The organism is uncultured Psychrobacter sp. (assembly GCF_947500265.1).
GTDB lineage: Bacteria > Pseudomonadota > Gammaproteobacteria > Pseudomonadales > Moraxellaceae > Psychrobacter.
Genome location: NZ_CANMRN010000002.1, coordinates 519,042 through 576,453, shown reverse-complemented (window position 1 = coordinate 576,453; position 57,412 = coordinate 519,042). Strand labels below are relative to the sequence as shown.

The following is a 57,412-nucleotide window of genomic DNA, read 5'->3' as shown; positions in this document are numbered from 1 at the left end:
CCCGAACTCAGAAGTGAAACATCGTAGCGCCAATGGTAGTGTGGTTCGCCCATGTGAGAGTAGGTCATCGTCAGCTCTCTATTCTGAAATATCCCCCGACTAGTTATCTAGTCGGGGGATTTTCTTTGTGTGCGGTTTGAAATTAATCTAATAATTTTATTGTGTAATATCAGCTGAAAATAGAAGAGATATAGTCAGTTATTACTTATTCTGTGCCTATCTTAACTTAATTAATCATTACCCATCTATCATTTAAATATCTTGTTGAGCTTGATTACTCAAAATATGTTCCCATTTATATATTTAGTAATTTCACCTAATTAATCAAATAGGATGGTACATATGTTTAAATTAACTGGTACAGCTCTTCAATCAGCACAAATTTCCATCGCACGCTATTGCCTTAATCTTGAACTACAGTCAGGTGCTATAAATATTTCTCATGTTATAGCTAATATAAATGATGAATATCACATTGTTCCATCAAATGCAATGAATGCATTGATCAATGATATCGAAAATGCATATAACTATCTCAAAAATCAGCAGACAACTGAGATATCTCGTGCTGGTTATTGGAAGTTTAAAGCGCTATCGCCATTTGAAGCGAAGCAAGAGTTAAGTAATGAACTATCAAGATTAAACGTTTAATTAGTCAATCAAGCTGTATTTATTGCATGTGGTTGGACTCCTATTCCCTACACTTTAACAAAGTGTAGGGAATAGGACGTTAGATACTTATTTCAAGTTTATTTGCGTGTATTTGTGAAAAATTAGACTATGATATAAATCTGCATATAGAAATTACAAATTTTAGTATAAGAGAAAGCCTCTTTTCTGAAAATGAGCTATAAGAGATTAATGAGGATATAAAAATGTTTCGTGAGTTTGGTTGTACTAGACACTATGATGTACATTAAATAATATCTTGAAGTTCTTTATTCTTCTTTGAATTTTGGCACACCTTTTTCCCAGACATCCCAGTTATCAACGATGTGATCGACAGTTTTTGATCCTACTAGCACGATATTTTCTACTGTTTCTGCAAAGCCACCAGCTGTTTCTCCTGGCGCTGGATCTAGATGTTGAAGCGTAGTCTCATTTGGGTTACCTTGGTCAAAATTCACTGCACCACGTAAGCTCATTATGCGTTCAATACCTACCGTTCTGTTAAGTACTTGTGCTATTGCAGCGGCTTCCATTTCAGTGATAATGTAATCATCTGCATTATATAACTCAGCGATGTATTGAGCTTGTTCTGACAACCCTGGTCCATGAAAAAAAGTATCTCCTGTCATATGAGTACCTACGGTGATAGCTGGGCTCCGTCGTGCTGCTGCATCAGGATATTTCATTCGATAGGCGCTGGCTTCTTTTGAATCTTTTAAAGCAACTGACTGGCTTAAATGTAGATTCCATTTTAGTAGTTCAGAGTTAAGTTGATAGCGGCGAATATCTTCATAGCCTTTGCGAGGTGTAAACGTAGGTGCACCTTTTTCACCTTCTTCGGCTTTCCAGCGGTGACCTAAGTCATAATCTACGAGCCAAGACGCCCAGCTTACATCACCTATTGTGCCTTTACTCGGTGGTGTTCCTGCGACACCGCTTAGAACGAAGTAGCTTTTGCTAAAGTCAAATTTAGGAGAAAGTGTGATTGCTTGCATGGATGCTGAAGACCCTACTTTACCCATGCCTAATACTGAACCACAGACACCTTCGGAGTTACAATAAACTGGGCTATGAGCGCCTTCTACTTTTATAGGCTTACTGTCTGTAAAGTATTGATTATACCAATGCTGAAATTCGCCTGCTTTATCTCCACTATTCTCACCAATTTCAAACATCGCTGCGATAAATACCTTTACTTGGATTTTATCTTGATGAGTTTCAGCTTGTGCATTACTGCAAAACATAAGTATCATGGTAAAAATAGATAAATGAAAAAAATGTTTTTTTATAAACATATGGGCCGCCTATTTAAAGTATTTGTGTCTGGATTTATAATTTAATTAGCAATAACTAAAAAATTTGCTAAAACTAAATAAATGCTTATATATATCCGATATAGAATAGCATAATCTGTAGACAGGCTGGAGCGTTCAGCCAGTGTAGAGGGTAGGTCAAAAATTTCTGATCTGAACAGAGTTTCCTTTTTTTTACTAATTTTATTTAACTATTTACGCTGTGCAGTTATATTTTCAATAAAAATTTCTACCGTGACTATTGGACTGGATCTTCACTGTTATGTGGCACTTAATAGCGACTCATACTATTTATGCTTTTCGTTGTTTTAGGGCTTGCTGTTACTACTTTTAGGTTATCGGATATATATTTCAGCGAGGTTTAACTAATAGCTTGTTTAAGACGATTTGATAATGAGGAATTTTTCTACTATAGATTAGATTAATTTAAGGAAAACAAGTGAAAGCTAAATTTGCAGGTATTCAATATTTAGGCGACAGCGGTATTACCCAAACATGTAAAGAGGCGGTTATACAGCTCATACATGGTGGTGAAAAAATACAAGACGTGAAAATACTAACCTTTGAAGAGGCTTATTCACATACTCATGCGCTACTGCTAACCCTCAAGTATGATATTCAGATAGTCATTAAAGGTGGTTTTGCTTCTGGCTACGAGGGAGAGGCACCAAAAGGATATGCATTTGTCTTGAACTTATTACGCAACTATACAGACAGTATTAATGAGTACATCATTTCAAAATCGATTTTTGAACATATATCCAATTCAAGTTTAACCGTGAAAGATTTAGACTATATCAATAGTATCAAGCCAGTGCGTCCTTCTAGGTGGTATGATTCTGCTTATATTCACAAGGAACGTGAGCGCAATATTTTTAGTGAGTTTCCGCTTACCATTCCTATGGCACTGCTTAACCCACGCCTGATCGAGCTAGCATTGGATTTTGATAAGAATCCAGACAATGCAATTATGGGTGCATACCGAAAGCTGGAATCTGTTGTCAGAGAACGTACAGGCTTACATAATGAAAGTAGTGTCAAGCTATTTGCAAAAGCATTCCAAGGTGACGATTCTATTTTGTGTTGGGAAAACTTAGATTCAGGTGAATCTAAAGGCAGAGCGTCGCTGTTTACTAGTATCTTTATGGCTTATCGTAACAATCGGGCACATCAAGAACCTCGTCATAATTTGAGGGATGATATTCGAGAGTTTATGTTAATCAATCAGTTATATATTTTAGAAAGTGAAGCAGCATTAAGATACACATAACGTTGAGAAGAATTATTAGCTTAAGTTAAAACAGAGTTGCAGGACTTCGTAGGCTAGACTTTTTGTGTAAAAAGTAATGGTTAGATGTATAGAGCAGTAACATGGATATATTAACGTTGCATTACGGGCTTTTGAAAAGGAATACACATTGAAAGTTCAATGGAAGAAAAATAAAAATTTGAAGCCATCTATTCTACTAAAGAAAATTGATAGTCTGAAAGTAATTGAAGATGGAAGGGTATTATTCTCAGGTTTCGAGTATCGTGATGCAGTTTTGGCTTTGGAAAGCATGATCAGTTTTCCTCTCATAGCCGATGATTTGGATAAACATACTCTTGTACAAAAAACTATAGGGCAAGTTGTTAAGGACTATGAGATCAAATCTGAAACATTTCTTTCCAAGCTTAGAGAGAATATTCTCTTAGATGTAGGAAAAAGAGACAATATATACTATTTGCTAACTTCTTTATCTGTAAATAACTTGCGCGTACGAAAAATTGCTTTTCAAGGCTGTATATTTAGATTTTATAAAAATAATTTTCCGAGCAAGTTTAAAGGTAGAAAAGAGTTATTAAATAAGAATAAGCCTCGTAGTAAAGTTGAGTCAGATGGTTATACTAAAGTTGTAGTTGAAATCAAAGCTAAATCAGAGAACATAGCTATAAATAAGTCTATGAAAACGCTTGATCTTCTTCGTAGTCTCTTTGCTATTTATAGCAATAGTTCAGCAGAACTAATTGGTAATGATTGGCAGCCTATCAATAAAATTCGTCTAGGTGAGTTTCATACAATACACAATGAATCAGGAAAAGTTTTTGAAGAATGCTTTTGGTACGATCCTAGTTTTTTAGAAGCTAGACTCTTTTCATTAGAAAACGAAGAGCCTGTTATTAAAAATATTAGAATGATAATTGATAGGCTTTCTAAATTCGAAAGACAATATAGATATATCCTACATGATGCTTTATTACGGTTCGTTCGTGCTTTTGATGAAAAAGATCAGAATATAGCAGTTTTAAGAGCTTGGGGAGCATTAGAGTCTATAGCTGCTCCTAACGAGAGTAATTGTGATTCTGTAACTACTCGTTGTTCATTTCTTTTCGAAGATTATGAGTATCATAAACAGATACTTGAGCATTTAAGAGAATATCGAAATCGGAATGTACATGCTGGACAAGAAAGTGAAATGGCTAAAAGTTATGGCTTTCAAATACAAAGATACTTTATTAACATCTTTTTATTTCATATTCGCCAGCAGAATACTTTTCATTCAATCGATGAAGCTAATCGGTTTTTAGATTTACCAGCAGATAGAGATAAATTGATTTTCTTACAAAATATGATAAATAAGTCTCTTAGATTTAGAGGGTATACTTGAGAGCATTATACTCTTTAAAATTATCGATATTAACCTCACTTTTATCACAATCTATATTTAAAAATAACTATCAAAGAGAACCCCATGACAACCTCAAAAGTAACCTACCAAGGCAATTTACGCACCCAAGCCATTCATTTACAGTCGAATAATCAAATCATCACTGATGCCCCGACAGACAATCATGGTAAGGGTGAAGCATTTTCTCCGACTGATTTGCTAGCGACCAGTTTGGGCAGTTGTGTCTTAACGATTATTGGTATCAAAGCCGAAGCGATGGACATTGATATCTCAGGTACGACCGCAGAAGTCACCAAAGTCATGGCTGCCAAACCAAGGCGTGTGAGTGAAATACATGTCGTGGTCAATTTCTCTAAGGCATTGGACGAGAGTACCTTAAAGCGATTTTATAAAACCGCATTAACCTGTCCAGTAGGCAATAGCTTGGATCCTGCCATTACTCAAAGTCTAGTATTTAACAATGGTACAGAAGCCTAATATGTCTACTAAGACTTTACTCATTGTTGCTCATGCGCCATCGCCTAATACTCAAAAATTGGCGCAGGCAGCTTATGACGGTGCCAATCATCCTGATATAGATATCACTGTGATTTTGAAATCACCGCAGGATACACAGCCTGAAGACGTGTTGGCTGCTGATGCGTTACTGCTAGGTACGACTGAAAATCTGGCGTATATGGCAGGGCTGACCAAGGACTTTTTTGATCGTTGCTATTATCCCGTGCTAGAAGAGAAGCAAGGTATGCCATTTGCGGTATATATACGTGCAGGGCATGATGGTACAGGTACCAAGCTTGCGCTCAAAACGATTACAACGGGGCTACGTTGGTCATGGATTCAAGAGGCGCTGATACTACAAGGCGATTGGCAAGATAGCTTCGCTGAGCAAGTAGAAGAGCTTGCTATGACGTTGGCCGCTGGGGTAGAAGCGGGTATTTACTAGTATGAGTTGTTTGGCGGCGATTAGGTCAGTCTTTGACAGTACCTTTTCATCTACTGCTATCAATACTGAGAGCATAACAAACAGTCTGGGAGAATAGTGATGCATGACGATAATCTGGATAGTGATAATCCAAATAGTAAAGTAGATATTTCTACATTGCCGTTTTCTCAAGCGTGTGAAAACAATAAACAGCCTATTTTAGAGTTACTTCAGACAGAGCTACAAGGCTTTAGTCATGTGCTAGAAGTTGGCTCTGGAACAGGTCAGCATAGTGTTTACTTTGCGCCTCATTTGTCACATTTAAAATGGCAAACTAGCGATGTCACTGGTAATCATCGCCATATAATCGCTTGGCACAATGCGTATCCTGCACCTAATTTATATTCGCCATTAGCGTTTGATTTGGCGCATGACTCAGTACCTGTTAGTAGTCATTTAGATAGTGGTCATTTAAATAGCAGTTATGTAGACAAACCTTATGATGTAATATTTACAGCCAATACTTTGCATATCATTAACTGGGCTTTGGTAGAGCGATTATTTGCATTGGCTAGTGATGCGCTACCTGTTGACGGTAAGTTGATTGTCTATGGCCCATTTAACGAAGATGGCAAATATACCAGTGAAGGTAATCAGCGATTTGATGCGATGTTGAGAGCAGGTAATCCTGACAGCGGTATTCGCGATAAAGAAGACATCGTCAGTCTAGCAAATGCTCATCATCTACAACTTTCGAAAACGTATACGATGCCTGCCAATAACCAGCTATTGGTATTTCGAAAGAATTAAATGCTTAAGATTGTATAAAAAAAGACACCTCAATGGATCGTTATCAGATCTTAATTAAGGTGTCTTTTTATTTGGGTTTTCTTATTTTTTTATACTATTAGTCTATTTATATTCTTCTGCTAAAAAATCCAAGTAGCGTTTCCAAGAGCGTTCATCGGCGCGTGCATCATATCTATCGCTGCCAAATACGCTAAAGGCATGTGGAGCGCCGCTATAGGTAACCATCTCATGAGGGATTTTGGCTGCTTCTAATGTCTTGCCCAAAGTCGCAAAGCTCTCTAGCGAAACAGATTGGTCAGCAGAGCCGTGAAATACTAGGATTTCTCCCGTAGTTTTGTCATAGCTTTGACCGGTTGGAATGTCGAATGCACCGTGGAAGGGTACAAAGGCTTTTTGCTCAAAGCCTGAGCGTGCTAGCTCTAACGCGACCGTACCGCCGAAACAATATCCCATAGTCGTGCCTTTGCGCACATCATTGCCTTGTAGTTGTCCTGCCGTCAGTGCTCCTGCCAATATGCGGCGCATTTTATTACGATCATCATATAGTTCCCCAGTTAGGCGTTTGTTTTCTTCGATAGAAGTGGGGCGAATGCCTTGTCCAAACATATCGGCCGCCAATACGTTGTAGCCTTCAGCCGCTAACATGTCAGCACGTTTGCGCTCATAGTCAGTTAGACCGTCCCAATCATGAATCAATAAGATAAAAGGTGCGTTTGGCTTATCCGCCTTGGCGTAATAGCCTTCGTATGCTTTATCATCGACCGTATAAGTTACGTTTTTGGTCGTGATAGCAGCAGCCGTTTGACTGAACGTTAATGCCATTAAACCCATTGACGCGCCTACTAGCAACGAGTGATAAGGTTTTTTAGTCGGGGAGCTTAGAGTTGGTAACATGGTAGGTGGCCTTATAGTTATATAAAAAATAGTCGCATCGTCAAATCCATATAAATCCGCTACATCGTCATCTTCACTAACCATACTAGTGTATAGCTTGCGCTCGGTTTTCTTGTATCAGAATTATTTGAATCCAACGATATAAAAAAGATAAATATAAGGCTAAAACCCTGCCAATTTATTTATCAACATCTCTGGTACTTCATAAAAAGCATACCTTAAAGAATAACTACATTACAAGATTCTATTGTTAACGTTTATGCGCCTTTAAGACCAACTAAAGCAGCTGGTGTATAGCGTCTATAGACCTTAACCAAACATCAACAAGGTTTACTATATACGCAACTATATTTGACTTATTTTTTGGGTAGTATAAGTCCTAAGCCTATTATTCCTTTACGAATTTTAGTGCGGTATCAATTTAACGCTCGGCAATGCTGAAAACACAGACAAATAAATGACAGATGAAGTCACCACTATCTCAAAGGATATCAAACCTGTGTAGGCACTCTTTTAATGATTTAAAAGAGCACTCTCAATCTATTAGCTAGGACTTTTTATGAATAATAATATCGATCATACGGACCCCGCCAAAGACATGAATACTGAACGTGGCAATGGTGGTGAAACCCATCAGCGTGCAGGCGACGACACCAAAGTATTGACCACGCAACAAGGTGTGGCCATCGCTGATAACCAAAACTCTCTAAAAGCAGGCACACGTGGGCCGACGCTATTAGAGGATTTTGTATTACGTGAAAAAATCAATCATTTTGACCATGAGCGTATCCCTGAGCGTATCGTCCATGCTCGTGGTAGTGCAGCACACGGTTATTTTGAGCTGACAGAGTCACTAGAAGAGTATACGACTGCCAAAGTATTGACCGAAACAGGTAAGCAAACGCCATTGTTTACGCGTTTCTCAACGGTAGCGGGTAACAAAGGCTCAAAAGACACGCCACGTGATGTGCGCGGTTTTGCTGTGAAAATGTATACGGAAGAAGGTAATTGGGATATCGTTGGTAACAACATGCCGATCTTCTTTATTCAAGACGCGATGAAGTTTCCAGATTTGATCCATGCGGTAAAACCAGAACCAGATCGTGGTTTCCCGCAAGCGGCCTCTGCTCATGATACGTTTTGGGATTTTGTCTCATTAAGTCCTGAAACCATGCACAATCTAATTTGGCTAATGAGTGATCGCGGTCTGCCACGTAGTCTACGCATGATGGAAGGCTTCGGTATTCATAGCTATCGCTTAATCAATAAAGACGGTAAGAGTACCTTTGTACGTTTCCATTGGAAGCCAGTATTGGGTGTACAGTCAACCACATGGGATGAGGCAGTGAAAATCTCAGGTGCTGATCCTGACTATCATCGCCGCGACTTGTTTGAGTCAATCAACAATGGTGACTATCCTGAGTGGGAGTTTGGCGTACAGTTATTTACCGAAGAAAAAGCAAACGAATTCCCATTTGACCATCTCGATGCGACCAAGCTGATTCCAGAAGAATTGGTACCAGTGAAAGTCGTGGGTAAGATGGTATTGAACCGCTATCCAGATAATTTCTTTGCAGAGACTGAGCAGGTAGCATTCTGCCCATCGCATTTGCCACCTGGTGTTGATTTTAGTAATGATCCATTACTACAAGGTCGTCTATTCAGTTACTTGGACACTCAGCTATCACGTCTAGGCTCGCCAAACTTTGCCCAGATTCCTATTAATGCGCCAAAATGTCCGTTTGCTAATAATCAGCAAGACGGTCATATGCAAATGCAAGTGCCTAAGACACGTGTACTCTATGAGCCACAAAGCCTAGATCCAACTCGTCCTCGTGAAAGCGCTAAACGTGGTTTTAACTCATTCCATGAGCAACTAGATGATGGCGTAAAAGGTCGCGTACGTGACGAAAGCTTTGCAGATCACTATAGTCAGCCACGTATGTTCTACCGTAGTCAGACAGCAACTGAACAAGCACATATCGCAACCGCTTATGCGTTTGAGCTAGGTAAAGTAGACACAGCCCATGTACGTACGCGTATGCTTAGCCATTTAATTCATATTGATGAAGACTTGGCCAATCGCGTAGCAACGGCATTGGGTATGGAGCTACCAGAGCCAGCGGATGCGGCTGCACCTGTCCAAGATTTGGGAACCTCTAAAGCGGTACAAACGATTGGCCTAACGCCTGATAGCCTAAAAGGTCGTATGATTGGTATCTTAGTTGCAGAAGGTTCTAATAGTAGTGAAGTTAAAAAGTTCGAAGATGCTGCCCAAGCGCAGGGTGCTAGTGTCAAAATCGTAGCGCCTAATAAAGAAGTCGTATTGGATGATGGTACACGCATACAAGCTGATGAGCGCCTCGCTGGTGGTCCGTCAGTGATGTTTGATGCCGTCGTTAGTATCATCATGCCTGACCAAGCTAAAAAGCTCGCAAAAGACAGCTCAGCACTAGATTGGTTCAATGATGCGTACAACCATTGCAAAGCCATCGCCTATTGCGGTGCGACTGATGAATTTATCCTAAGTAAACTACCAGTTGAAAAAGATGAATTTGTTACGCCATTGGCTGAGTTAGATGCCTTTATTAGCAATGCTAAGTCTCGTCTATGGGAACGTGAGCCAAAGGTTCGTGATCTTGCATAGTCGATAAGTAGGTAATTTACAAATTATCTAAGATAACAAATAAGATATTAAGTGTTTCCTTAAACCCAGCCTAAGTGCTGGGTTTTTGCTTTTTATTAATAAGATGAGAATTGTCATGGCATGGATAGAACCATACATACGGTTATCAATAGTAAGTTGTCTATGGTTAGTTGTTAGCTGCATCGTCTCTGTATGCCGCACTGCTTCTATATATAGTCACAGGCGTTCACTCAAAGTCGTTTTATTTGTGGTGGCGGGCGCTATACTAAAGATTGGCTATAAAACTGAACAAAAGCCTCACAATAATAACGACGAATGAGGTAGGGAACACCAATGAGTCTATGTGAAATTGTAAGATTAGAAGGATATATCCAGAGTAGCTATCTGGCAGTATATCCAGATAAAATAATGCTGTTAGATGGTTGCTGCCGTGCTGATGTACCGCTGGTGCTTGACTATATTAAGACAACATTAAAACGACCCGTCACCGACCTAAAAGTAGTGGTGGTCACGCATATGCATCCTGATCATGCAGGCGGTGCGAATAAGTTTCGAGAAGAGACTGGCTGTCTAATTGTCTCAGCAGATAGAAAAAAGCAGTGGTATAGCGGTATTGGCGGGCACACGATGCACTTCGTAGATATACATCTAGGATATTATGTGGCCAGACGTCAAGGTAGGCCATTTAAAAACCTATACTATTCGGCAAGTCTGAAACCGGATATCACCGTCACAGATGGTGAGCTTGTGCCAAAGTTCGATGAGTGGCAAGTATTAGAGACGCCAGGTCATACGGATCGTGATTTATCATTGTTTCATCTGCCCAGTCGTGAAGTATACACCGCTGATTTAATCATTAAGTTGCGCCACAAGTTTGTAGCGCCATTTCCTGTCTATTACCCTAAAGCTTATGTCCAATCGTTAAAAAAAATCAGGGCATTGCAACCGTCAATGGTGATGATGGCACATGGTCGAGAGCTAGCGATGAGTGAGGCAGAGTTTGATGAGTTTATCGCTCATGCGCCCAAGCATCCACGTACCATCAAAGATACGATCAGACATAAACTACTATGGCGCAAGAGAGATAACTTTCGACTGTTTAAACGTAAGCATAATAAATAGAGGTATATAAAAGTTAAGAAACTAATAGCTAAAAAACAACGTTTAAAAAACCCAGACGAAAAAAAGCCCAATTACTAAGATAGTAACTGGGCTTTCTAAATATGGTGGGCTGTCCGCGACTCGAACGCGGGACCAATTGATTAAAAGTCAACTGCTCTACCAACTGAGCTAACAGCCCTGAAGAGTATATAAAAAAGCAATGCTTTTTAACTCTGCAAGAGAAAATTCTAACTAAAGAACTTTCTAAAACTAAACATCTTAACGATGTCTTTTAAACTTATCTTTATTAGTCTACTACCGGATAGGGCAGAACGATTAATAAAGATTAAACTGAATATGGTGGGCTGTCCGCGACTCGAACGCGGGACCAATTGATTAAAAGTCAACTGCTCTACCAACTGAGCTAACAGCCCTAACGTTTAAAGTGTTTGTATCCCTAAACGTGAGAGCACATTATATATATAATTATGACAATTACAACCCCACATGATAAAAAAAGTGTAATTCTCTTATAAAATTGCCAATTTATTCCAGTTTCTTTAAATTTTTGCCATTATATCGATATTGACTGCTCTATTTTTGGCTAAAGCGAGTCAATAATCGATTATTAGTCTCGAGAAAGTGCTTCAACAGGATCTAATTTGGCGGCATTACGTGCTGGTAAGAATCCAAATACTACGCCAATTAACGTCGAACAAACAAAAGCGGCAATAATAGAGGTTGATGAATAGATAACTTTGAAATTATCACCGCCTACACTATTAATCAGCTCACCAATGGCAAAGGCCAGTCCAATACCAATCAGTCCCCCTAGAATACAGACCAAAACGGCTTCAATGAGGAACTGCTGCATGATATCGCTCTGACGTGCGCCTACTGCCATACGTACACCAATCTCGTTGGTGCGCTCAGTGACAGAGACTAGCATAATGTTCATCACCCCAATACCGCCGACGATCAATGAAATAACCGCGACTGATGAGATCAGCAGGGTCATCGTGCCTGTCGTCGACTCGATCGTTTGACGGATAGAGTCTGAATTGCGCAGCTCAAAGTCATCTTTACCATGGCGACTCTCTATTAAGTCAGAGATGGCCGTCTCTGCGGCGCTAGAAGAAATACTATCGTCTAATAACGCTACAAAGCGGTCGATATTGGTACTACCCGTGACACGCGACATCACCGTTGTATAAGGCATATAGATAGTAGGCGTTGTCACACTGGGGCCAAAGCCACCATCGCTCTCTTCGAGGACGCCAATCACGCGTCCAGGCACACTACCAACCAATATCACTTCGCCAACAGGATTATCAATATCTGAGAAAAAGGTCTGCTTAGCATTATCATCGATGATGATATCTTGACTACGTAATGTGACGCTTTTTGAATCAAACCCTTGACCCAATGCCAATGTCTCACCAGTGACGGTTAGATAGTCTTCGCCAACGCCGTTGACGGTAGCATCCTCTTGTATACTACGATAACGCACGCTAGAGTTGGCATTTACTTGAGGGCTGACGCTGATAATATATGGCTGATTGCCGACCGCTTCGGCGTCTTCTGGCGTCAAGTTGTCATCGTTATAGCGGCGTCTAGGGTCGCCTCTAGGGTAGCCATCATTGACGGTAATGGTATTAGTACCTAAGGAGCTGATATTAGCGAGGATTTGCTGCTGAGAGCCTTGTCCAAGACCTACGATAGATACAACCGCAGCAATACCGATGATAATGCCGAGCATAGTCAGTAGGGTCCGCATCTTGTGCGCGCGCATGGCTAGCAAAGACATCTTAAACGCTTCAAGCAGTCGATCGATAAAGCTACCAAAGGCACTTTTTCGATGTTCACCAAGGATAGATTCTGGTTTTTTGTCTGTGTGCTTATAATGCTCAGTTTGATAGTCAGCGATGACATAGCCGTCTTTTAGCTCAATCACACGCTCCGCTTGCGCTGCTAGCTTTGGATCATGAGTGACCATGATAATGGTATGACCTTGTGCACTGAGATCATGCAAAATCGCCATGACGTCTTCGCCAGACTTACTGTCTAGGGCACCCGTTGGCTCATCGGCCAAGATCACGTCACCACCATTCATCAGTGCACGAGCAACAGAAACGCGCTGCTGCTGTCCACCTGAGAGCTGATTGGGGCGGTTATTGACCTTATTGCCAAGGCCCAAATCCGTTAATAGCTTTTCAGCACGATTGGTGCGTGCTTCGGTATCCATGCCAGCATACACGGCAGGGACGGCGACATTGTCTTTGGCACTGATATCCCCAAGCAAATGATAGCGCTGAAAAATAAACCCAAAGTGCTCACGGCGCAGTTCTGCTAGCTGATCGGCATCAAGCTTACGAGCGGATTGACCATAAATCTTATAGTCGCCAGCAGTAGCTTGGTCTAGACAACCTAAAATATTCATCAAGGTGGACTTACCAGAGCCTGACTGTCCAATGATGGCAACCATCTCACCTTGATTGATAGTTAGATTGATATCATGCAAGACGCGAATAGTTTGCTCACCAGCAGGGAACTCTCTGATAATGCCAGACAACTCCATAATAGGCTTGCCTGGTGCAGGGTGATTAACGGTATTGGTTTTTGCCGAATTATTTAAGTTATCTGAGCTGTCTAAGTTATTTAAGTTATCCAAATTGTCTAAATTATCTGAGTTGTTTGAAAGGTTAGCAGAAGTGTGTGACCCTAAGTTTTGAGCCGTGCTACTTTCAGAGCTATCTTCAGTCGACGGTTTAGGAGATTGAGATATAGTCATAGCAGTGTCTTTAATAAAGGCTAATAAGCGTTATAGCGTTGTTATGAAAGGGCTGCTATGTTTAACAAGCCCTTTTTTATTCAACATAGTCAAAGAGCAAGTTACATTCGAGGTCCACCAGGGATACGGCCGCTACCTGATTTCTTACCGCTTTCTTCACTAATGATTACTTCTTCCCCTTCTTTCAGACCGCTTAAGATTTGCGCATTTACTCGGTTATCGATACCGACTTCTACAGTACGCTCTTCTACGGTTCCGTCCTCTTTTAGTACACGTACAAACTTGCCGGTAGCTGCTTTGCCTTTTTCTTTACCTTTAGAGCGTTTTTCTTGTATCACTGTTGACGGTACTAATAGCGCATTTTTGGCTTCATTGACGATGATATAAATCTGCGCGGTCATATCAATTCGGAACAAGCGGTCAGGGTTCGGCACTTCTACGTAGCCGACGTAATAGATAGCAGCGTCTGTCGAGCTGGTACTACTGATTTGCTCTGGGGCAGGTTCGATAGCGGTCAACGTTGCATCATACTGCTGGTCTGGATTACCGATGATGTTGAAATAAGCGGGCATACCAGCACTGACATTGATAACGTCAGCTTCCGAGATTTGCGCGTTGATACGTACGGTCGATAAATCTGCTAGCGTTACTAGTGTTGGCGCCGTTTGGTTGGCATTGACCGTAGTGCCTTGCTCAGTCGTAATAGAAACGACAGTACCTGATATCGGGGCGCGAATCGTGGTATAGCTCAAATCTTCTTCAGCAGTACTGACGTTGGTTCGTGATTTGCGTAACGCTGCTTGTTGGCTGTTGATATTGGCTTCAGTGGTCGCAATCGCCGCTTTTGCTGTATCGATAGCTGCACGTGCATTAGCAACGGCTGCTTTGGCGGTCTCGACACTGGTCGCTTGCGTGTCGTATTCTTGCTGCGAGATAGCGTCGATCGCGACTAAGTCTTGCAAACGCGCAAAATCAGACTGGGCTTGTTTAAGCTCAGACTGACGGCTGGCAAGATCGGCATAGGCACTTTTTAGACTGGCTTGTTTGCTTAACGATTCTGCTTGCGCACTTTGTAGCGCGGCTTCGCTTTGTTCAAGACTGGCTTGCTCATTGCTCAGGCTGTTCTTCTGAGTCACTTGATCAATCTGTGCAATCAAATCGCCTTGTTTGACTTCGTCACCGACTTCAACGTATAGGCGTTTTACTTCACCAGATACCTGTGCCCCTACATCGACGGTATTTAACGCTTTTACTTTACCAGATGCCATGACATTGTTTTCAATATCACCGACTTCAACAGTTGCAGTTAAATAATTAGGTGTGGTTTCTTCTGGTTTTAAAAAAGTATAGGCCAAAGCCCCTAATGCTACGATAATTAAGGTAATGACACCCCATTTTATAGCAGACTTTTTGCTTATTTTGCGCATGACAACAATCCAATCACAATTAAATCAAGTGTAGATATAGTAGAGACTTCACCTACAAAAGGAAATGGAAATTAGTTTACGAAAGGTTAAGGTAGCTAAGAATAGAGACAGATACAGAAAAGAAATGCTTACTAAAAATCAATAAAACGGAGATTATAGGAGAACAAGATAGGGTAGTAGAATCTGAATTTATAGTATTTAAACGTATAAATCAGTAAGAAAAACGTATAAATCAGTAAGAGAAGATATGGATACCTTGTTAATAGTAGAAACAATATAAAGTGGTGAGAAGCGGGTCAGTCTTAGCGCATAGCGAATAAACGCTTACCTGCAAGCTCTAATGCGGCTTGTAGTAATAGCTCCCATGCTGGTTGACGGACAAGTCCTTTGATAGCTTGGTCACAGCGGTAAAGCAGGGCAGGCCATTCGGCCGTGTGCGTTTTTGACTGACGACGGCAAGCTTGTTGGTATAACCCTTGCTTGCTACGCCAAATGCCTAATGCTTGAGGGTCTTGACCGTCCATAAGTTGAATGATTTGACGCATGTCTTTGCTAATAGCCCATAACACTAAAGTAGTGGGCTCATCGGTCGACTTTAGCTGAAACATAATTTTGGCGACCTGCGTACTATTACCCGCGAGCATCGCATCAGACAAATCAAACACACTAAACTGCGCGTCGCTGACCAACGCTGCTTGTAGGTCTGCAATATCCAATGCCACATTATTCACAGGTTGTGAAAAGCTATTAGATTGGTCGGTGATATTGTCAGTAGCACTAGTACTGTCATTAGCAACTAGCTGCGGTGCAAACAAATAGGACAGTCGCCATAGGGTTTGATAAGCACTTAGCAAATGATGCTCAGTGTGTGACATGAGTAGCTGCCACGCCTCTTGAGACAATCGTAAGCCAAACTTCTGAGCTTGTATTTGTAGTAGCTGTTGGCGCTGCTGCTCATTGTATAAATTGCAATCAATGACATTGCCATACTGCGCAAAAGGAGCAAACCATTTGCTGCTCTGGCTGCGTTTGTCTTGCTTAGGTGTAAGCCACAATACACTATGACCATGTGTGCCAGCTTGTGCCTCGACCGCAAAACGTTCCAGCTCGGCGATAACTGCTTTGTCAGGTTTATGATTACCCGTCACGATTAAGGCACTGGCATCATCAAATAAAGACTGACTGCCAAGCTCTGACAGTACTTCTTGCCAGCTCTTGACGGAAATCAGCTCTATACGTTTGATTGCGTAATTCTGCGCGCGCCAGTGTGGACGTAGCGCATCTATCAACCATTGACTCAGCAGTGGCTCGTCACCGTGCGCCAGCCACAAACCCGCTACCGCAACGGAAGGCTGCAGCAGTTTGGGGTAGGCTTTTATGAAAGTATCTTGCATAGCGTGGTGTTACACAGGTTGATGAGCAGGTAATACCAGTTCTAAAAATATGATCAGCAGTGTCAAGCCAGCTTAGTCTACTTGAAGTAGTACATGCCCTTGCTTAGTTTGCTACTCATATTTCTAGAAACAGTATCGTTTGATAATAAGAACGACTAACTATTCTGGTTGTGGTACGACGACAACGGTTGGTGTCACACCTTTATTCATTTGCACAGACTGCTTGGCAGCAGGTGCGACCTTTGGAAGCGAGATTGCGACATATTGGTCAGTGATACGGCGAGCTAAAGTATCATAGAGCCAATCACGAGTCTGATCGCCTTGCTGATCGTCAGTACTAACAGATGCTTCGTTGTACTGGTAGCTTCGCTCGACTTGAATGGGGTTGCTCAGTGTTACAGGCTTACCATTTTCCATCGTTTGATAGCTGACATCTGCTGATAGTACCAAGCGAATCTCTGTTAATACGCCAACCAATTCGTAACGCTTAAAACGTACATTACGAATGTCGATAGCGGCAATAGACTCAGCCCCTGCTTGTTGGTTATTGCGGGCAACTTCTTCTGAGCTCATATTACTAATAACATCGACACCTAACGTCTTTAGGCGACGCGTCAATGGTAGTTTCAGCGGGAAGGAGGTGCGATTGTCTTCGATAATGACCGCGGTTTTTTCGACGTCAAGCAGCATCGCTGAGTCGTAGCCACGCAGCTGAAAGCCACAGCCGCTAAGAGCAGCGGCTGCACCTACCACGGCGAACATTGGCAGCGTAGCAAGTAAGACTGCTCCGAGCTTTTGGCCTTGAGACTTTTTGTTAGCTAGGCTGTGTGCGCTTGATTCTGGTTGCGCCTGCTCAGCTCGATGCTTGTATGACATAAACGCTATCCTCATATGATAAGAAGGCTTAGAGCACTAAGCCCAAAATACTTAGCTCAAGATACCTCAGCCTACAACCACGATGTTAACCAGTTTGTTAGGAACGACGATTTCTTTTTTGATCTCGCCAGTGATGAATTTTGCCACACTTTCCATAGTACGAGCTTGCTCTTTTAGCTGCTCAGGATCGCTGTTTGGTGCGACATCCATCTTACCACGCATCTTACCATTGACCTGTACCACCATGGTGATCATGTCCTGTACCAGTGCACTTTCATCCACGGTTGGGTAGTCTAAGGTCAAGGTGTCAAGACCCAACTGCTCAAGCAGATGCTCGCCAACGTGCGGCGCGTATACAGATAGCATAATTAGCAGATTGGTCAATGCTTCGTGTTTGACGTGTAGCTCTTGCTCATTACTAGCGTTAAAGCCAGTCAGCTCATTAGCAAGTTCCATTAGGCTTGATACTGGCGTGTTCAATGCCAGACGATCACCCAAGTCACTGTCAATCTTAGCAATCGTTTCGTGCGTTTTACGACGTAAGTTTTTGGCTTCTTTGCTTAGACCGTCTGTGTTCAAGGTAGCACCGTTAAGCGTATCAATGCTGATATTGGCGACTGTTAGCGCTTGCATATGGTCGGTAGCAATGCGCCATACTTTTTTCACAAAGTTATAAGGGCCTTTTAGCGCGTCATCTGACCACTCAAGCGTTTGATCCGCAGGCGCAGTAAATAGCGTATATAGACGAACCGTATCAGCACCATATTTATCAATGGTTAGCTGCGGGTCTACGCCATTGTTTTTTGATTTAGACATTTTTTCAATTTTGCCAATCGTGACTGGCTGGCCGTCAGATTTTAAGATAGCTTTGATTGGTTGACCGCGTTCGTTGAAGTCAATATCAATATCTTCTGCAAAATAGTAGGTTGTACTACCATCTGCATTGACGCGGTAGAACGTACCAGCAAGCACCATGCCTTGGGTCATTAGATTGGCAAATGGCTCATCACCTGTGACTAAATTTTCGTCGCGCATCAGCTTGTGGAAGAAACGCGCATACAACAGATGCATCACCGCATGCTCGACACCGCCAACGTATTGATCGACCGGCAACCATTTATTGGCCGCAGACTTGTTGACCATGTTTTGCGCATCATTTGGACTAGCAAAACGTGCATAGTACCAGCTTGACTCTACGAATGTGTCAAAGGTATCGGTTTCGCGCTCAGCAGGGTTGCCACATTTAGGACAAGTGGTATTGACAAATTCTGGGATGTTCTTGAGTGGGTTACCGCGACCATCAGGTACGACGTCGGTTGGCAACACAACTGGTAAGTCTTGCTCTTCAACAGGCACCGTACCACAATGCTCACAGTTGATCATTGGGATAGGGCAGCCCCAATAACGCTGGCGAGAGACACCCCAATCACGTAGGCGATATTGGATCTTTTTCTTAGCCAGCTCTTTTGGCTCAAGTTTGGCTAGCATGGCTTCAAATGCTTGCTCAAAGTCTAAACCGTCAAACTCACCTGAATTAACCAAGGTATTGCGCTCGGTATAAGCAAGATTGACTTCACTATCGTTCGCTTTGGCATCTGCTTTTAGTTCATCAAAATAGCCCTCAGGCACATTGATAACTTGCTTGATCGGTAGGTCGTACTTAACCGCAAACTCATAATCACGCTCATCGTGAGCAGGTACTGCCATGACTGCGCCTGAGCCATAGCTCATCAGTACGTAGTTGGCAACCCAAACTGGCACTTCTTCACCAGTCAAAGGATGTGTCACAGTGAGGCCTGTATCCATACCGATTTTTTCAGCTTTGGCCAAATCTGCTTCAGCTACTGAACCTTTTTTACAAAGCGCACAGAATTGAGCGATTGCGTCATCTTGCTCAGAGGCGTACTGTGCAAGTGGATGCTCTGCGGCAACAGCGACATAAGTCACACCCATCAACGTATCAGGACGAGTGGTAAACACATCTAAGGTGTTTTCTTCACCAGCAAGCTCATAAGGGAAATGCACTTCCATACCAGCACTGCGACCAATCCAGTTACGCTGCATAGTCAGGACTTCAGAGGGCCAGTGACCTTCTAGCTGATCCAAATCATCTAATAGCTCATCAGCATAGTCAGTGATGTTGAAGTAATACATTGGGATGTCACGTTTTTCGACCGCAGCACCACTACGCCAGCCTTTGCCATCGATGACTTGCTCGTTTGCTAAGACGGTGTTATCAACAGGATCCCAGTTGACCGTCGACAGTTTTTTGTAGACCAAGCCTTTTTTGTACAATTGCAAAAATAACCACTGCTCCCACTGATAATACTCAGGGCTACAAGTGGCAAATTCACGTGACCAGTCAATAGACAGGCCTAGCAATTTAAGCTGCGCGCGCATGCTGTCAATATTGGCAAATGTCCATGCAGCGGGTGGAGTCTGGTTAGCAATTGCTGCGTTTTCTGCTGGCAAGCCAAAACCATCCCAGCCCATTGGCTGCATGACTTCATAGCCTTTTAGGCGATAATAACGGCTTAATACGTCAGAAATCGTATAGTTACGTACGTGGCCCATATGCAGCTTGCCACTTGGATAAGGAAACATCGATAGCATGTAACGACTTGGCTTGTCGCTTGGATCGTTACTTACTTCAAAGCGCTTGTCAGTTGCCCATTTGGTCTGCTGCGCGGCTTCTATCGCTTGTGGGTTATAATAATTGTTTTCTGCTTGGTCTGCTGTCACGGCGTTGCTCATAGTCGGCTCGAAATTGGTTGATACTGATTTATTTAATACGGATTTGTTTAATACTGATCAAAATAGGTGGAATTTGACAATGCCATAGCATAGCGTAATTTGGCGAAAATTGCGACGATATGATGCAGTTGCTTACTAGGTTTGACGATTAAAAGTAATGCATTCTCTATATCCAGTCAGCCTTAGGTATAATAGACAAATTAATGAATATTTATGAGGATTTATCATGATCATCACCATTTACGGTATCAAGTCTTGTAGCACGATGAAAAAAGCGTTCACTAAGCTAAACGATCTAGATGTCAGCTACGATTTTCACGATTATAAAAAACAAGGTATCGATAAAGAAACGGTACAGCGCTGGGTAAATGAGCTAGGTATCGAAAAAGTGCTGAATAAGCGTGGTACGACATGGCGCAAGCTAGACGACAGTCAAAAGCACGCAGCTGATGCTAGTGTAGACAGCGCGATAGATTTACTCGTGGAAAATACTAGTATGATTAAACGTCCGATTGTAGAAGGTCAGTCGGCAGATAAAGATCAAGCAGTACTACTATGCGGCTTCGATGAATCTGAGTTTGATAAAGTTTTTTCGTAAAATTGAGCTAGGCTGATATTTTAAATATAAAACTGCACAAAAAAGCCCGAGCATTTATATTAACTCGGGCTTTTCTATAGTTAACATTGCTACATGTTGCTAGCTCAATGATGAGTCTATCTCACGACTGATGAGCGTACCAACCCCTTCATTGGTGAAAATCTCAAGTAAGGTCGCATGAGGGACACGGCCATCAACGATTACCGCGCTTTTGACGCCGCTACGTACCGCATCCAGCGCACATTGAATTTTAGGAATCATACCGCCTGAGATAGTGCCATCTTCGATTAAGCTATCAACTTTCTTTGGCGTTAGTCCAGTTACTACTTCGCCATCACGGCCCAATACGCCTTTGATATTGGTTAATAGCATCAGTTTCTCTGCTTGTAAAAACTCCGCTACTTTACCTGCGACCAAATCTGCATTGATGTTATAGGTGTTACCTTCAGCGTCAACGCCAAGTGGCGCGATTACAGGGATAAAATCAGAGGCAATTAACATGTTGATCACGTCTTTATTGACACTGACCACATCACCGACGAATCCTAAATCAACTGGTACAGCGATACCATCTGTGCCAATTTTTTCCATCATCAGTTTTTTTGCTTGAATCAAGTTGGCATCTTTACCTGTAAGACCAATCGCGCGACCGCCGTGTTTGTTAATCAAGCTAACAATCGATTTGTTGACGCTACCGCCCAAGACCATCTCTACGATATCCATGGTGCTTTTGTCAGTGACACGCATGCCATCGATACGGTCTGATTGACGGCCGAGCTCTTTTAGGAGATTGTCAACTTGTGGGCCACCACCATGTACGACTACGGGATGCATACCGACGGTTTTTAGCAAAACAATATCGCGAGCAAATGAGCTCTCAAGCTCAGGGTCGGTCATGGCGTTGCCGCCGTATTTTACGACGATGAGTTTATCAACAAAACGCTGGATATAAGGTAGAGCAGTGGTCAATACTTCAGCGGTGTTTTTGGCATCATCTAAATTAAGCGTCATTACAAACTCCTAAGGGCCGGTTTTAAATTGGTTGTTTTTCTACTATGTCTAATGAGACAGTGATATATGTTTTGTGAGGCTACTCCGCAGGAATAGCAAGAATCTCTTCTGCTAGCGCTGCGTTAAATGGTCGGCATAAAGCGGAAAATGTCGCCTGAATATCTTTTAGGTCATCTACACTGTCACCTGCAAAGCGCGCGGTCAGGCTATTACTGGTATTTGATTGACGCAGTACGCCAAAGCCATGCGCAAAGTCTAAACGCACACCATCGATACAGCTCAGCTTGGTTCCTACAGGTAATAATTCATGCGTCTTTTTTAATGCTATTTGCGCCTTCGCAGTAGCGCAAGTACACACTGATGACTTGCATGTTGTGGCGGGCAGGCAAGTATCTTTTAACTGCTGACTAGATGAAGAGTCAGTATGAGCAGACATATCTACTAGATACTGCAAGTAATGACAAAATCTCGTTAATTGCTCTACGAGTGAGCAGTCGGTAGTAGCCGTTTGCGGCATTGGCAAATAATGGTCAGCAGTACTGACTATAGTGGGCAAGCTTTGGATGATATCTGCTAGCGGTTTTTTATCATTAATATCATTATGAGTTTGGTCAAGCCAATGCAGCAACCGTAATGCAGCATACATCGCATCATCGTAGGGAATAAAGCGGCTGTCATTGAAAATAAAATGCCCTGATAATTCACCAGCAAAGACAATCTGATTGTCAGGATGCTGTACCTGCTGGCGCATAAAGCTGCTGCCAGTTTTGCTAATTACAGGTGTAGTACCAAGCTCAGATAACAGTCTTGGTAAATGATGAGCACATTTAATATCGAAAAGAACTTCAGATGCTAATAAAGAGTTGCTCAGGGAGTTAGGGTGCTCAGTAATAGCAATACGTGCCAATAGATAGAGCAAATGATCGGGCGTAACTATCTTGCCGTTGTTATCAACGATCATTAAACGATCGCCATCGCCATCAAACGCCAAGCCTATATCTGCTGCGTGCAAAACAACGGCTCGTTGCAATTCGTTTAGGCGGTTTGGTTCGGTAGGGTCTGGATTACCAAGGGGGAAATTGCCATCTGGTGTATCATTGAGAAAAATGACATGCTGGCAAAAACGTTCAAACAAGCGTTGAGCGATGCTCCCAGTTGCGCCATGCATACAGTCAATAACTATGACTAAATCAAGTTTATAAGCGTTTTTCTGATTGGCTTTAGTTGCCGAGTGATTGTGCTGAAATAATTGTTCAAATACCTGCTCAATAGCATCAATATAAACGTTTGCTACTTGATGAGTAGGTAGTTGCTCAAGCAAATCAATTGGTAATTTTGAGTCGTAGTTATTATCAATGTTTTCTGAATGCAAGATAGGATTGTTAGCTTGATTATCGGGATAAGCGTGACAACTATGATGAGCGGTTAGCTGATGATAAAGCGTCTGTATCTCTGAGCTACTAGGGGATTTGTTATTCACCAACCATTTGATACCTAATATGTCTTTAGCGGAATGGCTCGCTGTTACGACTATGCCATGGCCTTGATATTGCGCTGCCCAAAATGCCATCATCGGCGTGGTAACCAGACCTAATTGGATTACGCGTAAACCCTGCTGAGCTAGTACAGTAGAGAGCATAAGTGCAATGGCTTCACTGCCAATGCGCATGTCATAACCAACAACGACAACATTTTGCTTAGTATCAACAGAGGTACTAGCATTGATGTTTTGAGTCGGTTGGCCGTTCTGCGCATTGTAGAGAACAGCAAAAGCATCGCCTAGCGCTTGTATAAAACTGCTAGTAAAATACTGGTTGGTACCACGAATATCATAAGCACGGAATAAGGATTGCTGCGCCGCAAAAGGTGGCATTGCTTATTCTCCTTATAACCGTGATAGATGTTCAATGGTAAATAAAAATAAATAGCGCAAGGTTTTATATATAGCTTAAGCAAAACCTTGAAGGCTATCTAAAAATTACTAGCAGAATTGACCGTCAAAATAGCTATTATTGACGACCTGAGTGTCCAAACCCGCCTGCACCGCGTACGCTTTCATCACTGAATTCTGCAACCACTTCAAACTCAGGACGCGCAACAGGTACCACGATGTACTGTGCCATACGCTCAGCTGGATTAAGAACAAAGTCGTCGCTACTGCGGTTCCAAATACTAACCATCAGCTCGCCCTGATAGTCGGCATCAATTAGTCCAACCAAGTTACCCAAGACGATACCGTGCTTATGACCAAGACCTGAACGCGGTAAAATCATACCTGCATAATTAGGATCTTGAATATAAACGGCAAGACCTGTACCAATTAAATGGGTTTCACCTGCTTTAATCGTTAATGGCTCGTCAATACAAGCACGCAAGTCAATACCTGCACTGCCATCGGTGGCACGAGTTGGTAGAGAAAATGCTTCGTCTTCAGTAATTTTAGGGTTTACCACTTTAACTTGTACAGCTTGCATAACACACTCACTTAACGATTTGATGGTTTTTAAATTATGATTTAAAACTAAGGCCTTGAACTAAGGTCTAAATAAATCTTATTCGAAATTTTTATACAAATAACAATTCTATATTTGGATTGAGTCATTGATTATTCAGCAATTCAGCAATTCAGCAATTCAGCAATTCAGCAATTCAGCAATTCAGCAATCAACTAGAGTATCAATACGCTAGCCAATCCCAAAAACGACATAAAGCCGACGATATCCGTGACGGTCGTTAGGATAACCGATGCAGATAGAGCAGGGTCGATATTCATTCGTTTTAGCATCAGCGGTATGCTGATCCCCGAGACATTAGCCGCAGTCATGTTGATCGCAATGGCAAAACCGATGACGGCACTGATCTTAATATCATGAAACCATAACTGAGCAATAAACGCCATAATTATCGCCCAGATGATACCGTTTATCGCACCTACCCACAGCTCTTTATTCAACAGCCAGACACGGTTAGAACCACCGATTTGGCCCATCGCCATCCCGCGGATAACAACCGTCAGCGTTTGCGAGCCAGCAATACCGCCCATACTGGCGACCACTGGCATCAATATCGCTAATGCCACAACTTGTGCTAGTACTTCTTCAAACTGTCCAATCACAGCTGCGGCTAAAAGGGCGGTACATAAATTGATACCTAGCCAGACGCTACGGCTTTTAGCACTGGTGAGGATAGGAGCAAACAGCTCTTCATCTTGGCTAACACCAGCGAGGTTTTTCATGGTGCTGTCGACATCATCTTGGATAATCTCCATGATGTCTTCACCGTTTAGTTGACCAACCAGCTCGCCATGGCTATTGATGACGGGCGCAAAACGGATGTCTTCTGAACGAAAAATCGCGGCAGCATCTTGAATATCCAAGCGATCATTAATCGTAATAGCAGTATCAATCAGCTCCGAGACCAAGATGTTTTGTTTATGCTTAATTAAATCTACTAGACTCAGTAGTCCCAGTAATTGCTGGCTTTGATCGACAACGAGCAGCTCTTGGCTCTCGTCATCTAGCAGGTCGTCATTTTCACGCAGCCACTCTTGCACATCCGCCAAACAGATATCATCCCTTATCTGAATAATATCAGGATCCATATAGCTACCAACTTCCCAGTCAGCATAGGTATCAAGCTTATTGACTTGGACTCGGGTCTCTTCGTCCAGCGTTGCCATGACTGAGGTGCGTACGCTCTCAGTGACAGTGTCCAAAATCTCAGAGATGTCTTGAGCATCAAGGTCTTGGGTAAACAAGGATATTTCTTGAGAAGAAATATTCTCCATTAATGGCTGGCGTGTATCGACATCTAGCTCGGCAAGCACTTCACCTTTAATGTGCTCTGGCACCTGCGCCCAAATCAACAGACGGTTTTGAGTCGGGAAGGACTCTAGTAGGTTGGCAATCTCATATTCGGACTGCTTTTCTAAAAACTCTGTAATGGCCTCGTAGGCTTTATCAGCAACCAGACCCTGCAGATACAGAAGCTTATATTCGGCACTATATTCGGCCGAGTTATAATCTCCTGACAGCATGGCAGTTCGTTCCTGATTGGGCGTCGGGGTAGGCATATGTGTTCCAAGTTTTTACAGTCAATTTTTTACAGTATATAAAGAACAATAACAATGACGATTATAACAATCGCCTTTTGCGCAGTCTAAAGCGTGTTCTCGCAAGCGTTTTACTTAGGTGTTTATTACTCAGGTGCTTAAATGCCTTGATTAAGATTAACGCTTGCCCAGTAGCGCTCGAATATTGGCCAGATATTCATCAGCGACGGCTTCTGGATCTTTGGTCGCTTTTTTCTTTTTCGCTTTGGCAGGCCAATCAATATGATCCTCAGGCAACTCATCCAAAAATCTTGATTCTGAGGTAACGCGCATTTGTCCGCCAGCACGGCGCTGGGTCGCAAGTGTCAAAGTCAGCTCACGACGCGCACGGGTAATGCCTACATACATCAGACGACGCTCTTCTTCGACCGTCTCACTCATGATAGAGTTGCGATGCGGTAGCATCTCTTCCTCAAGCCCCATGATATAAACAAAATCAAACTCTAGACCTTTTGCCGCATGTAAGGTCATCAAGTTGACTTTGTTAGTGTTCTCTTCTTCTTGCTGTTGTTCGAGCATATCAAGCAAGACCAGTTTACGAATGATGGTATCAATCGTGCGATCTTCGTCTTCTTCCGCGCGATTAATGAGTGACTGAATACTGGTATACAGCATATCGATATTATCAATACGGTTTTTTTCTTGCTGCGGTGTTTTGGCATCGCTACGGACAAAATCAATATAACCCGTCTCATCAATCATTTGGCGTACGATTGGCACAGGATCAGGGTGTTGGTCCAGCTCGCGTGTATAGTGCTCAATGAACTCGCCAAACTCTTTTATCGTGCCATAAGCCTTAGATGGCAACACATGAGCCAAGCCGGCATGAGTACAAGAAGCCAGTAGCGATATGCTGTGTTCTTGCGCAAATAAGCCAAGTTTCTCTAGCGTGGCAGGTCCCATACCGCGTTTGGGTGTATTAATAATACGCAAAAACGCGCTGTCATCTTCGGGGTTCAATATCAGGCGCAGATAGCCCATGATGTCTTTGATTTCACTACGGGCAAAGAACGACTGACCGCCCGATAATTTATAGGGTACTTGTAGCTGGCGCAATTGTGCCTCTAGCATACGTGCCTGAAAGTTACTGCGGTAGAGTACCGCATACTGCTCCCACTCATTACCAAAACGCAGTTTATGCGTGACAATTTCTTTGGCGACGCGCTCAGACTCATCGTCATCATTACGGCAGTTAATGATGCGGATTTTTTCGCCTTGACCTTTATCTGACCACAGTTTCTTTTCAAATAAATGCTCGTTGTTGAGAATAACGGCGTTGGCAGAGGTCAAAATACGGGTGGTTGAACGGTAATTTTGCTCAAGCATGACGATTTTTAGTTTTGGGAAATCTTCTTTTAGCAGTGCCATGTTTTCAGGCTTCGCCCCGCGCCACGCATAGATAGATTGGTCATCATCACCCACCACGGTAAAACGACCTTGCGGACCAACCAAATGCTTAATCATTTCATACTGGGCGGTATTGGTATCTTGATACTCATCGACCAATAGATAGCGAATACGGTTTTGCCATTTGTCCCGCAGTTCTCTATTTTCACGTAATATTTTGGTTGGCAGTACAATCAAGTCATCAAAATCGACGGCATTATATGCACGCAAGTTACGCTCATAAAGCGCGTACAAGGTTGCAAAAATCATGTCTTCTGGATCGTCTAACGTCTCCATCGCCTTGTCAGGCTCAATCAAATCGTTTTTCCAATCAGAAATCATCTTGATCGCTTTACCAACCAGCTCACGACTTTCAGCGCCGCTTAAGTTGTCGCGCATCATCAGCTCCATCAAGAGGCGCTTACTATCATCGCTGTCCATGATAGAAAAATTGCCTTTTAGCGGCGTATGCATCAGCTCATAGCGCAAAAACTGGAGACCAAATTGGTGAAAGGTCGATACAGTCAAACCACGCGTTTTTTCGCTTGGTAGTAGTTTGCTGACACGGGCTTTCATTTCACGTGCTGCTTTATTGGTAAAGGTTACGGCAGTGATACGCTCAGCTGGCATGTCGCATTCTTGGATTAGGTAAGCAATTTTACGCGTGATCACCGAGGTCTTGCCGGAGCCAGCACCTGCGAGTACAAGTAGTGGGCCGGATACGTAGAGCATGGCTTCTTGTTGTTTGGGATTGAGTTGACTCATAACGTGACCTGTAAGACAAGAGCAAAAAGAGGGTAGCGCTGATATAGCACAAGTAGATGAACGCGGTGCGTATCACCAAAATTGATATCGTAGTGATATCTTAATAATGTTTGTTATAAGGATAATAGAATTTAAGGTTTGATGATGACATATCGTAAAATTAGGTGGGTCATTATAAAGCAAAAACGGTCACTTTGGGGGAGGAGTTGGGTGATGAAAACAGGGTATGAGCGCACTTGATTTTTGGTAAATAGCGTGACAGCGTTTGCGTATCGAACAAAGCATGGATTTGGGGTTAATATAAGGTAACGTCTATATCATAATTTTTGGTAAAAAAAACACATTTTGTTTCATAGAAAATGACCGTCGAATACAGTTAAAAACTAGCTTTTAGGCACTGATATGCGTATAGTACGTAAATAATTTATGCCAGTTGTCACGTCATTGTTGACCACGTGTAATGAGCTATTAAATCAATTAAGTAAGCAGTCAGATATGATATTGATTTAATACGTTGATCTTACGTTGTTAGAAGATGCGTTGGGCGACCAGCCTTTATCCGCGCGCATACCGGAATCTCTACAGTTGGTCACGTCTGACATCGTCGTCAATAAGCTTGATAATTGGTTGTTACCAGCAAAATACCTAACATGTGACTCAATGACAGTTACTTAAACACAGTGACAGTTACTGAAGTGCAGTGACAATTACTTAAATAAAGTCACTTTTTAAATAAAGTCACTTTGTGTTTTCGTCTGCGTTATACCTGTCGCAACATGGCCTGAGTGGGTCAGTGCTTGCGCTGTGTCTAACACTCGATTGGGTGAGGAGCACGTATTATCATGTCTGCTTTTAATTGGTCAGCCATTGCTTTTATCTTAGCCGCCATTGGGCTAGTTGTCTTTATGCTGGTCGTACCGCGCTTACTTGGCGGTCGCTCTCAAGGCTCACAAAAGGAAGAAGTATTTGAAGCGGGTGTTGTCGGATCTGGCAACGCCCGTATTCGTTTGTCTGCCAAATTTTATTTGGTCGCAATCTTCTTTGTGATTTTTGATTTAGAGGCGCTATATCTCTACGCTTATGCTGTGTCGGTACGCGAGGCAGGCTGGCTTGGCTTTGCCGCCGCTGGCACGTTTATCACTATTCTGATTATCGGTTTGATTTACGAGCTGAGCTTGGGTGCGATGAACTGGGCACCTGCTGACAAGCTACGCAAAAAAGCACGCTTATATGCGGCGCCTGCAGGCTTTAATTTGGCAGACATCACCAAGTTTGATGGTGCTCATGAGCTAATGGTCGATCCGACAGGTAAAGTACCCGCACAGTCATCCGGTCAAATCAATGTCTCGAACAATATTGAGACCAATCGTCGTCATCTACAAAACATCGATCATATTAATACCACGGGTAACGTTACTTCTGTGGATTTTGCGACGTCTGCTCAGCAGGACAAAACTGAACGTTAATAGCAGTTGATGCTCAGCCTATAGCGTTTGCAAAAACGAGCAGGAAAGCATGAAAGCGTCAGTTCTGTTTGTATTAATGATCGCTGATGATTAGCCACTTATTAATAATAAAATTATGGCGACAGCGCGAGCAAGATGATTGCCACGCCAAGCCTAATATGAAGGTTGTATGTTATGAAATACACATTAACAAAAGCCAACCCCGATGCAGATACCTATCCTGCACAGACCAGTCAAACGGTCAATGATCCTATCGAAGATGAAGTGAATAAAAACGTCTTTATGGGTCGTCTCGAAGACCTCGTTCATTCAACAGCAAACTGGGGGCGTAAGAACTCACTTTGGCCATTTAACTTTGGTACCTCTTGCTGCTATGTTGAATACGCTACTACCTTAACCGCCGTTCATGATTTGTCACGTTTTGGGGCAGAGGTTATTCGTGCCTCGCCTCGTCAGGCGGATGTCATGATCGTCGCTGGTACTTGCTTCGTTAAGATGGCCCCTGTTATTCAGCGCCTATATGAGCAAATGCTTGAGCCAAAATGGGTTATCTCTATGGGTGCCTGTGCCAACTCGGGCGGCATGTATGATATTTATTCTGTCGTACAAGGCGTCGATAAGATTATCCCTGTTGATGTCTATGTACCAGGTTGTCCGCCGCGTCCAGAAGCGCTTATTCAGGGTTTGATGTTGTTACAAGAATCTATTACTAAAGAGCGTCGTCCGCTGGGTATCCATGTCAATGAGCAGGGTATCTATCAGCCGCAAATGACGCCTGAGCGTGACCGTAAGCAGGCAGATCGTATCGCTGTCAAAAACTTGCGCAGCCCAGACAGTATTTAAGTTTCAAATAGCATTTAGACTTGTAGCAACAGTTTCAATATTTTATGCGCTTATCATAGTTCAGTTATGATTAACATAGTTCAGTTATGATTAATGAAGGAATACATCATTCATGGTCACGGTAGTCGAAAACATAGATCCTAAGATCAAGCCCGTCCCAGCAGTCATCACAGAGCTGGAGCAAAAGTATGCTGGTAAATTTGTCGTGCAGCAGACTGTGGATGAGATTCCAACGGTTTGGGTGGCGCGTGCTGATTTATTAGATATTCTCTTATTCTTGCGCAAACTGCCTAAGCCGTATGTCATGCTATTTGACTTATCAGCGATAGATGAGCGTTTACGCCAGCATCGCGCGGGTTTGCCTGACAGTGACTTTACGGTGTTTTATCACTTGATGTCGCTTGAGCGCAATAGCGATGTACGTATCAAGGTCGCGCTAAGCGAAGACGATGTCAATGTACCGAGCGCCACCAATATTTGGCCAAACGCCAACTGGTATGAGCGTGAAGTGTGGGACATGTTCGGTATCGTCTTTACAGGTCATCCGCATTTGACCCGTATTTTGTTGCCAAAATACTGGGAAGGTCATCCACTGCGTAAAGAGTACCATGCGCGGGCGACTGAGTTTACCCCGTACTTCTTGAATACGGCCAAGCAACAATACGAGCAAGAAAACTTGCGTTTTGTCCCAGAGGAGTGGGGCATGAAGCGTTCAGGTCGTGATGAAGACTTTATGTTCTTGAACATTGGTCCTAACCATCCCTCTGCTCACGGTGCGTTCCGTTTGGTACTACAGCTTGATGGCGAAGAAGTCGTCGACTGTATCCCTGATATCGGCTATCACCATCGCGGTGCAGAAAAGATGGCTGAGCGTCAAACTTGGCATTCATTTATTCCTTATACCGACCGTATTGATTATCTCGGCGGTGTGATGAATGAGCTGCCGTACATCATGTCGGTCGAAAAGCTTGCTGGAATTACGATTCCGCCGCGCGCTGAAACCATCCGCGTAATGATGAGCGAGTTCTTCCGTATTACCAATAACTTACTATTCGTCGGTACGTTCATTCAGGATGCGGGTGGTATGACCCCTGTATTCTATATGTTTACCGATCGCCAAAAAGCCTATGACGTCATCGAAGCCGTGACTGGTTATCGTATGCACCCCGCTTGGTTCCGTATCGGCGGTACTGCTGCTGATCTGCCACGTGGCTGGCAGCGTTTGGTTCGTGAGTTCCTAGATTGGATGCCAAAACGCTTAGACGAGTATGTCAAAGCAGCATTGCAAAACAGTGTGCTCAAGGGCCGTACCCAAGGTGTTGCTCAGTATAATGCTAAGCAAGCACTTGCTTGGGGCGTGACTGGCGCTGGTCTGCGCGCGACAGGCGTTGACTTCGACCTACGTAAAGCACGTCCATACATGGGTTATGAGAATTACGATTTTGAAGTGCCAGTTGGCTACAACGGTGATGCTTATGATCGCTGTATGGTCAAAGTCGAAGAGATGCGTCAGTCATTGCGTATTATCCGCCAATGTATGGACAACATGCCACAAGGTCCTTATAAAGCGGATCATCCACTGGCCGTACCACCGCCGAAAGACCGTACATTGAATGATATCGAAACGCTTATTAATCACTTTATCTCGGTATCTTGGGGTCCTGTGATGCCAGCGGGCGAATGTACAACGATCGTTGAGGCGACCAAAGGTCTGAACAGTTATTACATTACCTCAGACAAGGCCACGATGAGCTATCGCACCCGTATTCGTACGCCAACATTTGCGCATTTACAGCAGATGCCGTCGGTCATCAATGGCTCGCTAGTTTCTGATGCCATTATGTATTTGGCATCGATTGATATCGTGATGGCGGATTGTGATCGTTAGAGCCGCTGCTTCAAAAGTATTTGTTCATCAATATATTATTGCCTGATGGCACACCAAAATGCTGTCACTCGCCAATATAACCACAGTTTCAATCAGACTGATATTGGCTTGTGATAGAGCAGGATGAGTGAGGAAAGACAGAAGATTATGAAAATTGTTTCCGACAAAATGCCAAAAGTAGATGTGGAAAGCATTCTCACCAGTGATGAAATTGCTGCCATTCATGAGTTTATGCACCATTACCCACAGGCGCGTGCCGCCTCGCTAGATGCGCTAAAAATCGTGCAAAAGCGCAACGGTTGGGTCAATGATGCGCAAGCAAATGCCATTGCCAATATCCTAGATATCCCGATGTCAGATATGGATGGGGTTGCGACTTTCTTTAACCGTATATATCGCCAACCTGTCGGTCGCCATGTGATTCTCATATGTGACTCTGTGGCTTGTTATTTGACAGGTTATGAGGCGCTGTCAGCTGAGATTAGATCACAGCTAGGCATTGAGTATGGTCAAACCACTGCTGATGGACGTTTTACCCTATTGCCAATTTGCTGCTTGGGCAACTGTGATAAAGGGCCGGCGGTACTGATTGATGAAGACACTTACGGCCCTGTCCAGCCATCTGAGGTCGCGCAATTATTGGAGCTATACGCATGAGTTTAACGATTTCAGAGCAAATTGCTCGTCGCGGTCAAGGCCAAGCGCCAAGCCAGCTAAATGCACAGCGTGTTCCAATCTATGGTGATAAAGCGACAGCCACTAGTGAAACCAAGCCATTGACCTGGCGTTTGGCGCATCATGATGCCGTGCTTGATTTAGCCACCTATGAATCTCTAAAAGGCTTTACGGGTCTAAAAGAAGCGCTATCCAAATCGCCTAAAGACGTCGGCAATATGATTAAAGCAGCCAATGTCCGAGGTCGCGGTGGTGCAGGTTTTAACGCTGGTCTAAAATGGTCGTTTATGTCACCGCCGGATGGTTTGCCGCGTTATCTCATCTGTAATGCTGATGAAATGGAGCCAGGCACATTCAAAGACCGTTTGCTCATGGAGCGTCTACCGTTTCAGCTTATCGAAGGTATGCTAGTTACCGCTCATGCGATTGGTGCCACTGATGGTTATATCTTTATCCGCGGTGAGTACATCTTGGCCGCTGAACGTTTGGTCGCTGCTATCGAAGAGTGCTTGGCTAACAATCTAATGGGCGACAATATTTTAGGCTCAGTTTTTAGTTTTAATCTGCATGTGCATACGGGCGCTGGACGTTATATCTGCGGTGAAGAAACAGCGTTGATTAACTGTCTAGAAGGCCGCCGTGCTAACCCACGTACCAAGCCGCCGTTTCCACAAATCTCTGGTGCATGGGGTCGTCCAACCGTTGTCAATAACGTTGAAACTCTGTGTAATATGCCAGCGATTTTGAATCATGGCGTTGAATGGTATCAGTCGTTATCTGAAATTAAAGGCAAAAGTAAAACGCCAGGCACCAAACTATTCGGCTGCTCAGGTTTAGTTAATGATCCAGGCCTTTGGGAATTACCGTTTGGTTATACAGCTCGCGAAATCATTGAAGATTTAGCGGGTGGTATGAAAGATGGTAAAACACTGAAAGCATGGTTACCGGGTGGTGCCTCGACTGACTTTTTGACCGCAGAGCATTTGGATGTGGTAGTAGATTTTGACACCATTCAAAATGCGGGTAGCCGTATGGGTACAGGTCTCATTATGGTCGTCGATGAATCACAAGACATGGTGCCATTACTGCGCAACCTTGAGATTTTCTTTCAGCGCGAGTCATGTGGTTGGTGTACACCATGTCGTGATGGTCTACCATGGGGTGTTAAATTGCTTACCGCCATCAATGATGGTGAAGGGCAAGTGGGCGATGTAGAAAAACTAGAAGGCCTGACGCGTGATTTATGGATTGGTAAAACGTTCTGTGCGCATGCCCCAGGTGCGATGGAACCACTAATGAGTGCGATTAAATATTTCCGTCCAGAGTTTGATCAAAAAATCGCGCAGGCGGTTGGTGTCGATGTTATTGATGCTGCAGCCAACCAACAGCCAGTAGTGAAATAAGGAGAGCGGCATGGCAGTCATACATATTGATGGAACCACTGTCGAAGTAGATAGCGCAGATAACTTGCTACAAGCCTGCTTATCACTCGGCATTGATGTGCCGTATTTTTGTTATCATCCAGCCCTTGGCTCAGTAGGCTCGTGCCGTCAGTGCGCGGTCAAGCAATTCCAAAATAAAGAAGATATGGAAGCGGGTCGCGGTCGCCTCGTCATGTCATGTATGGTCGCTCCTGGCGATGATATGTACATCTCTGTGACTGACGATGAGGCCAAAGCATTCCGCAAGTCGATGGTTGAGCTACTCATGACCAACCATCCACATGACTGTCCAACCTGTGAAGAGGGCGGACATTGTCATTTGCAGGACATGACCTATATGTCAGGTCACAGCCGTCGTCGCTATCGCTTTACCAAACGTACGCACCACAACCAAGAGCTTGGACCATTCATCGCGCATGAGATGAACCGTTGTATCGCTTGCTATCGCTGTGTACGTTTTTATAAAGACTACGCGGGCGGCGAAGATTTGGGCGTTTATGGCTCAAACAACCGCGTTTACTTTGGCCGTGATAAAGATGGTCAGTTTGAAAGCGAGTTTTCAGGCAACTTAACCGAAGTTTGCCCAACGGGTGTGTTTACTGATAAAACCCACTCTGAGCGCTACAACCGTAAATGGGACATGCAGTATGCGCCAAGCATCTGTCATGGTTGCTCAGCTGGTTGTAATATCTCACCGGGTGAACGTTATGGTGAATTGCGCCGTATCGAAAACCGTTATAACGGCGAAGTAAACCGCTATTTCTTATGTGACCGTGGCCGCTTTGGTTATGGCTATGTCAATCGTGATGATCGTCCAACCCAAGCGCTTGAACGTATCAATGATAAGCATGTCAAAATCAATATTGATTATGCACTTGATGAAACCATCAAGCGTATCAAAGATAAAAAAGTCATCGGGATTGGCTCACCACGTGCCAGTTTAGAGACCAACTTTGCGCTAAAAAACCTGGTCGGCTTTGATAACTTCTCAACAGGTTTGAACCATCAGCAGCAAGCACTGGTTAATAAATGCATCGAAGTATTAAGTACCGACGGCATTTATAACCCTAGCATGACCGATATCGAAACGCATGATGCAGTGCTCGTATTAGGTGAAGATATTACGCAAACTTCATCACGTGTCGCATTGTCAGTACGTCAAGCCGCAAAAAACGAAGGCCTGAAAATGGCAGCGGCATTGCAAACGCAGCCGTGGCTTGCAGAACCAGTTAAACGTATCGCTCAAGATGCGCTAAGCCCAGTCTATGTCATCGATGTGACGCAAACTAAGCTAGAAGATATCAGTAAAGTGAGCGTAGTGGCGACCCCTGAAGACATCACTAAACTTGGCTTCAAGGTTGCTGATGAGATTTCTGATTTCGCTGATGATTTAGCAGACATAGTAGATCCACAAACAGTTGATGCTAGTGCTGAAACTGACGGTATGCAAGCATTGGCACAGCAAATTGCTTATGACCTGATTCAAGCTGATAAGCCGTTAGTTGTTTCGGGTAGCAGCTTGTCTTCTACCGCATTGATAGAAGCAGCAGCACAGATTACCCAAGCATTGACCCAAAAACGCGCGGCAATTAAAGCGACTGAGCAACAGCAGGTCGAGGCACATAATGCCAAAGTACAGGCAGCCCAAGCAAAAGCGGCTAATGACCAGCCTGAAGAAGACCAAGATTTATCTGCCAAGCCAAACAAACCTGAAACGGGTGTAAATACAGAAGCGCAAGATGATGTCGAGCGTGAGCCTGCTGAAAAACTTGAGTTAAAAGAAATCAATGATAAATATCAAGCACAAGCAGGTATCTATCTAACGGTCCCTGATGCCAATAGCATGGGCGTTTGTATGCTTGGCGGTCAGTCAGTTGAAGAACTGCTAGCGACTGATTACGATGTGGTTGTGGTTGCAGAAAACCAGCTAACAGATGCGATTGATGCCAATAAATTGACGCAACTATTGACTGATAAAACGGTCATTGCGTTAGATCATCAGCTCCTTGATTGGCATAAAGACGTCGATATCGTACTGCCAGCGGCTAGCTTTGCAGAAGCGGATGGTACATTGATATCAGCTGAAGGTCGCGCGCAGCGCTTCTTCCAAGTTTACGATAACGAATACTACCATCCGATGAGCAGTATTAAAGAAGGCTGGCGTTGGATACATGCTGTACATAGCAGCATCGAAGGTCGTGATGTCGATTGGACGCAGCTAGATGATGTTATCAATGCATTGATCGTAACGCATCCTAAACTTGCGGGTATTAAAGGTGCTGCGCCTGATGCTGACTACCGTATAACGGGTCTGAAAATTGCGCGTCAACCGCGTCGTTATTCAGGTCGTACTGCTATGCGTGCGCCAATCTCAGTGCACGAGCCAATGCAGCCAAAAGATTTGGACACTGGTCTAACTTTCTCAATGGAAGGTTATAGCGGTAAAGAAACGCCAAGTTCGATGATTCCTTTTGCCAATGCGGCAGGTTGGAACTCACCGCAAGCATGGAACAAATACCAAGATAAAGTTGGTGGTCATCTGAAAAATGGTGATCCAGGTGTGCGTTTGTTTGATCAGCTAGAGCGCCTAGCCACTCGTCAATATGTGGCGCCAGAAGCGATGTCTTCGAATACAACTGACTTACAGCACGGCCAAGCGAAACTGGTGCCGATTCATAATATCTATGCCAGCTCAATGATGGCATCACGCAGCCCAATCGTCGCAGAGCAACTACCTGTTGCTGCATGGCGTATCGGTATAGATGATGCCAAAGACTGGAATATCGCTGCTGGTGATTACTTGGCGATTGAGATTGACAAGCAACAAATCACCTTGCCCGTACAGCTGGTCGGTTATTTGGCAGAAGGTTGTATCGGTTACCCAGTCGGGCAGGTGAGCATTATTCACCCATCAATGCCAGCATCGGTACGTAAAGTGGATGCACCAGTGACGATGATGGGTAGCATGGCTAACGATATGATGAACAATAACGACACAGCGCAAATAAACGCAGCGCCGACCACCACACAGGAGGTGTAATATGCAAGTTACCCGTATTATCCCTGATGTGCCAAGCTTTTTGGCCAATAGCATGAGTTTTGATACTTGGTCTATTCTGTTTTTAGTGGGTCAATCACTAGTCATCTTTTTAGTCGTAGTATTGGTTGCCGCGATGATGATTATTTATGAGCGCCGTATGTTGGCCTTATGGCAAGATCGTTATGGTCCAAACCGTGTTGGGCCTTTTGGTTCACTACAACTAGTCGCCGATATGCTAAAAATCTTCTTTAAAGAAGATTGGACACCGAACTTTACCGATAAGTTTATGTTCACGTTGGCACCTGCGGTTGCGATGTTTACTGCCTTGGCCTCATTTGCCATCATTCCTATCTCGCCAACGCTTGGCGTGGTTGATTGGGATATTGGTATTCTGTTTTTCTTTGCCATGGCTGGTATTGCTGTTTATGCGGTGATGTTCGGTGGTTGGGCGTCTGCCAACAAATTCTCACTACTTGGTGGTTTGCGCTCAGCTGCACAAACGATCAGTTACGAAGTGTTTTTAGGCTTGTCGTTGATGGGCGTTGTTGCCTTGACAGGTTCGTTTAACTTGCGCGCCATTGTCGAAGCACAAGCAGACGGTTGGTATATCATTCCGCAGTTTTTTGGATTTTTGACCTTTGTGGTGGCTGGTGTTGCCGTTACGCATAGACATCCATTTGACCAACCAGAAGCAGAGCAAGAACTTGCTGAAGGCTATCATGTCGAATATTCTGGCATGAAGTTCGGTATGTTCTTCATTGGTGAGTATGTCAACGTTGTCTTGATTTCTGCCTTGATGACTTGCTTGTTCTTTGGCGGTTGGCTTGCGCCGTTCAATTTAGATATTCCATTTATTCCACCAGCTTTTTGGTTCATGATTAAAACGCTGTTCTTTATGACCATGTTTGTTTTGGCTCGAGGCTCACTCATGCGTCCGCGTTATGATCAGGTGATGAACTTTGGCTGGAAAGTATGTCTGCCCGTAACCTTGATTAATCTGTTGATTACTGCTGCGGTCATTTTGATCTTTTCCCCAACGTTGTAGTCATTACTAGTAGCCATCACTGATGAACTAGGGTAAAGCTGATAAGGATAATAATCCCATGTTTACTACCATAAAAAAGACCGTCATTGGTATATTTACCATTGTCCGCAGCATGTGGATGGTCAATAGTCATGCACTTAGACCGCGTGACACCATCCTTTATCCTGAAGAGCCGGTACCTGTACCGCCGCGTTTTCGTGGACGTATTGTCCTAACGCGTGATCCTGATGGAGACGAGCGCTGTGTCGCTTGTAACTTGTGTGCGGTGGCATGTCCGGTAGGGTGTATCTCATTACAAAAAGCTGAGCGTGAAGACGGTCGCTGGTATCCAGAGTTTTTCCGTATCAATTTCTCACGCTGTATCTTTTGTGGATTGTGTGAAGAGGCCTGTCCAACGACAGCGATTCAAATGACCCCAGATTTTGAGTTGGGTGAATATAAGCGCCAAGACTTGGTCTACGAAAAAGAGCATTTGCTCATTTCAGGACCAGGTAAATACCCTGATTATAACTATTATCGTGTGACAGGTATGGCGGTAGCAGATAAACCAAAAGGCGCAGCACAAAATGAGTCTGCACCGATTGATCTAAGGAGCTTGCTACCATGATGAATATTTTAAACCATCCTGAATTGGCTGGGTTTTATTCGCTTGCAGCAGTGGCAATATTTGCCAGTCTGCGCGTAGTGACTCAGGCCAATCCAGTGCATGCTATCTTATCGATGATTGTGTCGTTATTGGCAATCGCTGGGATATTTTTTGTATTAGGTGCGCCGTTTGCGGGTGCGCTAGAGATTGTTGTCTATGCTGGTGCCATTATGGTGCTATTTGTTTTCGTTATCATGATGCTTAATTTGGGCATGAGTAATGACGAGCGCGAAGAGCGTTGGCTCGATGCAGGCACTTGGGCGATTCCAACAGGGCTGACGATAATCATTGCCGTTGTGCTCTATGCGATGATTGGTCTTAATCACGATGAAGCGGTCATGATGGGTAGCACGACTATCTCTGCCAAAGCAGTCGGTACGGTGCTATTTACCAAATACATTATGCTAGTCGAAGTAGCAGCATTGCTATTATTGGCAGCCTTGGTCGCCGCTTATCATTTAGGTAAAGAGACAGTCGACGATGAGGTCATCGGTAATGATAGCCAAAACTTCAAGCCAAGTGCAGGCAGTATCAAACAATACGACAATGATAGTACGCTTACACAGCATGACGGCGTAGAAATGGCTAAGCCTTACGAATATAAAGATGTTGACCCGCATGACTATGTAGGTATGAAGGTAGGTACGAGGGCAGGTAGTCAAGTAGGTACGAACAAAGTTACGCGCAAGGAGTCAGACTAATGGTACTAGCAGCAAGCGTGGCACAAGATGTGTCAAACGTGCCGTTTGCCCACGAGGTGGCAGGCTTAGTACAGCCAGTTGCTGAGGCGCAAAATGTACTGGGTATGATACCCATGAGCCATGGACTGATTTTGGCAGGCATTTTATTTGCTATCGGTCTGTGCGGCGTTATGGTACGACGTAACTTCTTATTTATGCTAATGAGTCTTGAGATCATGATGAATGCGGCAGCATTGGCATTTGTAGTGGCAGGTAGTCGCTGGGTCGATCCAGACGGACAGATTATGTTTATCTTTATTTTGACCTTGGCTGCGGCTGAAGCGTCAATTGGTCTGGCAATATTATTGCGTTTTTATCATCAGCGTGGGCATCTCGATGTCGATAGCGCCAATGAGATGAAAGGATGATGTCATGAGTTTATTACCATTAACCTTTATATTCCCGCTCATTGGCTTTTTGATTTTAGCCTTTATGCGCGACAAATTATCAGAGACGGTCGCAGCGATTGTTGGCGTAGGTAGCATGCTGTTATCAGCACTATGCACGCTAGTGGTTAGCTATACCTTTTTGACCACCAATTCAGCTGGAACGGTAGTAGAAGTTCCGCTATGGACATGGTTCCAAGTTGGCGATTTTGCCCCACATTTCGGTTTGAGCTTTGATGGTCTTGCATTGACCATGACAGGTGTCATCACTGGGATTGGCTTTTTGATTCATCTGTTTGCCTCTTGGTATATGAAAGGCGACACTGGCTTTGCTCGTTTCTTTAGCTATATGAATTTGTTTGTGGCCAGTATGTTATTACTGGTACTCGCAGATGATTTGTTCTTGCTTTATCTCGGTTGGGAAGGCGTAGGTATCTGTTCTTACCTATTGATTGGTTATTATTATCACGACAGAGCCAACGGCCGTGCCGCGATGAAAGCCTTTACCGTTACTCGTGTCGGTGATGTGTTCTTAGCCTTCGGTTTGTTTTTATTATTCCGCGAATTCGGTACGCTTAATATTCAAGAAATTATTACGCGTGCGCCAGAAGTATTCGATGTTAATAACCCAACGATGATGCTAACGACTATGATGTTGGTCGGCGGCGCAATGGGTAAATCAGCCCAGTTGCCACTACACACATGGCTTGCTGATGCGATGGCAGGTCCAACACCAGTATCGGCATTGATTCACGCGGCAACAATGGTGACGGCAGGGGTTTATTTGATCGCCCGTCTACATCCATTGTTTGAGCTAACCCCAGGTATCTTATTGTATTGGGTTGGCGGCGTAGGGGCGTTGACATTGGTCGTTGCTGGATTCTGTGCACTCGCGCAAACAGACATCAAACGTATCCTTGCGTATTCGACCATGAGTCAAATTGGCTATATGTTCCTCGCACTTGGCGTGGGCGCATGGCAAGGGGCAATCTTCCATCTAATGACCCATGCTTTCTTTAAAGCATTGCTGTTCTTATCATCAGGTGCGGTTATCCTTGCGGTACATCACGAGCAAGATATCTTTAAGATGGGTGGTCTGCGCAAAAAGATCCCATTAGTATTTTGGTGCTATATCGTCGGTGGCGGTGCACTCGCTGCTATACCTTGGGTTACCGTTGGTTTCTATTCTAAAGAAGCGATTCTTTGGGAAACTTATGCCACAGGTCACTTAGTACTATTCTACATGGGTGTATTCGGTGCTTTCTTAACCGCGATTTATACATTCCGTATGATTTGGATTATCTTCTTTGGCGAAGAAAAAACCCATGCTCATAAGCTATCAGGGGTGTCGTATTGGTTGCCTTTGACCGTGTTGCTAGTGCTATCTACAGCCGTTGGTGCTTGGATTACGCCACCATTAGATGGTGTATTGCCAGAGAGCGTTGGTCATCTATTAGAAGTTGCTGGTCAAGCGCATGCTAAGCATACCGCAGAGTATATCGCGATGGGTGCCATGGCAGCAGGTTTGATATTGGCAGCACTGTTATATGTGGTCAATAAAGGTCGCATGCTTACTAGTTTTAAGCGATCACGTATTGGTGGGGCGCTATATCACTGGTGCTATCATGGCCTAGGTTTCGACGCGCTATATGATGTAATTTTTGTAAAACCCTTTTTATTCATCGGCCGCTTATTAAAAGCCGACCCTATCGATAAAACGTGGTTGCTGTTACCTAAGCTGGCCTCAGCAGGTAATAAAGTATTGTCTGCGACGCAAACAGGGTCTCTTCGAGGTTATGCCACAAGCTTTGGCTTGGGTATGGCTGTATTGCTGGTGCTGGTAATGATGACGGTGGTGTAAAGATGATTGAGTTACAACAAACGTGGATGCTACCAGCATTAATCGCAATTCCTTTTATTGCAGGATTGCTATGTTGGTTGGTCGAACGGTTTAATAAACGTCTACCGCGCTGGATTGCCTTAATCGGCATGACGTTGACCTTTGCTTTGTCATTAGTACTTTGGCAGCAGGGCGATTTTAGCGGTATGAGTCAGCAGGTCATTGCACCAAGCACAAACGTGCCTTGGGTGGCAGAATTTAGTGTGCCATGGATACCGAGCTTTGGTATTAGCTTTCACTTAGCGCTAGATGGCTTGTCACTGATGATGGTAGCCCTAACAGGGTTGCTTGGTGTAGCAGCCGTTGCTTGTTCGTGGAATGAGATTCAGCGCCGTGTTGGTTTTTTCCACCTGAACTTGCTATGGAGTTTGGGCGGCGTTATTGGTGTTTTCTTAGCCATTGATTTGTTCTTATTTTTCTTCTTTTGGGAGATGATGCTGGTTCCTATCTACTTCTTGATCGCGATTTGGGGTCATGATGTGGTTGGCAAAACCAAAGAATACGCCGCAACCAAGTTCTTTATTTATACCCAAGCGTCTGGGCTTATCATGCTCATCGGTATTTTGGTATTGGTCATTATCAGCTACGCTCAAAAAGGGGTAGTAAGCTTTAACTATAATGACTTGCTCGGTACGTCACTTGGCGGCTGGGAATATCCAATCATGCTGTGCTTCTTCATTGGCTTTGCGGTGAAGTTGCCAATCATTCCTTTCCACGGCTGGTTGCCAGATGCGCATGCGCAGGCACCAACGGCAGGTTCGGTGGATTTGGCAGGGGTGCTCATTAAGACTGCTGCATATGGTTTGATTCGTTTTGTGTTGCCGCTATTTCCAGCAGCGTCACAAGAGTTTGCGCCGATAGCGATTACCCTAGGTACGATTGGTATTTTCTACGGTGCATGGCTAGCGTTTATGCAGACTGATATGAAGCGTTTGCTGGCGTATACCAGTATCTCGCATATGGGTTTTGTGGTACTAGCAATCTATGCGGGAACATTACTCAGCTTACAAGGTCTGATGATTCAGATGCTTGCTCATGGTTTGAGTTCAGCCGCACTATTCATCATGGCAGGACAGCTATATGAGCGTCTGCATACACGCGATTTGACCTTGATGGGTGGTATGTGGGGGCAGTTCCGCTACTACGCGCCGATATTGATGTTCTTCTGTGCCGCGCTGCTAGGTATCCCAGGTACGGGTAACTTCATTGGCGAGTTCATGATTTTATTTGGCTCATTTGCTCAGTACCCAGTATTCGTTGTTTTTGCGACATTCAGTTTGGTATTAGCAGGTCTCTACTCGTTGATTTTGATTCATCGCGCACTATTTGGTGAAAACAACATCGCCGCATTGGCAGAGCGAGAGACTAAGTCACATGGCTTACCTGCACGTAAACTAAAAGATTTGGGCAAGCGCGAGCTGTCATTACTACTGATGCTAGCTGCTGGTTTGGTATGGCTCGGACTGTACCCACAGCCGTTCCTTGATACCTCAAGTCATGCTATGCAGTGGATCAATAACGCATATATATACAGTCAAGTGACACAGGTAGATGCGTCGCAGCTGCTTGATGTAATGGAGGCACGTTAAGTCATGAATGATATTACGATGAATGATTTGATAGGATTGTTGCCTTACGCGCCGATTATCGCCGTAGTGATTACGGTACTGACGGTTATGATCGCGATTACCTTTAAACGCTCACACATGGTCACTGGTACGATTACAGTGGCAGGCTTAAACATTGGTCTATTTACCCTGATCGGGCAGATGATCGGTGTGATTGAAAGCGGTTCTATCGCACCAAACGCTGAGCAGTTATTTGTTATAGATAACTTCGCTCAGTTTAATATGGTGGTGATTTTTATCTGTGCCTTGGCTTGTTGTACGCTGTCTTATGCGTATCTGGCCAACCTCAAAGACAATAAAGAAGAGCTGTATTTGCTCATGCTGCTATCGACCATTGGTGCATTACTCATGGTAAGCGCGCAGCATATGGCGTCATTCTTTATGAGCTTGGAGATGCTGTCAGTACCACTATATGGTTTGCTTGCTTATACTTATATGCGCAACCAGTCACTTGAGTCGGGATTGAAGTATTTAGTATTGTCGGCGACTGCATCAGCGACATTGCTGATGGGTATGGCCTTTATCTATGCAGAAGTAGGCTCACTAGCATTTAAGCCAATCAGCATGGTGTTGGGTAATATCTTTGAGTCGCCACTACTGATATTGGGTGCGGCAATGATGATGTTTGGTATCGCCTTTAAACTATCGGCTGCTCCTTTCCATATGTGGACGCCAGATGTTTATGAAGGTGCACCAGCGCCTATCGCTACCTTTTTAGCATCCGTATCAAAAGTGGCGATGATGGCACTAGCCGTGCGTTTCTTAATCGATACTGCTTTGCTGGCATTGCCATCAGTGCAAATGCTATTGATGGTCATGGCTACTTTATCTATTTTGGTAGGTAACTTGTTGGCAGTACGTCAAACTAGCCTGAAGCGTCTACTCGGTTACTCATCTATTGCTCATATGGGTTATGTGATGATCGTGATTGTCAGCATTGGTTCAGCCGCTGATAGTATCTCTAGTATGTATATGGCAGTCTATGCCTTTACTTCTATCGGTGCCTTTGGCGTAGTGACGTTGATGTCGAGTCCGTATCGCTTATCTGGTGAAGCCGATGAGTTGACGCATTATCAAGGGCTATTCTGGCGTCGTCCAGTATTGACTGCTGTGATGACCATCATGATGTTGTCATTGGCGGGTATTCCATTGACGGCTGGCTTTATTACCAAGCTGTTTGCTATCTTAGCTGCGGTACAAGGCACCAACTGGTTCTTGGCTGCGATGATTATCTTGGGCAGTGCGATTGGTCTATTCTACTACTTACGCGTTTTACTCACGCTGTTCAAACGTCCTAAGCAGTTCATCGAGTTTGACGTGTCTGGGCAATGGGGTATTCGTACCGGTGGTATCATGGTCATTGCTGTGACGGCGATTATTCTATTCTTTGGTATCTTGCCAAATAGTATGATTGAGTGGGCAAGTTTGGCTCGCATTTGGTAATGTCGCTGAGTTAATACGGCAGATAAGTCGCTGCGATCTATCTGTTGTTACGGTTAAAAAACCAAGATGCGCCAGCTTTATGATAAGCTTGGCGCATCTTTTTTATGCTTACCTTTTTGGTATTTATCTTCTTTTATCTATCAAAGGTATCTTATAAAAATACAGTTTAATAAAGTATAAGTGACGAATAATTATGAGTGATAATATTCAAACAGTAACGGTGCTCAGTAAAACCACATGGACGCCAAATTTATTTAGCTTTACCGTCAGTCGTCCCGATAGTTTTAAGTTTACAGCGGGGCAATTTGTACGTTTGGGTGTCAATCCTAGTCAATTAAAATATTATCAACAGACTGATGCAAGTGATGAAACTGCTGATATCGCATTGAATGAAGATGTCTTTCGCGCGTATTCGATTGTCTCTTCGCCATTTGATGAGGTGATAGAGTTTTTCTCTATCGTAATTCCTGACGGTGCATTTACCTCGCAATTACAGCACTTGCAAGTGGGTGATGAGCTACTGCTTAATACCATGCCATTTGGGTTTTTGACGTTAGCACGCTACCAAAAGCCATTGCCAAAAGACTTATGGCTGCTAGCAACAGGGACTGGTTTAGCACCGTTTTTGTCGATGCTGCAAGATTTAAAGACATGGGAAGATTACGAGCACATTGTATTGGCTTATAGCGCACGTTCGCTCGATGAACTTGCTTACGTTGAGAAAATCGAAAGCCTACAAGAAGACTTCGGCACGCTGGTTGATAATCCAGCAAGGCTTATCTTTATCCCAATCGTCACTCGTGAGCCTGTCGAAGGCGCGTTGTCAGAGCGTTTGCCGAAGCTACTGCTAGAGGGTACGTTGCAAGCGCGCGCAGGTATCGCATTAGATATTGATACTACGCATGTCATGCTATGCGGTAATCCAGATATGGTAGAAGATACCAAAGAGGCGTTAAAGACGTTGGGACTGGTAATGAATCGCCGCGGTGAAGGTAATATTGCTGTAGAGAACTATTGGTAGTTATCGACTTTAATAAAAAACGCTGCATCTATAAGGCCAAGAACCTCTAAGATGCAGCGTTTTTTTATGGGACAAAACATTGTCTTAAGCGATAAAACATTAGCAACTTACTCTTGGTTTGGCTCAGTCGCATCATCTACAGGGTTAATAGGGCCTTGCATCAATTCAGGATCGTCATCATCACCGATGATATCTTCGTTACTGCTGGCCGCCAGTAAATCACGATAGTTGATTTGAGCCTTCAAAATCATTTGCTCTTCTTCTAGCTCGCCATAATTTATCTGCACCTTATGCAAAGTACTCATGATTTTTTTGTTGTTTTTTAACCAACGATGGATATCGAGATAAATCACTTCGTCTTTTGCGCGAGCAATATTGACGTACGACAGAATAAAGCCTAAAGGGTCTTTTTTGAGGACGCTATGATAAAACCAAATCGCCAGTTTGACACCTTGACGTTTGATAAAAGACTCGCAGCGCAGATTTAATATATCGGTATAAGTTTGCTGACCAAATACAAAGCGCTGCACATTGCGATCGAGTTGGACGTGAACTAGGCTAAAGTTACTTGCTACTTCGGCATAGATGCCGCCTGCATTGACAGTGCAGTACAAACGAAACCAGTCATCATGCATCTCGACGCGTAGCTCTAAAATGGCTTTTACATTGTCGGTGACGAATTTTTGTAATGCATCGTTAACGTAAGTCTGTGTCACTGGCAATGACAACTCATCTTCGAACTTGTCCGTCGTCTTATTATAGATATCTTTAACCGATTGGGCGATACGCTCCCAACCACTGCCGAATGACTCGTCAAAACGATAGCCAATACTCTCGAAGAACTCATCAAAATTGTCTGAATTATTCACGTTATCAAAGTCACTCAAACTTATTATCCTTATAGGGCGCGTCATTCAATCGGTGACGTAAAAATGGCTAAACAAACTTTGCAGGCTATCATTAATTTAAACGAAAGCTAATCACTTATAATTTCTGAATATCTATGACCATTAGTAATTTTTATACTGATAGGTAGCAAAAGCGAAAAACTGACCTCTGATACTAGTGCGTAGTGAATCTGCACTTACTGTGCTGCTTATTCATCTACTGTGCCTAATTAAGACGATGCACAGTTTTGATTGTTGCAAAGTATCGTGCTGCTAATTCTATTGTGCTAAAGCAGTATATAACAAATATAGTGGCTTCAAAATGAACACATGCGTTTTATAGCAATTCATTTGGTATAGACAGTGTTTCGTCTGCCTTATATATTCTCAAATGCATGTTTTTCAATCAGCGGATAAGGTTACCAATACTGTATGGCAGCTGTCAAAATGCCGTCTCAGTGCTTATACTGGCGACATAATTCTATGTCATGTTATGATAGCGCCAGTGTAAATCATGCCTATCGTTACAACACTTGTTAAATAGTGCTTTGTACTGATGTGCTCACAAGCTGAGATTCATTGTGGCCTATATAAAAGACTCACAGAGCTATCATTTTTCCGCGCAAGCGCCCAAGCGCGATATAAGTTTGCCTGTCGCTATTGTTATTGCGGTGGCTGTTCATGTGCTGATTATTTTCGGGATTAGCTTTTCTATGGGAAAAGACCCAGCTGCTATGATGCAAGATGTAGCAAAGGCGCTGACCGATAACATGCAGCCCAATGAAGATGCCCACTTTATTGCCAATGCTTCACAAGAAGGCGGCGGTACAATAGAAGAGCAGCTCAGACAAGAGAACAATCAGCTAAGTGCAATGTCTGCTGAGCAAATAAGTGAGACTCAAGACATCGTTAACTTACAGCGTAAAGTGCGTCAGCAGCGCTATCAAGAAAGCTACCTACGCACGACGTTGAGTTGGCGTCAGGCCACTGTAGAGTCGGATAATGATAGCGAGCAAGCGCAAGATGATGCGATGGCACAAGAAGAGCGGCTACGTAAGCAGATTGCCACCTTAGAAGCTCAGCTATCTCAGCGTCAGCAGGTCTACGCGACCAAATCCAAAGTCGTGACCATGGATAGTAACTCGACCACACGGGGTGCGGCAGCCGATTATATCAATACATTCCGCGAGCATGTCGAGCGAGTGGGCAACTTGCACTATCCCGTGCAAGCGCGCGCACAAGGTATTACGGGTGAAGTACGGCTAATGGTTATCATCAGTAACGACGGCAATATCAAAGCCATTCGTTTGCTTGAAAGCTCGAACTCTACGATATTGGATGAAGCGGCCAAGCAGTCGGTACGACAAGCAGCACCTTTTGGTAAATTCACCGAAGACATGAGCGATATCGTCGAGCTGCGCTTGATACGTACTTACCGCTATAGTGATACAGTCGAAGTAACGTACTAAGGTTAACGTATTCATGCACTAAGAAGACAGATGCTAAGCAGAAAGTTACTGAAATTAAAGTTGCTGAAATTAAAGCTACTGAAAAAAATGTCACTGAAAACACAACTGCTAAGAATAACGCTTAACGCACCATTTTTCATCATTACAGATACCCAAGTTCATAACACACAGCTATAAAATAAAGAGTCAGTATGGAATTTTTAGGTTTTACCGTAGATGTTGCTACCTTAACGAGCAACGCCCTAGAGCTGGTCATTAAAGTCGCTTTAGCAATACTTATATTTATCGTTGGACGTTGGCTTGCCAAAAAAGCAGTCGCTTTTTCCGATCGCTTGATGACGCGTAGCCATCTGGACGAGACAGTTGCTAGTTTTCTAAGTCGTCTATTGTATGGCGTACTACTGGTCGTAGTGATTTTAGCTGCACTTAGCAAAGTCGGTGTACAGACTACTTCGGTCGTTGCGATCTTAGGTGGTGCCGCTGTTGCCGTTGGTTTGTCATTAAAAGACCAGCTATCAAATTTTGCCGCTGGTATTATGATTGTGACGTTTCGCCCGTTTGTACGCGGCGATTATGTACAGATTAGCAGCTACACAGGTACGGTGACTGAGATTACCTTGGTTAATACCCATCTGACGACCATTAACAATCACGATATCATCATTCCTAATAGCGATATCACGACTTCACCTGTGGTTAATTATACAGCGCTACCCAATCGCCGCGTCGATATCACGGTCGGTATTGGTTACGATGCTGATATCAAAACGGCTAAAGACGTGATGTTAAGTCTGGCAAGAAACAACCCATTGGCTTTCACTGATCCTGAGCCTATCGTACGAGTGACCAATCTAGGCGACAACTCAGTAGATCTTACCCTGAACGTTTGGACAACCAATGCCGACTGGTGGTCGATGCAATGCGAGCTACTAGAGCAATTCAAGCAAGCTCTAGATGATGAGAAAATCGAGATTCCATTCCCGCAGCGCAGTGTCCATGTTAAAGGCTTAGACCATATGATCAACCAAATGGGTCAAGCGCAAAAGTTGCCGCTATCTAAAGATTGATTGATAGCTGCTTAATAGTTAGAAGACTGTTTATTAAAGCAGTGCTAGTTTAGATATAAGGATTTGGTAGGTTTAGGCCTGCCAAAATCTCAATTTCAAAGTACTCCATCTCATCTTGTTCAGTTTGTCCGAGCTCATGATCAAAACCCAGTAGGTGTAGCACGCCATGCACTAGCAAATGGCTAATGTGTTGCGCCACGGTTTTGTCCTGTTCAGCCGCTTCACGTACTATCACTTCATGACAGATAATCAGCTCTCCAAGAGGCAATGTTGGCATTAGCTCAATGACGGCAGCAGGTAATTCGCTTGGATAAGACAAAATATTGGTCGCATAGTCCTTGCCGCGTGCTTCTAGATTTAGAGCACGGCCTTCGACGTCATCAGTGATATATATATCTAGTGTTTTAGACTTCTCTTGCCACAGCTCAGGATCAATATCTGCAAAATAGGGTAGGGTCAGATCATTATTAATACGACCGTCTATATAATCTAAAGTCGCCATCATGACTGATAGTAAATGCTCGCGATTATAAAAAGTATCTAATATTTCATCATCAATACTGTCGGTCGCACTGATATCAAGTGCTGCTAAACTAGCATGGTTACTAGCAATCTTGTCATCGAAATTAGTACTATCAGGTTGGCTCATATTGTTGTCCTTTTTATTAAAAATAAATGCGTTTTTAAGGCTGCATCGTTTACGTTATTTACTTAGCGGTTTTTTTATCATAAAAGTAGCTTAATTATTATCTCTCATTGCTAAGTTTTTGACTCATAAATAGAGGTATATGTATAGAATATATAGAGGCTACTATAGCTAAGTTGCTGGTAGGCGACTAGTAGTGAATATGCTAAATTCAATAAACTGTCGGTAAGAAAAAACCGGACTACTTTGAGTAATCCGGTTTTCTTATACAAGCTAAATGCTTATAGCAAATGATTGCAATGCAGTGATTAGCTTGATTATTACAGATTGGCTGCTGCATTAGCGACGGCTTGTCTACGCTCTTGTTCTTTAATACGTTCAAACTTACGTTTTTCTTCTAAAGCTATTTGCTCTTCATCAAACACATCATAGGCTTCAACAATTTGTTGTACCAATTGATGGCGTACCACGTCTTTTGAATCAAACTTTGTGATATGAATCTCTTCGATATCTTTTAGAATATCCATCGCTTGTGCCAAGCCTGATTTGTGACCACGTGGCAAATCCACCTGAGTAATGTCACCAGTGATGACAGCACGTGAGCCAAAGCCCAAACGTGTCAAAAACATTTTCATCTGTTCAGGCGTGGTGTTCTGCGCTTCATCTAGAATGACAAACGAGTTATTCAGAGTACGACCGCGCATATAGGCAAGCGGTGCTACTTCGATAATCTGACGCTCAATCATTTTACCGACTTTCTCAAAGCCTATCATCTCATAGAGTGCGTCATATAGCGGGCGTAAGTACGGATCGATTTTTTGGGTCAAATCACCTGGCAAAAAGCCCAGTTTTTCGCCAGCTTCTACCGCTGGACGCACTAGCAAAATACGCTCAATCTCATTACGCTCAAGCATATCGACGGCACATGCCACCGCTAGATACGTTTTACCCGTACCAGCTGGCCCAATACCAAATGACACGTCAGAGCTCAGGACGTTTTTTACGTAACGCTGTTGGTTGCCGCCACGCGGAACGATGCGGCCTTTACGTGTACGTAAACTGATGGGCGTAAACTCGCTAGCCTCATCCAAATTTTCATCATATTCCATGTCATCGTAGTCTTGCTCGTCTTCTTCGATGTCTTCATCACGAGAGAGACTAGATTGGATGATGAGGTGCAGCTCTTCTGCACTGATGTCTTTAGTATTCTGCGCTTCATCTACCATTTTGTAGATAATACGTTCACCGCGTTCGACATTGGTCACATCGCCACTCAGGCAAAAATCGCCTTGGCGTTGCATGATTTTAATATCGAGGCGTTCTTGGATATATTTCATGTGATTGTTGTATTCACCAAGCACGGTTTTTAGCTGTGCTGGGGTCAATGATTCAAACTTTATACGGCGGCTCATGGAATCAGTCAAGCGATTATCCTTTTATTGTGTACCCGACGCTATGATTTGATTTTAATTGCGTGGCGGGTTGCAGAGATAAAATAGTTAGTGGCGTTACAGTATTTAGGTGATAAAAAGATTGTAGATAATAAAAATGACGGCGATATTATTGTTGTTTTGGTGGAAGGTCGTAAATGAAAGTAATGAAAAGTCTTGCCTTCATTATGGTAGAGAATTTTTAAATTTCAAGCCATACATCAGATAGATGACACTGTTTTTGTATGCGGATTGCAACTGCTATAGCGATTTCCTATAGATTGATTCGATGTTGCTATCAGTTCTATATAATTCATCGCTACCCATCGTATGACAGCGCTTCAATAAGATTAAGATTTTTGAGTTTTATAAATATAAACCTCGTTTATGATGAGAGTAAAGAAACGATTTGTCTACGGTTAAGACCACGGCAGAATAGACAATTTGTGGTAATCTATGGGCGATACCATAGATTGCTGCAACCCATCTAACCACGACAGTAACGTGATAAAAATTATAAAATAAAGTCAGTGATGAGCGGCTATCTATCATAAATAAACTGCTTGTCCAAAAAATCACACTAGGAAAATAACGATGCAAGATACTGATTCACATTTATCCAATGCTGACAGCATACCTAAAAAGTTCGACAGCATCTCTAAAAAGAAAGAAGCGATAACTGACCAGCAAGTGCTTATCGCAGGTGGTGGTCATGTTGGTTTGTCTTTTGCATTGCTATTGGCCCATCACGGTATTGCGAGCACCTTATTAGAAAAAAACAGCTATCCAACCATCAGTCCAACGGATGATAGTACTCGCAGCCATTATTTAGACAGTCGCAATACGGCGTTATCACGGCGCACGGTACAGATATATCAAGAGATTGGACTGTGGGATGAGTTACAAAGTCATGCCTGCCGTATCGACACCGTACAGATTAGTGAGCAAGGCAGTTTTGGGCGCGCGCAGCTGAATAAAGCAGAGGAAAAGGTCGAGTCATTTGGACAGGTCATCGAAAACGCTTGGTTGGGCCGTAAGCTTTTATTAGCCGCACAGCAAGAGCCATTAATTACCTTAATAGATAATGCCAATGTGACAACTGTCCAGCAGCAGGCCGATAGTGTGACACTTAGCTTTAATTATAACGATGAAGCCGAAAACGAGCAGCAGCTGCAAGCTAGCGTATTAGTCGCTTGTGATGGGCGTGATTCTACAGTACGCCAATTACTAGATATCGGTACAACTACGTATGACTATCAGCAAACGGCCATCGTCGGCGTAGTAGAGACAGATACGCCACACGAGCATGCAGCGATTGAGCGTTTCAGTCCAGCTGGCCCACTTGCTGTGCTCCCACTGACTGATCCAGAGGGCGATGGTAATGATGAGTATCAACAAGGCTACAGACGCTCTGTGGTGTGGGTATGCCCAACAGGTGAAGAAACCAGATATCTGGAAGACGACGCCCATTTCTTGCAGACGTTACAGCAAGCCTTCGGTCAACGCGCTGGCAAGTTCACCGCTGCTGGTCGCCGCGGAGCCTATCCATTGACCCGCGTACTAGCGGATAAGCAGGTAGAAAGGCGCTGCGTCATTATGGGCAATGCCGCTCATACTTTGCACCCTGTCGCTGGTCAAGGCTTTAATCTCTGCATGCGAGATGCGCATGTGCTGGCACAAATGCTGAACACACAAGTGCTCAAAGGCGCAGATATTGGTGATGCACAGTTATTAAAGCGTTATGAAAAAGCACGTCAAACTGACCAGAAGAGAGTGATTCGTTTTTGTGATGCGGTGGTACATGGCTTCACGCATCCTAACCCAGCGATTAAGCTGGCACGAAATATGGCGCTATTGGCCTTTGATAAATTGCCGAATATCAAGCCATTAGTCGCCACTTATGCGATGGGTCTAAAATCATAGCGCTATAGTTAATCTTCTTTAAAAGAGTGACAGCGTTAACCTCGCTTGAAGTATTGCCTATACATCTGCACTCGGTTGCCTCGTCTCTCTTTTAAACTGAATCAACTATATGTAATTAAGATTGATAATAAGCATTCTAATATTGAACAATATTGAGAGACACCTTATGAAAAACAACCAGACGCTGATTATCGGTAGCGGTATCGTTGGGGCAACGCTTGCTCTAAAGCTGGCACAAGCAAAAATGCCAGTGACGTTGATTGATGCCCGTCCTGAGCGTGATGAGTCAGCTTGGCACAACACCCTTAGCAAACGTGATGCACGTGTCTATGCACTCAGTATGGCTAGTATTAATTTGCTTAAGGACGTTGGCGCGTGGCAACATATTGCCGCCTCTAAACGCAAAGCAGACTACTCGCAAATGCAGGTGTGGCAGCTAAATGGTATGGGTGAGTTATTATTTGGCGAAAGTGAAGGTATTGGCGCCGAGGATAATAGTGGTAAAAATCATGAGCCTACATTATTAGGTAGTATGGTTGAGCCTGCTGTTATCGAGTACGCACTGTGGCAACGCTTGCATGAAGCTGATGTCAGTGAGTATCTGACCCTTATCGCTGGTCATAAAGTTGTCAATATGGATTGGCTAGGGGCGCAGCAAGGTTATCGTGTAACTCTAGACAATGGCGAATCGATTGATGCGAGTCTATTAGTTGGTGCTGATGGGCGCGGTTCATTTGTCCGTCAGCAAGCAGGGATTGGCGTAGATATGCTTGATTATAATCAAACCGCGATTTGCTGTGCGATTCAGACTGAGAAACCGCATCAAGCGACAGCACGTCAAGCCATGCTACCAACAGGTACGTTGGCACTATTGCCATTAGCAGATATAACCGATGCTGATAAGACAAATCCGCAGCATTGGCAGTCGATAGTATGGACATTGCCGCGCAATCAAGCGTTGGCATTGATAGAGGAAGAAGATCGTTTTATTGCTGATAAGTTAGCAGTTGCAAGCAATTATGAGCTGGGTGCGATTAATCAAATTGAGTCTATCGCTAGTTTTCCATTAGCGGCTCAGCAAGCGAAAAGCTACGTCGCTGACAACTTGGTACTCATTGGTGATGCAGCTCATGGCGTACATCCGCTGGCGGGTCAAGGGTTGAACCTTGGCATGCTGGATGTGCAAGTATTATGTGAGCAGTTAACGCATGATTTTGCCCGTAGTGGTGGTATGCTTTGGGGTAGCAATCAAACGCTACGTCATTATGAGCGTTCGCGCCGTCCGCATAATAGCCTAATGATGCATAGCTTTTCTGCGCTTAACTGGTTATTTGCAGGGTCGCTTGCTCAATTGCGCCCTGTGCAGCAGATACGTAATGAGGGCATGTACCGAGTCAGTAAAATAAAACCATTGATGCACTTGTTTGCTAAGCAGGCGAGTGGGGTATAGGGGTGTTCCTTCTTGAATGACCAGAAGAGTAATAAGTAAGAACTTAGCTTTTCGATGAGAAAAGATGACGAGTTGAATGAATTTTATCTTGATGTTTCTAAGCTGCATACGTCAGTATTTGATTAGAAAAATAAAAGGATTTTAAGATGAGTATTCTTAGAAAGGGTACGAAAAAATACGAATTGGTTAAAAAGTCGAGAGAGTCTGCTTTGGCAGCAGTTCAGATATTTAACAATCCTAATATTACGTTCAAGTCGGAAGCATTCTCAGTCTTAATCATAATTAGTTGGACGTATCTTTTACATGCTTATTATGAAGATAAAAATATTGATTATCGTTATTATAAAAAGCCAAATCAACGTAAAATCTTTGATAGAACTAAACATGGCGCATATAAACATTGGGAGCTTGAGCGATGTTTAGATAATACGAATAGCCCAATAGATAGAGAGTCTACCTTAAATTTAAAGTTTTTAATAGGCTTACGTCATGAGATTGAGCATCAGATGACGTCTAGGATTGATGATAGTTTGAGTGCTAGATATCAGGCATGCTGTTTAAACTATAATTACTACATCTGTAAGTTTTTTGGTAAAGAGTTCGGTATAGAAAAACATTTATCATTTAGCTTACAGTTCTCAAGCATATCCGAGGAACAAAAAGATCTTTTATCAGAGTTTGAGGATTTACCTAGTAATATTAAAAGTTATGTAACTCGCTTTGATAACTCTGTTTCAGACGAAGATTTTGGCAGTCCGAAGTATGCTTATAGAATATTGTTTGTGCCCAAAACTGTTAATAAAAGAGGACAAGCAGATAAAGTAATTGAGTTCTTAAAACCAGATGATCCATTGGCTGCAAAGGTAAATACAGAGTATCAGTTAATAAAAGAGACTGAGAAAGTTAAATATCGACCTAGTAAGATCAAAGAGATAATGAATAATGCTGGATTTGCAGGTTTCTCGATTCATCATCATACAAAATTATGGCAATCTTTAGATGCAAAAAATAATTCAAAAGGATATGGCGTAAAGATTGAGCAGCAATGGTATTGGTATGAAAGATGGTTAGATGTGGTTAAGCAGCATTGTCGAGACAATGCAAATATCTACCAATAAAACACTTTCAAATCATCTGTCATTGAGATGTAATCTCACTAGATTTAAACTGGAGTTATGGCTATTATCCCAATGCTGAGAAAAACACCATCAGTACTGGCGAGACAATATTAATTAGGAAACCAAAGCTAATCGCTAGTGGCACGACTTTTAGACCACCTGACTGTTGAATGATAGGCAAGGTAAAGTCTAAGCTGGTCGCGCCGCCAAGCCCAACCGCGGCAGAAGGGTATTTGCGCATAAATACCGGAATAAAGATTAACGCAAAGAACTCACGTACCAAGTCATTGAATAACGCGACACTACCCCAAACCGCGCCATAAGCATCGGTCATGACAATCGCTGAGAGCGAGTACCAACCAAACCCCGACGATAGCGCTAAGCCTTTCGTCCATGACACATCCGTAAATAGTAGCGCAAATATAAGCCCGCCTGCCAATACCGCTAGCGTAAAGATGACACTCATTTCTACGCCGCGTTTATTGAGTAATACTTCTTTTAAGGTGATGCCCGAGCCTTTTAAGCCTATACCAACCAGTAATATCAAAATCATCAGCATGACGGTCATAGAGTTTTCAGGCGGCATATAATCAGCAGGCAAGAAATAGCCAATCACCATCCCAATCACCACACAAACCACTTGCGCCAAGCTACCTCGAATGCTCACCCGATGCTCTTTAGATTTTACACTTGGTTTTTTGGCATGCCACGGACGCAGATGGTCAAACACCATAAGCGCAAACAATCCTGTACCAATTGTTAATATTGATAGGACGGTGACATACAGCGCAATTTCACCCAGCTGATTGCCTAGACCTTCTACCTGAGACAGTTCAATACCGATCAACGCCAGGATGATAAATACTAGATATGATAGACCTTTGTCGGCCACTTTTGTCATAGTAGGGTTAGACGGAATGGCAAAGCCAATAAACATTGGCATTAATACCAGAACAAGGGTGACTAGGCTTTCCATGATGACGGGCTCGCAGCATTTTTAATAAGGCGTTTTTAAGAAGCTGAAGATTGTACCATATAAGGTTAACAGTATTGATATGAGCCACTAAGATTCATTGCAAATCATTGGTCGTTGTTGACTAAAATGGAAAAAACTGGACGCT

Annotated in this window: 44 protein-coding genes and 2 tRNA genes; 28 read left to right on the top strand and 18 right to left on the bottom strand. The window is 43.4% G+C overall.

Annotated features, from left to right (window positions below; genetic code table 11):
* The first annotated feature begins 342 nt into the window (after positions 1–342).
* Entirely contained in the window at positions 343–651 is a 309-nt protein-coding gene (locus tag Q0788_RS04935) for a hypothetical protein (protein ID WP_298808345.1), read from the top strand.
* A 287-nt stretch (positions 652–938) separates the two neighbouring features.
* Here the strand turns inward: Q0788_RS04935 and Q0788_RS04930 are convergent, their stop codons facing one another.
* The gene (locus tag Q0788_RS04930; protein ID WP_298808343.1) at positions 939–1,913 is read right to left on the bottom strand and encodes a purine nucleoside permease; all 975 of its coding nucleotides are present in this window, start codon (positions 1,911–1,913) and stop codon (positions 939–941) included.
* Between the two features lie 508 nt (positions 1,914–2,421).
* Here Q0788_RS04930 and Q0788_RS04925 point away from each other — a divergent pair.
* From Q0788_RS04925 to Q0788_RS04905, 5 genes are all read left to right on the top strand, one after another.
* Positions 2,422–3,252, top strand: a complete 831-nt coding sequence (locus tag Q0788_RS04925; RefSeq protein ID WP_298808341.1) for a TIGR02391 family protein — start codon at positions 2,422–2,424, stop codon at positions 3,250–3,252.
* Positions 3,253–3,400: 148 nt separating this feature from the next.
* Positions 3,401–4,630, top strand: a complete 1,230-nt coding sequence (locus tag Q0788_RS04920) for a hypothetical protein (protein WP_298808338.1) — start codon at positions 3,401–3,403, stop codon at positions 4,628–4,630.
* Positions 4,631–4,714: 84 nt separating this feature from the next.
* Positions 4,715–5,128 (top strand): OsmC family protein, encoded by a 414-nt coding sequence (locus Q0788_RS04915; RefSeq protein ID WP_298808336.1) that lies wholly within the window; start codon positions 4,715–4,717, stop codon positions 5,126–5,128.
* Position 5,129: 1 nt separating this feature from the next.
* Complete coding sequence (locus tag Q0788_RS04910) at positions 5,130–5,594, top strand: flavodoxin family protein (protein WP_057758894.1); 465 nt, start codon at positions 5,130–5,132, stop codon at positions 5,592–5,594.
* Between the two features lie 99 nt (positions 5,595–5,693).
* Positions 5,694–6,383, top strand: coding sequence for a DUF938 domain-containing protein (locus Q0788_RS04905; protein WP_298808331.1), 690 nt, complete (start codon positions 5,694–5,696; stop codon positions 6,381–6,383).
* 102 nt (positions 6,384–6,485) lie between these two features.
* On the opposite strand, the gene Q0788_RS04900 is transcribed toward Q0788_RS04905, so the two are convergent.
* Positions 6,486–7,277, bottom strand: coding sequence for a dienelactone hydrolase family protein (locus tag Q0788_RS04900; protein WP_298808328.1), 792 nt, complete (start codon positions 7,275–7,277; stop codon positions 6,486–6,488).
* A 559-nt stretch (positions 7,278–7,836) separates the two neighbouring features.
* On the opposite strand from Q0788_RS04900, the gene Q0788_RS04895 reads away from it, so the two are divergent.
* Positions 7,837–9,924, top strand: coding sequence for a catalase (locus Q0788_RS04895; RefSeq protein ID WP_298808325.1), 2,088 nt, complete (start codon positions 7,837–7,839; stop codon positions 9,922–9,924).
* A gap of 333 nt (positions 9,925–10,257) precedes the next feature.
* Complete coding sequence (locus Q0788_RS04890) at positions 10,258–11,046, top strand: MBL fold metallo-hydrolase (protein ID WP_298808323.1); 789 nt, start codon at positions 10,258–10,260, stop codon at positions 11,044–11,046.
* Positions 11,047–11,148: 102 nt separating this feature from the next.
* Here Q0788_RS04890 and Q0788_RS04885 read toward each other — a convergent pair.
* From Q0788_RS04885 to leuS, 7 genes are all read right to left on the bottom strand, one after another.
* A tRNA-Lys gene (locus Q0788_RS04885) sits at positions 11,149–11,224 on the bottom strand.
* A 159-nt stretch (positions 11,225–11,383) separates the two neighbouring features.
* Positions 11,384–11,459 (bottom strand) — tRNA-Lys (locus tag Q0788_RS04880).
* Between the two features lie 194 nt (positions 11,460–11,653).
* Positions 11,654–13,603, bottom strand: coding sequence for a MacB family efflux pump subunit (locus tag Q0788_RS04875; RefSeq protein WP_298808369.1), 1,950 nt, complete (start codon positions 13,601–13,603; stop codon positions 11,654–11,656).
* Between the two features lie 314 nt (positions 13,604–13,917).
* Complete coding sequence (locus tag Q0788_RS04870; protein WP_057758904.1) at positions 13,918–15,243, bottom strand: efflux RND transporter periplasmic adaptor subunit; 1,326 nt, start codon at positions 15,241–15,243, stop codon at positions 13,918–13,920.
* A 302-nt stretch (positions 15,244–15,545) separates the two neighbouring features.
* On the bottom strand, positions 15,546–16,637 hold the full coding sequence (holA, locus tag Q0788_RS04865; RefSeq protein ID WP_298808319.1) for a DNA polymerase III subunit delta: 1,092 nt from the start codon (positions 16,635–16,637) through the stop codon (positions 15,546–15,548).
* 159 nt (positions 16,638–16,796) lie between these two features.
* Positions 16,797–17,513, bottom strand: a complete 717-nt coding sequence (locus Q0788_RS04860) for a hypothetical protein (protein WP_298808316.1) — start codon at positions 17,511–17,513, stop codon at positions 16,797–16,799.
* A 66-nt stretch (positions 17,514–17,579) separates the two neighbouring features.
* Complete coding sequence (gene leuS, locus Q0788_RS04855; protein WP_298808313.1) at positions 17,580–20,267, bottom strand: leucine--tRNA ligase; 2,688 nt, start codon at positions 20,265–20,267, stop codon at positions 17,580–17,582.
* A gap of 226 nt (positions 20,268–20,493) precedes the next feature.
* Between leuS and Q0788_RS04850 the strand changes: the two genes are divergently transcribed.
* A complete protein-coding gene (locus Q0788_RS04850) occupies positions 20,494–20,865 on the top strand; it encodes an arsenate reductase (protein WP_298808310.1) in 372 nt (123 codons plus the stop codon).
* 99 nt (positions 20,866–20,964) lie between these two features.
* On the opposite strand, the gene argB is transcribed toward Q0788_RS04850, so the two are convergent.
* The 5 genes from argB to Q0788_RS04825 all read right to left on the bottom strand — a co-directional run bounded on the left by argB (position 20,965) and on the right by Q0788_RS04825 (position 28,138).
* Entirely contained in the window at positions 20,965–21,876 is a 912-nt protein-coding gene (gene argB / locus Q0788_RS04845; protein WP_191114828.1) for an acetylglutamate kinase, read from the bottom strand.
* Between the two features lie 79 nt (positions 21,877–21,955).
* The gene (locus Q0788_RS04840; protein ID WP_298808305.1) at positions 21,956–23,749 is read right to left on the bottom strand and encodes a phosphomannomutase; all 1,794 of its coding nucleotides are present in this window, start codon (positions 23,747–23,749) and stop codon (positions 21,956–21,958) included.
* 136 nt (positions 23,750–23,885) lie between these two features.
* The gene (gene dut / locus Q0788_RS04835) at positions 23,886–24,350 is read right to left on the bottom strand and encodes a dUTP diphosphatase (RefSeq protein ID WP_296207370.1); all 465 of its coding nucleotides are present in this window, start codon (positions 24,348–24,350) and stop codon (positions 23,886–23,888) included.
* Between the two features lie 194 nt (positions 24,351–24,544).
* A complete protein-coding gene (gene mgtE / locus Q0788_RS04830) occupies positions 24,545–25,948 on the bottom strand; it encodes a magnesium transporter (protein ID WP_298808302.1) in 1,404 nt (467 codons plus the stop codon).
* A 156-nt stretch (positions 25,949–26,104) separates the two neighbouring features.
* Complete coding sequence (locus Q0788_RS04825; RefSeq protein WP_298808299.1) at positions 26,105–28,138, bottom strand: UvrD-helicase domain-containing protein; 2,034 nt, start codon at positions 28,136–28,138, stop codon at positions 26,105–26,107.
* A gap of 842 nt (positions 28,139–28,980) precedes the next feature.
* Between Q0788_RS04825 and ndhC the strand changes: the two genes are divergently transcribed.
* The 14 genes from ndhC to Q0788_RS04755 all read left to right on the top strand — a co-directional run bounded on the left by ndhC (position 28,981) and on the right by Q0788_RS04755 (position 46,301).
* Positions 28,981–29,604, top strand: coding sequence for an NADH-quinone oxidoreductase subunit A (ndhC, locus tag Q0788_RS04820; RefSeq protein ID WP_102091044.1), 624 nt, complete (start codon positions 28,981–28,983; stop codon positions 29,602–29,604).
* Positions 29,605–29,778: 174 nt separating this feature from the next.
* Positions 29,779–30,447: an NADH-quinone oxidoreductase subunit B family protein gene (locus Q0788_RS04815; protein WP_101206265.1), complete on the top strand. Its 669-nt coding sequence runs from the start codon at positions 29,779–29,781 to the stop codon at positions 30,445–30,447.
* A 112-nt stretch (positions 30,448–30,559) separates the two neighbouring features.
* Positions 30,560–32,335, top strand: coding sequence for an NADH-quinone oxidoreductase subunit C/D (gene nuoC, locus Q0788_RS04810; protein WP_057758925.1), 1,776 nt, complete (start codon positions 30,560–30,562; stop codon positions 32,333–32,335).
* Positions 32,336–32,482: 147 nt separating this feature from the next.
* On the top strand, positions 32,483–32,992 hold the full coding sequence (gene nuoE, locus Q0788_RS04805; RefSeq protein WP_298808295.1) for an NADH-quinone oxidoreductase subunit NuoE: 510 nt from the start codon (positions 32,483–32,485) through the stop codon (positions 32,990–32,992).
* A complete protein-coding gene (gene nuoF, locus Q0788_RS04800; protein WP_298808293.1) occupies positions 32,989–34,413 on the top strand; it encodes an NADH-quinone oxidoreductase subunit NuoF in 1,425 nt (474 codons plus the stop codon). The genes nuoE and nuoF overlap by 4 nt, the downstream gene beginning before the upstream one ends.
* Before the next feature lie 10 nt (positions 34,414–34,423).
* Positions 34,424–37,492: an NADH-quinone oxidoreductase subunit NuoG gene (gene nuoG, locus Q0788_RS04795; RefSeq protein WP_298808291.1), complete on the top strand. Its 3,069-nt coding sequence runs from the start codon at positions 34,424–34,426 to the stop codon at positions 37,490–37,492.
* Between the two features lie 52 nt (positions 37,493–37,544).
* Positions 37,545–38,537, top strand: a complete 993-nt coding sequence (gene nuoH, locus Q0788_RS04790) for an NADH-quinone oxidoreductase subunit NuoH (RefSeq protein WP_179798733.1) — start codon at positions 37,545–37,547, stop codon at positions 38,535–38,537.
* A gap of 58 nt (positions 38,538–38,595) precedes the next feature.
* The gene (gene nuoI, locus Q0788_RS04785) at positions 38,596–39,144 is read left to right on the top strand and encodes an NADH-quinone oxidoreductase subunit NuoI (protein ID WP_010198902.1); all 549 of its coding nucleotides are present in this window, start codon (positions 38,596–38,598) and stop codon (positions 39,142–39,144) included.
* Positions 39,141–39,884: an NADH-quinone oxidoreductase subunit J gene (gene nuoJ, locus Q0788_RS04780; RefSeq protein WP_298808289.1), complete on the top strand. Its 744-nt coding sequence runs from the start codon at positions 39,141–39,143 to the stop codon at positions 39,882–39,884. Before nuoI ends, nuoJ begins: the two co-directional genes overlap by 4 nt.
* A 98-nt stretch (positions 39,885–39,982) precedes the next feature.
* The gene (gene nuoK / locus Q0788_RS04775; protein ID WP_025653102.1) at positions 39,983–40,291 is read left to right on the top strand and encodes an NADH-quinone oxidoreductase subunit NuoK; all 309 of its coding nucleotides are present in this window, start codon (positions 39,983–39,985) and stop codon (positions 40,289–40,291) included.
* A 4-nt stretch (positions 40,292–40,295) separates the two neighbouring features.
* Complete coding sequence (gene nuoL / locus Q0788_RS04770; protein ID WP_298808287.1) at positions 40,296–42,170, top strand: NADH-quinone oxidoreductase subunit L; 1,875 nt, start codon at positions 40,296–40,298, stop codon at positions 42,168–42,170.
* Between the two features lie 2 nt (positions 42,171–42,172).
* Positions 42,173–43,798 (top strand): NADH-quinone oxidoreductase subunit M, encoded by a 1,626-nt coding sequence (gene nuoM / locus Q0788_RS04765; RefSeq protein WP_298808285.1) that lies wholly within the window; start codon positions 42,173–42,175, stop codon positions 43,796–43,798.
* Between the two features lie 3 nt (positions 43,799–43,801).
* Entirely contained in the window at positions 43,802–45,280 is a 1,479-nt protein-coding gene (locus Q0788_RS04760; protein WP_102091037.1) for an NADH-quinone oxidoreductase subunit N, read from the top strand.
* Positions 45,281–45,473: 193 nt separating this feature from the next.
* Positions 45,474–46,301 (top strand): ferredoxin--NADP reductase, encoded by an 828-nt coding sequence (locus Q0788_RS04755; protein WP_298808282.1) that lies wholly within the window; start codon positions 45,474–45,476, stop codon positions 46,299–46,301.
* A gap of 107 nt (positions 46,302–46,408) precedes the next feature.
* Here the strand turns inward: Q0788_RS04755 and Q0788_RS04750 are convergent, their stop codons facing one another.
* Entirely contained in the window at positions 46,409–47,188 is a 780-nt protein-coding gene (locus tag Q0788_RS04750) for a hypothetical protein (RefSeq protein ID WP_298808279.1), read from the bottom strand.
* A 581-nt stretch (positions 47,189–47,769) separates the two neighbouring features.
* On the opposite strand from Q0788_RS04750, the gene Q0788_RS04745 reads away from it, so the two are divergent.
* The gene (locus Q0788_RS04745; RefSeq protein WP_296207385.1) at positions 47,770–48,657 is read left to right on the top strand and encodes a TonB family protein; all 888 of its coding nucleotides are present in this window, start codon (positions 47,770–47,772) and stop codon (positions 48,655–48,657) included.
* A gap of 191 nt (positions 48,658–48,848) precedes the next feature.
* Positions 48,849–49,724 (top strand): mechanosensitive ion channel domain-containing protein, encoded by an 876-nt coding sequence (locus Q0788_RS04740; protein WP_102092965.1) that lies wholly within the window; start codon positions 48,849–48,851, stop codon positions 49,722–49,724.
* A 49-nt stretch (positions 49,725–49,773) separates the two neighbouring features.
* On the opposite strand, the gene ybeY is transcribed toward Q0788_RS04740, so the two are convergent.
* Together ybeY and Q0788_RS04730 are read right to left on the bottom strand one after the other, a co-directional pair.
* Complete coding sequence (gene ybeY / locus Q0788_RS04735) at positions 49,774–50,373, bottom strand: rRNA maturation RNase YbeY (protein ID WP_298808274.1); 600 nt, start codon at positions 50,371–50,373, stop codon at positions 49,774–49,776.
* Between the two features lie 317 nt (positions 50,374–50,690).
* Complete coding sequence (locus Q0788_RS04730) at positions 50,691–51,794, bottom strand: PhoH family protein (RefSeq protein ID WP_298808272.1); 1,104 nt, start codon at positions 51,792–51,794, stop codon at positions 50,691–50,693.
* A 600-nt stretch (positions 51,795–52,394) separates the two neighbouring features.
* On the opposite strand from Q0788_RS04730, the gene Q0788_RS04725 reads away from it, so the two are divergent.
* The 3 genes from Q0788_RS04725 (at position 52,395) to Q0788_RS04715 (ending at position 56,291) form a co-directional block, all read left to right on the top strand.
* A complete protein-coding gene (locus Q0788_RS04725; RefSeq protein WP_298808270.1) occupies positions 52,395–53,723 on the top strand; it encodes a UbiH/UbiF/VisC/COQ6 family ubiquinone biosynthesis hydroxylase in 1,329 nt (442 codons plus the stop codon).
* A gap of 166 nt (positions 53,724–53,889) precedes the next feature.
* Complete coding sequence (locus tag Q0788_RS04720; RefSeq protein WP_298808268.1) at positions 53,890–55,173, top strand: FAD-dependent oxidoreductase; 1,284 nt, start codon at positions 53,890–53,892, stop codon at positions 55,171–55,173.
* A 146-nt stretch (positions 55,174–55,319) separates the two neighbouring features.
* Positions 55,320–56,291, top strand: a complete 972-nt coding sequence (locus Q0788_RS04715; RefSeq protein WP_298808266.1) for a DUF3644 domain-containing protein — start codon at positions 55,320–55,322, stop codon at positions 56,289–56,291.
* Positions 56,292–56,355: 64 nt separating this feature from the next.
* Here Q0788_RS04715 and Q0788_RS04710 read toward each other — a convergent pair whose 3' ends face one another.
* Positions 56,356–57,267 carry a lysine exporter LysO family protein gene (locus tag Q0788_RS04710; RefSeq protein ID WP_298808264.1) on the bottom strand — a complete coding sequence of 304 codons (912 nt, stop codon included), beginning with the start codon at positions 57,265–57,267 and terminating at the stop codon, positions 56,356–56,358.
* Between the last annotated feature and the right edge of the window lie 145 nt (positions 57,268–57,412).

Excerpts from the sequence above, each read along its gene's own strand:
- Q0788_RS04850 (WP_298808310.1), top strand. The coding sequence starts at position 20,494 with ATGATCATCACCATTTACGGTATCAAGTCTTGTAGCACGATGAAAAAA.
- Q0788_RS04875 (WP_298808369.1), bottom strand. The coding sequence starts at position 13,603 with ATGGAGTTGTCTGGCATTATCAGAGAGTTCCCTGCTGGTGAGCAAACT.
- Q0788_RS04890 (WP_298808323.1), top strand. The coding sequence starts at position 10,258 with ATGAGTCTATGTGAAATTGTAAGATTAGAAGGATATATCCAGAGTAGC.
- ndhC (WP_102091044.1), top strand. The coding sequence starts at position 28,981 with ATGTCTGCTTTTAATTGGTCAGCCATTGCTTTTATCTTAGCCGCCATT.
- nuoJ (WP_298808289.1), top strand. The coding sequence starts at position 39,141 with ATGATGAATATTTTAAACCATCCTGAATTGGCTGGGTTTTATTCGCTT.
- Q0788_RS04740 (WP_102092965.1), top strand. The coding sequence starts at position 48,849 with ATGGAATTTTTAGGTTTTACCGTAGATGTTGCTACCTTAACGAGCAAC.
- Q0788_RS04930 (WP_298808343.1), bottom strand. The coding sequence starts at position 1,913 with ATGTTTTGCAGTAATGCACAAGCTGAAACTCATCAAGATAAAATCCAA.
- argB (WP_191114828.1), bottom strand. The coding sequence starts at position 21,876 with ATGACGCTTAATTTAGATGATGCCAAAAACACCGCTGAAGTATTGACC.
- nuoG (WP_298808291.1), top strand. The coding sequence starts at position 34,424 with ATGGCAGTCATACATATTGATGGAACCACTGTCGAAGTAGATAGCGCA.
- mgtE (WP_298808302.1), bottom strand. The coding sequence starts at position 25,948 with ATGCCTACCCCGACGCCCAATCAGGAACGAACTGCCATGCTGTCAGGA.
- nuoM (WP_298808285.1), top strand. The coding sequence starts at position 42,173 with ATGATTGAGTTACAACAAACGTGGATGCTACCAGCATTAATCGCAATT.
- nuoE (WP_298808295.1), top strand. The coding sequence starts at position 32,483 with ATGAAAATTGTTTCCGACAAAATGCCAAAAGTAGATGTGGAAAGCATT.
- Q0788_RS04900 (WP_298808328.1), bottom strand. The coding sequence starts at position 7,277 with ATGTTACCAACTCTAAGCTCCCCGACTAAAAAACCTTATCACTCGTTG.
- nuoF (WP_298808293.1), top strand. The coding sequence starts at position 32,989 with ATGAGTTTAACGATTTCAGAGCAAATTGCTCGTCGCGGTCAAGGCCAA.
- Q0788_RS04910 (WP_057758894.1), top strand. The coding sequence starts at position 5,130 with ATGTCTACTAAGACTTTACTCATTGTTGCTCATGCGCCATCGCCTAAT.
- Q0788_RS04715 (WP_298808266.1), top strand. The coding sequence starts at position 55,320 with ATGAGTATTCTTAGAAAGGGTACGAAAAAATACGAATTGGTTAAAAAG.
- dut (WP_296207370.1), bottom strand. The coding sequence starts at position 24,350 with ATGCAAGCTGTACAAGTTAAAGTGGTAAACCCTAAAATTACTGAAGAC.
- nuoL (WP_298808287.1), top strand. The coding sequence starts at position 40,296 with ATGAGTTTATTACCATTAACCTTTATATTCCCGCTCATTGGCTTTTTG.
- Q0788_RS04840 (WP_298808305.1), bottom strand. The coding sequence starts at position 23,749 with ATGCCACCTTTTGCGGCGCAGCAATCCTTATTCCGTGCTTATGATATT.
- Q0788_RS04710 (WP_298808264.1), bottom strand. The coding sequence starts at position 57,267 with ATGGAAAGCCTAGTCACCCTTGTTCTGGTATTAATGCCAATGTTTATT.
- Q0788_RS04895 (WP_298808325.1), top strand. The coding sequence starts at position 7,837 with ATGAATAATAATATCGATCATACGGACCCCGCCAAAGACATGAATACT.
- nuoC (WP_057758925.1), top strand. The coding sequence starts at position 30,560 with ATGGTCACGGTAGTCGAAAACATAGATCCTAAGATCAAGCCCGTCCCA.
- Q0788_RS04870 (WP_057758904.1), bottom strand. The coding sequence starts at position 15,243 with ATGCGCAAAATAAGCAAAAAGTCTGCTATAAAATGGGGTGTCATTACC.
- Q0788_RS04915 (WP_298808336.1), top strand. The coding sequence starts at position 4,715 with ATGACAACCTCAAAAGTAACCTACCAAGGCAATTTACGCACCCAAGCC.
- nuoI (WP_010198902.1), top strand. The coding sequence starts at position 38,596 with ATGTTTACTACCATAAAAAAGACCGTCATTGGTATATTTACCATTGTC.
- Q0788_RS04760 (WP_102091037.1), top strand. The coding sequence starts at position 43,802 with ATGAATGATATTACGATGAATGATTTGATAGGATTGTTGCCTTACGCG.
- Q0788_RS04725 (WP_298808270.1), top strand. The coding sequence starts at position 52,395 with ATGCAAGATACTGATTCACATTTATCCAATGCTGACAGCATACCTAAA.
- leuS (WP_298808313.1), bottom strand. The coding sequence starts at position 20,267 with ATGAGCAACGCCGTGACAGCAGACCAAGCAGAAAACAATTATTATAAC.
- Q0788_RS04815 (WP_101206265.1), top strand. The coding sequence starts at position 29,779 with ATGAAATACACATTAACAAAAGCCAACCCCGATGCAGATACCTATCCT.
- Q0788_RS04935 (WP_298808345.1), top strand. The coding sequence starts at position 343 with ATGTTTAAATTAACTGGTACAGCTCTTCAATCAGCACAAATTTCCATC.
- holA (WP_298808319.1), bottom strand. The coding sequence starts at position 16,637 with ATGCAAGATACTTTCATAAAAGCCTACCCCAAACTGCTGCAGCCTTCC.
- Q0788_RS04720 (WP_298808268.1), top strand. The coding sequence starts at position 53,890 with ATGAAAAACAACCAGACGCTGATTATCGGTAGCGGTATCGTTGGGGCA.
- Q0788_RS04825 (WP_298808299.1), bottom strand. The coding sequence starts at position 28,138 with ATGAGTCAACTCAATCCCAAACAACAAGAAGCCATGCTCTACGTATCC.
- Q0788_RS04755 (WP_298808282.1), top strand. The coding sequence starts at position 45,474 with ATGAGTGATAATATTCAAACAGTAACGGTGCTCAGTAAAACCACATGG.
- Q0788_RS04860 (WP_298808316.1), bottom strand. The coding sequence starts at position 17,513 with ATGTCATACAAGCATCGAGCTGAGCAGGCGCAACCAGAATCAAGCGCA.
- nuoH (WP_179798733.1), top strand. The coding sequence starts at position 37,545 with ATGAGTTTTGATACTTGGTCTATTCTGTTTTTAGTGGGTCAATCACTA.
- ybeY (WP_298808274.1), bottom strand. The coding sequence starts at position 50,373 with ATGAGCCAACCTGATAGTACTAATTTCGATGACAAGATTGCTAGTAAC.
- Q0788_RS04905 (WP_298808331.1), top strand. The coding sequence starts at position 5,694 with ATGCATGACGATAATCTGGATAGTGATAATCCAAATAGTAAAGTAGAT.